This window comes from Methylibium sp. T29-B (genome assembly GCF_000576225.1).
Lineage (GTDB): Bacteria > Pseudomonadota > Gammaproteobacteria > Burkholderiales > Burkholderiaceae_C > Methylibium > Methylibium petroleiphilum.
This window is the reverse complement of sequence record NZ_AZSN01000018.1, coordinates 1-41,935: the sequence shown is the minus strand read 5'-3', so window position 1 is coordinate 41,935 and position 41,935 is coordinate 1. Positions and strand designations below refer to the sequence as shown.

General features: G+C 68.7%; 35 protein-coding genes and 6 pseudogenes. 16 read left to right on the top strand and 25 right to left on the bottom strand.

Going from position 1 to position 41,935, the window contains the following annotated elements; genetic code table 11:
* Nucleotides 1-119: 119 nt before the first annotated feature.
* The 9 genes from Y694_RS05115 to Y694_RS05085 are packed head-to-tail and all read left to right on the top strand — an operon-like array spanning nucleotide 120 to nucleotide 6,816.
* A complete protein-coding gene (locus tag Y694_RS05115) occupies nucleotides 120-452 on the top strand; it encodes a hypothetical protein (protein ID WP_051495579.1) in 333 nt (110 codons plus the stop codon).
* 19 nt (nucleotides 453-471) lie between these two features.
* Nucleotides 472-1,800, top strand: coding sequence for a UDP-glucose/GDP-mannose dehydrogenase family protein (locus Y694_RS05110; protein WP_036230426.1), 1,329 nt, complete (start codon nucleotides 472-474; stop codon nucleotides 1,798-1,800).
* Nucleotides 1,797-2,963 (top strand): DegT/DnrJ/EryC1/StrS aminotransferase family protein, encoded by a 1,167-nt coding sequence (locus Y694_RS05105; RefSeq protein WP_036230424.1) that lies wholly within the window; start codon nucleotides 1,797-1,799, stop codon nucleotides 2,961-2,963. The genes Y694_RS05110 and Y694_RS05105 overlap by 4 nt, the downstream gene beginning before the upstream one ends.
* Nucleotides 2,964-2,980: 17 nt before the next feature.
* Nucleotides 2,981-3,586: a sugar transferase gene (locus Y694_RS05100; protein WP_036230420.1), complete on the top strand. Its 606-nt coding sequence runs from the start codon at nucleotides 2,981-2,983 to the stop codon at nucleotides 3,584-3,586.
* A 28-nt stretch (nucleotides 3,587-3,614) separates the two neighbouring features.
* Nucleotides 3,615-4,007, top strand: coding sequence for a hypothetical protein (locus Y694_RS25500; RefSeq protein ID WP_231497546.1), 393 nt, complete (start codon nucleotides 3,615-3,617; stop codon nucleotides 4,005-4,007).
* Entirely contained in the window at nucleotides 4,007-4,228 is a 222-nt protein-coding gene (locus Y694_RS25495; protein WP_231497545.1) for a nucleoside-diphosphate sugar epimerase/dehydratase, read from the top strand. Before Y694_RS25500 ends, Y694_RS25495 begins: the two co-directional genes overlap by 1 nt.
* Nucleotides 4,165-5,541: a nucleoside-diphosphate sugar epimerase/dehydratase gene (locus Y694_RS05095; RefSeq protein ID WP_231497544.1), complete on the top strand. Its 1,377-nt coding sequence runs from the start codon at nucleotides 4,165-4,167 to the stop codon at nucleotides 5,539-5,541. Before Y694_RS25495 ends, Y694_RS05095 begins: the two co-directional genes overlap by 64 nt.
* Nucleotides 5,542-5,551: 10 nt before the next feature.
* Nucleotides 5,552-6,604, top strand: coding sequence for a hypothetical protein (locus tag Y694_RS05090; protein ID WP_036230418.1), 1,053 nt, complete (start codon nucleotides 5,552-5,554; stop codon nucleotides 6,602-6,604).
* Nucleotides 6,559-6,816, top strand: a complete 258-nt coding sequence (locus Y694_RS05085) for a hypothetical protein (protein ID WP_036230415.1) — start codon at nucleotides 6,559-6,561, stop codon at nucleotides 6,814-6,816. The genes Y694_RS05090 and Y694_RS05085 overlap by 46 nt, the downstream gene beginning before the upstream one ends.
* Before the next feature lie 57 nt (nucleotides 6,817-6,873).
* On the opposite strand, the gene Y694_RS05080 is transcribed toward Y694_RS05085, so the two are convergent.
* The 23 genes and pseudogenes from Y694_RS05080 to Y694_RS04970 form a co-directional block, all read right to left on the bottom strand.
* Nucleotides 6,874-8,892: a capsular polysaccharide biosynthesis protein gene (locus Y694_RS05080; RefSeq protein ID WP_051495578.1), complete on the bottom strand. Its 2,019-nt coding sequence runs from the start codon at nucleotides 8,890-8,892 to the stop codon at nucleotides 6,874-6,876.
* Entirely contained in the window at nucleotides 8,889-9,959 is a 1,071-nt protein-coding gene (locus tag Y694_RS05075) for a glycosyltransferase (protein WP_231497543.1), read from the bottom strand. The genes Y694_RS05080 and Y694_RS05075 overlap by 4 nt, the downstream gene beginning before the upstream one ends.
* A 74-nt stretch (nucleotides 9,960-10,033) precedes the next feature.
* Nucleotides 10,034-10,501 carry a hypothetical protein gene (locus tag Y694_RS05070; RefSeq protein ID WP_036230412.1) on the bottom strand — a complete coding sequence of 156 codons (468 nt, stop codon included), beginning with the start codon at nucleotides 10,499-10,501 and terminating at the stop codon, nucleotides 10,034-10,036.
* Complete coding sequence (locus Y694_RS05065) at nucleotides 10,450-11,049, bottom strand: hypothetical protein (protein ID WP_036230406.1); 600 nt, start codon at nucleotides 11,047-11,049, stop codon at nucleotides 10,450-10,452. The genes Y694_RS05070 and Y694_RS05065 overlap by 52 nt, the downstream gene beginning before the upstream one ends.
* Before the next feature lie 68 nt (nucleotides 11,050-11,117).
* Nucleotides 11,118-13,727, bottom strand: a complete 2,610-nt coding sequence (locus Y694_RS05060; protein WP_036230403.1) for a heparinase II/III family protein — start codon at nucleotides 13,725-13,727, stop codon at nucleotides 11,118-11,120.
* A gap of 45 nt (nucleotides 13,728-13,772) precedes the next feature.
* Nucleotides 13,773-14,195 carry a hypothetical protein gene (locus Y694_RS05055; protein ID WP_036230400.1) on the bottom strand — a complete coding sequence of 141 codons (423 nt, stop codon included), beginning with the start codon at nucleotides 14,193-14,195 and terminating at the stop codon, nucleotides 13,773-13,775.
* Nucleotides 14,196-14,607: 412 nt separating this feature from the next.
* Nucleotides 14,608-14,847, bottom strand: coding sequence for an acyl carrier protein (locus Y694_RS05050; RefSeq protein WP_036230397.1), 240 nt, complete (start codon nucleotides 14,845-14,847; stop codon nucleotides 14,608-14,610).
* Between the two features lie 14 nt (nucleotides 14,848-14,861).
* On the bottom strand, nucleotides 14,862-16,547 hold the full coding sequence (locus Y694_RS05045; protein WP_036230395.1) for an AMP-binding protein: 1,686 nt from the start codon (nucleotides 16,545-16,547) through the stop codon (nucleotides 14,862-14,864).
* Nucleotides 16,544-19,660, bottom strand: coding sequence for a glycosyltransferase (locus tag Y694_RS22405; protein WP_051495577.1), 3,117 nt, complete (start codon nucleotides 19,658-19,660; stop codon nucleotides 16,544-16,546). The genes Y694_RS05045 and Y694_RS22405 overlap by 4 nt, the downstream gene beginning before the upstream one ends.
* 38 nt (nucleotides 19,661-19,698) lie before the next feature.
* Nucleotides 19,699-20,959 (bottom strand): annotated as a pseudogene (gene wecC, locus Y694_RS05035) (UDP-N-acetyl-D-mannosamine dehydrogenase).
* A gap of 21 nt (nucleotides 20,960-20,980) precedes the next feature.
* On the bottom strand, nucleotides 20,981-22,108 hold the full coding sequence (gene wecB / locus Y694_RS05030) for a non-hydrolyzing UDP-N-acetylglucosamine 2-epimerase (protein ID WP_036230392.1): 1,128 nt from the start codon (nucleotides 22,106-22,108) through the stop codon (nucleotides 20,981-20,983).
* Between the two features lie 79 nt (nucleotides 22,109-22,187).
* Nucleotides 22,188-23,960, bottom strand: a complete 1,773-nt coding sequence (locus tag Y694_RS05025; RefSeq protein ID WP_231497542.1) for a polysaccharide biosynthesis/export family protein — start codon at nucleotides 23,958-23,960, stop codon at nucleotides 22,188-22,190.
* 8 nt (nucleotides 23,961-23,968) lie between these two features.
* On the bottom strand, nucleotides 23,969-25,072 hold the full coding sequence (locus tag Y694_RS05020; protein WP_036230385.1) for a capsular biosynthesis protein: 1,104 nt from the start codon (nucleotides 25,070-25,072) through the stop codon (nucleotides 23,969-23,971).
* Complete coding sequence (locus tag Y694_RS05015) at nucleotides 25,069-25,866, bottom strand: ABC transporter ATP-binding protein (protein WP_081771212.1); 798 nt, start codon at nucleotides 25,864-25,866, stop codon at nucleotides 25,069-25,071. Before Y694_RS05015 ends, Y694_RS05020 begins: the two co-directional genes overlap by 4 nt.
* A 9-nt stretch (nucleotides 25,867-25,875) precedes the next feature.
* Nucleotides 25,876-26,688 (bottom strand): ABC transporter permease, encoded by an 813-nt coding sequence (locus tag Y694_RS05010; RefSeq protein ID WP_051495576.1) that lies wholly within the window; start codon nucleotides 26,686-26,688, stop codon nucleotides 25,876-25,878.
* Entirely contained in the window at nucleotides 26,685-27,047 is a 363-nt protein-coding gene (locus tag Y694_RS05005; RefSeq protein WP_051495575.1) for a MarR family EPS-associated transcriptional regulator, read from the bottom strand. The genes Y694_RS05010 and Y694_RS05005 overlap by 4 nt, the downstream gene beginning before the upstream one ends.
* A gap of 82 nt (nucleotides 27,048-27,129) precedes the next feature.
* Nucleotides 27,130-28,253 (bottom strand): annotated as a pseudogene (gene gmd, locus Y694_RS05000) (GDP-mannose 4,6-dehydratase).
* Between the two features lie 20 nt (nucleotides 28,254-28,273).
* Nucleotides 28,274-29,203 (bottom strand): GDP-L-fucose synthase, encoded by a 930-nt coding sequence (locus tag Y694_RS04995; RefSeq protein WP_036230382.1) that lies wholly within the window; start codon nucleotides 29,201-29,203, stop codon nucleotides 28,274-28,276.
* A 26-nt stretch (nucleotides 29,204-29,229) separates the two neighbouring features.
* A complete protein-coding gene (rfbC, locus tag Y694_RS04990; protein WP_036230379.1) occupies nucleotides 29,230-29,781 on the bottom strand; it encodes a dTDP-4-dehydrorhamnose 3,5-epimerase in 552 nt (183 codons plus the stop codon).
* Nucleotides 29,781-30,662 (bottom strand): glucose-1-phosphate thymidylyltransferase RfbA, encoded by an 882-nt coding sequence (gene rfbA, locus Y694_RS04985; protein WP_036230376.1) that lies wholly within the window; start codon nucleotides 30,660-30,662, stop codon nucleotides 29,781-29,783. The genes rfbC and rfbA overlap by 1 nt, the downstream gene beginning before the upstream one ends.
* Nucleotides 30,663-30,689: 27 nt before the next feature.
* Entirely contained in the window at nucleotides 30,690-31,586 is an 897-nt protein-coding gene (gene rfbD / locus Y694_RS04980) for a dTDP-4-dehydrorhamnose reductase (protein WP_036230372.1), read from the bottom strand.
* A pseudogene (gene rfbB / locus Y694_RS04975) lies at nucleotides 31,583-32,655 on the bottom strand (dTDP-glucose 4,6-dehydratase). Before rfbB ends, rfbD begins: the two are co-directional and overlap by 4 nt.
* Nucleotides 32,652-34,121, bottom strand: a complete 1,470-nt coding sequence (locus Y694_RS04970) for a mannose-1-phosphate guanylyltransferase/mannose-6-phosphate isomerase (protein ID WP_036230369.1) — start codon at nucleotides 34,119-34,121, stop codon at nucleotides 32,652-32,654. The pseudogene rfbB and the gene Y694_RS04970 overlap by 4 nt, the downstream one beginning before the upstream one ends.
* Before the next feature lie 86 nt (nucleotides 34,122-34,207).
* Between Y694_RS04970 and Y694_RS04965 the strand changes: the two genes are divergently transcribed.
* Together Y694_RS04965 and Y694_RS04960 are read left to right on the top strand one after the other, a co-directional pair.
* Nucleotides 34,208-35,302 (top strand): glycosyltransferase, encoded by a 1,095-nt coding sequence (locus tag Y694_RS04965; protein WP_036230367.1) that lies wholly within the window; start codon nucleotides 34,208-34,210, stop codon nucleotides 35,300-35,302.
* 45 nt (nucleotides 35,303-35,347) lie between these two features.
* Nucleotides 35,348-36,813 (top strand): annotated as a pseudogene (locus Y694_RS04960) (DEAD/DEAH box helicase).
* Nucleotides 36,814-36,821: 8 nt separating this feature from the next.
* On the opposite strand, the pseudogene Y694_RS04955 reads toward Y694_RS04960, so the two are convergent.
* Both Y694_RS04955 and Y694_RS04950 read right to left on the bottom strand, forming a co-directional pair.
* A pseudogene (locus tag Y694_RS04955) lies at nucleotides 36,822-37,588 on the bottom strand (SAM-dependent methyltransferase).
* Nucleotides 37,589-37,610: 22 nt separating this feature from the next.
* Nucleotides 37,611-38,201: pseudogene (locus tag Y694_RS04950) on the bottom strand (Maf family nucleotide pyrophosphatase); the annotation flags it as partial.
* A gap of 30 nt (nucleotides 38,202-38,231) precedes the next feature.
* Between Y694_RS04950 and Y694_RS04945 the strand changes: the two are divergent.
* The 5 genes from Y694_RS04945 to Y694_RS04925 all read left to right on the top strand — a co-directional run.
* A complete protein-coding gene (locus Y694_RS04945) occupies nucleotides 38,232-38,795 on the top strand; it encodes a DUF177 domain-containing protein (RefSeq protein ID WP_036230365.1) in 564 nt (187 codons plus the stop codon).
* A 185-nt stretch (nucleotides 38,796-38,980) separates the two neighbouring features.
* Entirely contained in the window at nucleotides 38,981-39,163 is a 183-nt protein-coding gene (gene rpmF / locus Y694_RS04940; protein WP_011828234.1) for a 50S ribosomal protein L32, read from the top strand.
* 209 nt (nucleotides 39,164-39,372) lie between these two features.
* A complete protein-coding gene (plsX, locus tag Y694_RS04935) occupies nucleotides 39,373-40,479 on the top strand; it encodes a phosphate acyltransferase PlsX (RefSeq protein WP_051495574.1) in 1,107 nt (368 codons plus the stop codon).
* Nucleotides 40,476-41,474, top strand: a complete 999-nt coding sequence (locus Y694_RS04930) for a beta-ketoacyl-ACP synthase III (RefSeq protein WP_036230360.1) — start codon at nucleotides 40,476-40,478, stop codon at nucleotides 41,472-41,474. Before plsX ends, Y694_RS04930 begins: the two co-directional genes overlap by 4 nt.
* 52 nt (nucleotides 41,475-41,526) lie before the next feature.
* Nucleotides 41,527-41,935 (top strand): ACP S-malonyltransferase (locus Y694_RS04925; RefSeq protein ID WP_036230429.1); only part of this gene is annotated, 409 nt, incomplete at its 3' end.

Genomic DNA, 41,935 nt, shown 5'->3' with positions numbered 1-41,935 from the left:
CTGGCGCATCGAGCTGCAGGCGAGCGGGCGGCCGCGGCCCGCCGGCTGCTGCCGTCGGCGCTGCGGGTGATCGAGGGTGACGCGACGCGCACCGACAGGCCCCCGCGAGCCAGGACGCGGTGCTGGTGTTCACCGTGTTCTCGTCGCTGCTGGACGACACGGTCCAGCAACGTCTGGCTGCGACAATCTGGGCCTGGGTGCGGCCTGGCGGCGGCGTGCTGTTCTACGACTTCGCGGTCGACAACCCGAGCAATGCCGACGTGCGGGGCGTGTCCGTGGCGCGTGTCCGGGCGCTGTTTCCGCAGGCGCGCTGCACGGTGCGGCGGCTCACGCTGGCGCCGCCGCTGGCGCGTGCCGCGGCGCGGCTGCATGCCGGGCTGCCGGCCTGGACGAACGCCGTGCTGCCCGTGCTGCGCACCCACCGCATGGCCTGGCTGGTCAAGGATCGATGAACTGGAGAGGGTGTTTGCGATGAAGATCACCGTGGTGGGGACCGGCTATGTCGGACTGGTCACCGGCGCGTGCCTGGCCGAGATGGGCAACCACGTGCTGTGCCTGGACCTCGATGCGCGCAAGATCGAGATGCTCAATGCCGGCGGCATTCCGATCCATGAGCCGGGGCTGGAGGAGGTGGTCCAGCGCAACGCGGCCGCGAAGCGGCTGGAGTTCACCACCGATGTCGACCGCGCGGTGGCGCACGGCACGCTGCAGTTCATCGCAGTCGGCACGCCGCCCGACGAGGACGGTTCGGCGGACCTGCAGTACGTGGTGGCGGCGGCGCGCGCGATCGGCGAGCGCATGACCGACTACAAGGTCGTGATCGACAAGAGCACGGTGCCGGTCGGCACCGCCGACAAGGTGCGTGCCGCCATCGACGCGGCGTTGGCGGCGCGCGGCGTGAAGCTCGAGTTCGCCGTCGTCAGCAACCCCGAGTTCCTGAAGGAGGGCGCCGCGGTGGCCGACTTCATGCGCCCCGACCGGGTGGTGATCGGCGCCGACGACGAGCGCGCCATCCTGCTGATGCGCTCGCTCTACGCGCCCTATGTGCGCAACCGCGACCGCGTGCTCGTGATGGACCTGAAGAGCGCCGAGTTCACCAAGTACGCCGCGAACTCCATGCTCGCCACCCGCATCAGCTTCATGAACGAGCTGTCGCGCGTGGCCGAGGCGGTGGGTGCCGACATCGAGCTGGTGCGCCAGGGCATCGGCAGCGATCCGCGCATCGGCACCCAGTTCCTCTACGCCGGCTGCGGCTATGGCGGCTCCTGCTTCCCGAAGGACGTGAAGGCGCTGATCCGCTCGGCGAGCGAAGCGGGTCAGGAGCTCGAACTTCTGAGTGCGGTGGAGTCGGTCAACGAGCGCCAGAAGCAGGTGCTGGGCGACAAGATCCTGGCCCGTTTCGGCACCGAGCTGAGCGGCAAGCGCATCGCGCTCTGGGGCCTGGCCTTCAAGCCCGGCACCGACGACATGCGCGAGGCGCCGAGCCGTGTGCTGATCGCGCGGCTCACCGCGGCGGGGGCCGAGGTCACCGCCTACGACCCGGTGGCGATGGCCGAGGCGCGCCGCGCGATGCCCGGGCAGGCCGGGCTGCGCTACGCCGATTCGGCGGTGGCCGCGCTGGAAGGGGCTGACGCGCTGGTGATCGTGACCGAGTGGAAGGAATTCCGCAGCCCCGATTTCGACGCGATCCGGACCACGCTGCGCACGCCGCTGGTGTTCGACGGGCGCAACCTGTTCGAGCCGGCGCTGATGAAGCAGCTCGGCATCGAGTACCACGCGATCGGCCGTCCGAGCCCATGACCGCGCCGCCCTTCCTGCCCTTCGCGCTGCCCGAGATCGGCGAGGAGGAGATCGCCGAGGTCGTCGACACGCTGCGCTCGGGCTGGGTCACCACCGGGCCGAAGGCGCGGCGCTTCGAGCAGGACTTCGCGGCCTTCCTCGGCGATCCGTCGCTGCACGCCATCGCCGTCAACTCCGCCACCGCCGGTCTGCACCTCGCGCTCGAGGCGCTGGGCATCGGCCCGGGCGACGAGGTCATCACCACCACCCACACCTTCACTGCCACGGCCGAGGTGGTGCGCTACCTCGGCGCCGACGTGGTGCTGGTCGACATCGATCCGGCCACGCTGAACATCGACCCGGCCCGGGTCGAGGCCGCGATCACGCCGCGCACCCGCGCCATCATCCCCGTCCACTACGCCGGCCTCGCGGCGGACATGGACGCGATCCTCACCCTTGCGCGCCGGCACGGCCTGAAGGTGGTGGAGGACGCGGCGCATGCGCTGCCCACCACCTGCGGCGGCGCGCTGGTCGGCACGCTGGCGAGCGACGCCACGGTGTTCAGCTTCTACGCCAACAAGACCATCACCACCGGTGAAGGCGGCATGGTCGTCACGCGCGATCCCGAGCTCGCAAAGCGCGTGAAGGTGATGCGCCTGCACGGCATCAGCCGCGATGCCTTCGACCGCTTCACCGCCAAGACGCCGAGCTGGCACTACGAGATCGTCGCGCCGGGCTACAAGTACAACCTGACCGACATCGCCGCGGCGCTGGGCATCCACCAGCTCCAGCGCGCTCGCGGCTTCCAGCAGCGCCGCGCGACGATCGCGCAGCGCTACCGGGCCGCCTTTGCCGACCTGCCGGTGCAGCTGCCACCCGAGCCCGAGCCGGGCCAGCTGCACGCCTGGCACCTCTACGTGCTGCGGCTCGGCGACGATGCCCCGCTCGCGCGCGACGCCTTCATCGAGCGGCTGTTCGAGCTGGGCATCGGCGTCAGCGTGCACTACATCCCGCTGCACCTGCACCCCTACTGGCGCGAGCGCTACGGCCTGGATGCGGCGCAGTTCCCCCACAGCCAGCACGCCTACGAACGCATGCTGAGCCTGCCGCTGTACACGAAGATGAGCGAGGCGGACATCGAGCACGTGATCGCGGCCGTGCGGCAGCTGCTGCTGCAGGGCTGACCGGGCGCGGCGCCGGCATGGCCAAGCGACTGGTCGACCTGGTGTTCGCGGTGGGCGGCCTGCTGCTGCTGTCGCCGCTGCTGCTGCTGACCGCGCTGGCGATCCGGCTCGACTCGCCCGGGCCGGTGTTCTTCCGCCAGGAGCGCGTGGGACGCCACGGTCGGCCGTTCCGCATCCACAAGTTCCGCACCATGGTGGCCGACGCGCCGCTGCGCGGCCCGGCGCTCACGGTGGGCGATGACGCCCGCATCACGCGCGTGGGGCGCTGGCTGCGCGAGCGCCGGCTCGACGAGCTGCCGCAGCTGATCGACGTGCTGCGCGGCGACATGAGCGTGGTCGGCCCGCGCCCCGAGCTGCCGCGCTACGTGGCGCAGTACCCGGCGGCGCTGCGCGAGCGCGTGCTGGCCGTGCGGCCCGGCATCACCGATCCGGCCTCGCTGGCCCACCTGGACGAGAGTGCGCTGCTGGCGCAGGCGGCCGACCCCGAGCGCGAGTACGTCGAGGTGGTGTTGCCGCGCAAGCTGCAGCTGGCCGCCGATTACGCGGACCGCGCCTCGACCGCGACCGACCTGGGCGTGCTGTGGCGCTCGGTGAAGCTGCTGATGGGAAGCGGAAAACGATAATCGCAGCCGTGCCGTCTTCCCGCCCTTCATGACCCCGACGCCTTCCGTGTGGCACTGGCTCGACGCCCGGCTGAGCCGCGTGCGCCCGCATCGCGAGCGGCTGGCGCTGCTGATCGACGCCGCGGTCATCGCCGTCTGCTGGCAGTTCACCTACCTGTTCCGGCTCGGCTTCGAGCGCTGGTTCAGCGCGCGGCCCGGCTACGACGGTTGGGTGCTGCTGGGCATCGTGGTTCTCTATGTGGCGGTGTTCCTGGTGCTGCGCGTGCCGCGTGGCATGTGGCGCTTCTCCGGCTTCGGCGAGATCAAGCGCCTGACGATCGCCTGCACGCTGGCGGGCGGGCTGGCCGCCGGCGCGGTGATGGGGGCCGAACTGCGCGCCATCCCGCGTGCGGTGCTGGCGCTGCACCCCTCGTCGCGCTGATGGGCCTGGCCAGCGTGCGCATCGCCTACCGCATGCTCTACGAGCACCTGCGCGCGCGCATCTCCGGCAGCGCCCGCGAGACGCGCCGGGCGCTGGTGCTCGGTGCGGGCGACGCGGCGCGCCTGCTGCTTGCCGGCCTGCAGCACCAGGCTGGGTGGTGGCGGGCCTGCTCGACGACCACCCGGCCAAGCAACGCGCCCGCATCGGCGGCGTGCCGGTGATCGGCCCGCTCGCGAGCGTGGTCGAGCACGTGAGGCTGCTCGACATCAGCCACGTCATCATCGCCATGCCCTCGCTGCGCGGCCCGGCGCGACGTCGCGTGATCGATCTTGCGGCCGAGACCGGCCTGCCGGTGCTCACCGTGCCCTCCGCCGAAGAACTGCTGGAAGGCGCCGCCGTCAGCCGGGTGCGCGACATCGAGCCGGAAGACCTGCTGGGCCGTGAGCCGGTGGTGTTGGACGAAGCCGGCATCTCCGAGTGCCTGAAGGGCAAATGCGTGATGATCACCGGCGCGGGCGGCAGCATCGGCAGCGAGCTGTGCCGGCAGGTGGCGCGCTACGGGCCGTCGAGGCTGGTGCTGTACGAGCTGAGCGAGTTCAACCTCTACACCATCGAGCAGTCGCTGAGCGACAGCTTCCCCGCGCTGCCGCTGGTGCGCCTGATCGGCGACGTGAAGAACGCCGCGCACCTGCGGCAGGTGATGGCGCGCTGGCAGCCGCAGATCGTGTTCCATGCCGCGGCCTACAAGCATGTGCCGCTGATGGAGGAGGAGCACAACGCCTGGGCGGCGCTGCAGAACAACACACTGGGCACCTGGCAGGCGGCCAGCGAGGCGGCACGGGCCGGGGCGGAGCGCTTCGTGCTCATCAGCACCGACAAGGCGGTGAACCCGACCAACGTGATGGGTGCGACCAAGCGCGCCGCTGAGATGGTGATCTCGCACCTGGCCTCGCAGGGCCATGCGACGCGCTTCATGGCCGTGCGCTTCGGCAATGTGCTCGGCTCCAGCGGCAGCGTGATCCCCAAGTTCAAGGAACAGATCGCCAAGGGCGGCCCGGTGACGGTGACCCATGCCGAGATCACGCGCTATTTCATGACCATCCCGGAGGCCGCGCGGCTGGTGGTGCAGGCGGCCGCGATCGGCGAGACCGGGCAGGTGTACGTGCTGGACATGGGCGAGCCGGTGCGCATCGTCGACCTGGCGCGCGACCTGATCCGCCTGGCGGGCCACACGGTCGACGAAATCGGCATCGTGTACAGCGGCCTGCGAGCCGGTGAGAAGCTCTACGAGGAACTGCTGGCCGATGCCGACCACACGCTGCCCACGCCGATCGCGCGGTTGCTGATCGCGCGCATCGAGGCCGACGTCTCGCGTGTGTCGGCGCTGGTCGACCGGGCGCTGCATCCGGACAGTGCGACGGCCGACGAGGTGCGGCGGCAGCTGATGTGCGCAGTGCCGGAGTACCGGGCTGTCGGCGAGACCATCGCGGCCGCTTCCTCGCGTGACGTGCCTTTTCCTGTGGGCCCGACATAGATCGCTCGGCATGAATGTCGCCTATCTTGACCCTCCTTACAGCCGCTACTTCCACAAGCTGGCGGCGCGGTTGGCTCAGCCTTCGGGCGGCAGTGTCGTCGCCCTGCTGTCCTGTCCGGCCTATCGCCTGTACGCGGGGGGCGACCGCGCGCAGGTCTGGGAGCCGGGTGCGCCGGCGCAGGCGCACGACGTGCCACCGGCCTTCGAGCGGGCGGGCTGGGCGCAGACCGACTCGCCGGAATTCCGGCGCGCCTTCTCGCACGCCGTGGAGTGGTTCAAGCAGCGCTTCACCGCTGAACGCACCGACGTCTGCCTGGTGTTCTCCGATGCCCGGCCTTTCTCGCAGGCGGCGCACCTGGCGGCGCAGCAGCTGGGCGTCGTCTGCGTGTTCTTCGAGCGCGGCGCCTTCCGCTACCGCACCGCGAGCCTGAGCACGCAGGGGCTCAATGCGCGCTTCTGCCTGCGGCAGGCGCAGCAATCGCCCCTGCTCGAGGCGCTCCCGCCTTTCGATCTGCCGCCGCGCCGCGCGATCGAGCCCTGGTTGAAGCTGCGTTTCGTGGGCTTCATGGCGCTCAACGGCCTGCTCGGCTCGCTGCAGCCGCAGCGCCGGCCGATGCAGCACAAGAGCTACCATTTCTTCAACTACCTGCGCATCGCCCTCAAGCAGTTCGGCGCCGAGCATCCCGAACTGCCGCTCGCGCAGGCCCCGGAACCGCCGGCCACCGACGGGCCGGTGGTGGTGCTGCCGCTGCAGCTGCCGACGGATTCGCAGTTCGTCATGTACTCGCCGTTCCGGCACAACCAGGAACTGATCGATTTCGTGGCCCGTCAGATGCGGAACGCGCTGCCCGGGACCCCGCTGCTGGTGAAGAAGCACCCGATGGACGTGCGCAGCTACCGGCTGCCGGCCGGCGCGCGCTGGATCGACGGCAGCCTGGCCCGCTTCCACGAGCGCCCCGCGGTGTTCGTCTGCCTCAATTCGAACGTCGGCTTCGAGGCGGCGATCCACGCAAGCCGGTGCTGTGCTTCGCCGACAGCTTCTACACCGGCCACCCGAGCGTGACGCGGGTGGGCCGCGAGGACTTCGCCCCGCAGCTCGCGGCCGCGGCGGCGCGGCCCGATGACCTGGCGGCGGGCCGGGCGCTGCTAGCGGCGGTGCTACGCCACTACCAATCGCCGGGCGACGTTTGGGCCTACGAAGGGACCGATCTCGACGTCACAGCCGGCGTCTTGATGCGGCAAGTACGTGCCGCGCGTGGAGCGTTCGGGGCCTGAGAAGCTGACGGCCAGCCGACTCACGGGGCCTGTCGCGGCTAGCAGGTGCGTCACCGCTTAGCGCGAACGACGCCAGCGATCCTTCAGCCGTTTGAGAACGCGCGCCGCGCGCAGCCAGGCGGCCTCTCGCGACGGCGCGAGGTGCTCCCAGTGTTGCAGCTCGTACAGCGCTCGTTCCGGCGTGGTGAAGGCGCCGCTCACACGGCTCACATAGGTGGGATAGAGGATCAGCGTGGCGGCCACCAACTCGTCCAGCGTGCACTGGCGGGTGCGGCGCGGATGTGGAATCCTGTCCTCGGTGAGGCCCCAGCCTGCGTAGAACGGCAGGCCATGGCAAACCACGGGTTTGCCACGCAGCAGCGCCTCGAAGCCGGCCAGTGAAGTCAGCACGTGCAGCTCGTCGACTTGTTCGAAGAGGCGGTGGATGGGTACGTCCGAGACGATCTCGTCGCACCATTGCCTCGCTTCACCGATGTCAGCCGCGCCTGGCCGCTTGCCGGCCAGCACGTCGGGGTGCGGCTTGTAGACGATCCAGGCGTCCGGCCGAGCTTTGCGAACGGCTTCGAGCAGGCCGAGGTTGGTGTGCACTGCCGGAGCGCCATAGGCGATCGACGCATCGTTCTCCACTTGCCCAGGTACCAGCACCACGGTGTGAGTACCACGCGGCCGCTGCCAAGCGCCGCCCCCGACGTTGTACTTGGTGATGCCGCGCTGCACGATGGCCTCGCGCAAGGCCTGAGCGCGCAACAGCAGCGCGGTGTCGAACTTGCCTGCTTCGATCAGCTCCTCAAGGTCCGATGTTGCACGGGCGTCGTAGTACATGCCACGCCGATCGATCACCCAGGACAGCGGCTGAACGAGGTTGGCGCCCAGGCCCACCGAGCGCAGGAAGCCGTCTTCGATGCGCAACAGTGCGTCATCGACGCTGAACTCGGTCTCGGACGCGCCGCGCCCCCATACGGCACGCTGTTCTCCCTTGGCCAGTGGCGCCGGTGACTCGACGAAGCGCGGCTCGCTGCCCGCGAGGAAGGCCCGTACGCTGGCGTGCTTCCACTGCGAGAAACCGACCGCCTGCACGCGCGGCGCAAAGCGCTCGCGATGGCGGCGCTGAAGCGTCATCCAGTCGAACACGCGCTCAGCCTCGCACGGGGCAAAGGTTTCGGGGTCGACGTAGCGTGGATAGTCGATAAGCGCTGCATGCACTAGGTCGGTGAGCGCGATGGCCTTGCTGGCGCGACGCGACGGCGCTGGCAACTCATCGTTGGTCAGCCCCCAGCCCGCATAGAACGGCATGCCAAAGCAGCGTACGGGCTTGCTCCACATCAGCGCCTCGAAGCCCATTTGCGAGGTGACCACGTAGACAGCCGCCGCGGCTTCCAACAAGGCTGGTGGGTGGGCGTTGGTGGCCAGCAGCGTGACCCGCGCGGCCTGGCCCCGCGTCAGCGCGCCGAAGTGGGCGCGCTTGCGGCCCTCGACCACGTCGGGGTGCACCTTCAGCACCAACGGCAGGCCAGGGTGCTCGTCCAGCGCCGCCTCGAGCATGTGGGAGAAGCTGCGCTCGCTGGCCATGCCGTACGCGATCGACGCATCGCCGGCGGTCTGGTCGACCACCAGCACGAACGGCCCGCGCACCGGCGGCGCCAGCTCGCGCGAGTGGTTGTATTTCGACAGCCGGCCGTCGCGCCACGCCGCAACCAGCCGCTCGGCCCGCGCATGCTGCGCCGGCATGCGCGCGAGCAAGATGTCCTGCTCGAGTTTGGACGGGCGGTGTGCGTCGTAGTAGACGCCGACAGGGTCTACAACCACGCTCAGTGCCGCGTCGCTGTTAGCAGGGCGCACCGAACGCAGGAAGCCATCTTCCAGCGCGAGGTAGGGCAGGCCGGCGCGCAGCGCCCAGGCGGCATCGCGCGAGAACACGCCCTTCAACCCCCAGCCGACGATGGCGCGCACGTCGTCTTGCGGCCAGACCAGTGGGCGAAAGCGCAGCGGCGCGCCCAGCAGCGTGGCCAGGTGCGGCGTCAGGCAGGGGCCGATGCGGCGCGAGACGTAGACGCCGCCGGTGGGCTGATCCGTCACACGCTCACCCCGACCTGCGTGCACACCTGCGCCAGCCGCTGCGCCCAGGTATGGTGGGCGGCGACATGCTCCGCGGCCGCAGCCATCATCTCGCGGTCGTGCGACGACAGGCCGCCACGCTGCAGTCGCGCGAACAGGTCGGCGGCCTGTGCCTCGTCGTGCACGACATGGCAGTAGCCGGCGAACAGCGCGTCGACCGAGGCCGCCGGCGTGGTCACCGCGAGGCCTCCGCAGCCGAGGATCTCGACCAGGCGGCGCGAGAACATGGTCGGCGAATCGACCACCGTGTTGACGTTCAGCGACACCAGGTGCTCGCGGTACAGCCGTGCCGTCGCATGGTGAGGCACCGCCGGCCTCACCTCCAGGCCGGGCAGGGCGGGATAGCGGTAGTGCTCCGAGCGGCGGTCGGAGTTGCGGTCGTACACCGTCAGCCCGAGCGTGCGGCCGGCCGAGGCGAAAAGCATGTCCTGCAGGCTGCGCCGCTGGTCGTGGATGTGCCGGCTGTAGCTGCCGACGAAGTTGGCGCGCGGCAGGCGCGGCGCGATGCCGGCGAAGTGGTGCACCGAGGGCTGCACTGCGAACAGCAAGGGCTCGATCGTCTTCGCTTCCGGCATGACGGCACGGTAGCGCGGCACGCAGGTCGAGTCGACGGTGAAGACGTGGTCGAACAGCTGCGCACTGGCAACGAAGCGATCGAAGTGCACGCCGTCCTCCTTGTTCCAGAAGACGGCCGGGATGCGCAGCTCGCGCGCCGTGGCGAGCAGCTTCGCCAGGTCGGCGTTGTTGCGCTCCGGGTGATCCGGGTAGGCGGCGATGCGGTACTTCCAGGCGTTGCGATGGCCGGACCATGCCGACTCGACGAAGACGAGCCGCGGCCTGTGCCGGCGCAGCGCCGCTGCGGCGTTCGCCGGCGTCAGGTGCAGCACCGTGCACTCGTGCTCGAGGCAAGCGCTGGTCAGTTCGTCGGCGACCAGCGCCACCAGCAGATCACGATGCGGACCGCGGGCCTGGGGCGCGCGCCGGACCCGTCCGGGCGCGCTGGCAAGCAGGCGGTCGAGGAGTTTCAACGGGCCAAGGGGCGGGTGAAGGACGCCGGGACGGACGCCAGCTGAAGCGTCCCAACCCCAGCAGAGGTCGCGTTCTAGCGATCGCTGCTGCGGGTGTTGGATTCCTGCAGTCGCTTGCTGCTGCGAGTCGGCGGCGGCGGGCAGCCTGCCGCGCTGTCCGGGCCGGCCACCTGCACCGGCATCTTGCGCGCCTTCGGGCCAAGCTTCGCGGTCGTGTTGTCCTTGAACTCGTTGCCCCAGGACGGGCACTCGCTGGTTTCCTTGGTGCAGTCGTCGCGCGAGTCCTTATTGCAGAAGCTGTCGAGGAACACCGGTTCGGTCTGGTCGATGAAGCGGTTGTCCTTGATGATGTTGCCGCCAGAGCCGTCGCGCGTTTTCACCGCAGCGCCGCATCCGCCGTCGAAGGTGTTGCCCTCGATCAGGTTGCCGCTCGAGTAGTGGGCAATGTAGATCGCATGCAGCGCGCCGCAGCCCGTGTTGTTGCGGATGTTCAGGAAGCGGTTCTCGGTGATGCGGTTGTTGCGCGAGTTGACCAGGCGCACCGCTGCCGTCGACGGCTTGCCCGAAGGAAGGCAATCTGGCCGATGTCGCGGAACAGGTTCTTGTGGATCACGTTCTCGGCGTTGAAGTTGCCCTGCGCCTGGCGGTTGCCGTTCAGCGAGATCGCCGTCACGTAGTTCGCCACCTCGATGCCTTCAATGGTCAGGCGTGTGGTCTTGCCAGTTGCGCTGTCCAGTTGCAGCCAGGCGCGACCCTTGCCGTTGCCGTCGAACACCGGCCGCTGGCCGGCACCGGTCGAGCCGGTGAGGATCAGCGGCTTGTCGTCCGGCAGGTCGGCCACGACCACGGTCTGGGCCAGGTAGGTGCCCGGCAGGATCATCACCTTGCGCGAGCCGCCCCCGTCCACCGGCAGAGCAAGGACCCGCTTGACTGCCATCTGCAGCGTGCCGACGGCTTCGGCCTCGCTCTTGCCGCTGGCCTGGTCGTTGCCGCCGGGCTTCATGTAGACCGTGGTGTCGGCGGCGTGCGCCGTGGCCAGGGCGAGCAGCAGCGCAGCCGCTCCCAGCAGTCGTGCGATCGTGTGGTTCATGGTGTGTCCGATGGATGGAGGGCGCGCCGGCGAGGCAGGGCGGGAGGGATCATAGCGACGCGTGAACGTCAGCCTCCAACGGCCGCCGCGGGTTCGGGTTGACAGCTCACTTGGCAGGATTGCCCGTGGAGCTCCACGCGAAGCCGCTGATCGCCGCTGGCCGAGCGGATGACGGCCTCGACGCTGCCGTCCGTGCCCCAGTGCAGCGTCGAGCCGGCGTCGTCGAGCGACAGCAGCGTGGCGAACGCCAGGTGCTGGCCGCGCTGCGACAGGCCCAGCGCATGGCAAGGCGTCAGCTGGCCGTAGGCCTGACTGATCCAGCCCTGCCGCTGCGGCTCCAGCTGGCCCTTGACGCATGTCGCCTCGAGCGGCCCGGGCGCAGCCGCGAGCACGTCCAGCGTGCGGCCCGACCGCAGGACGGTGCTGTGGTGCAGCGGGGCGCGCGCCGTCAGCTCCAGGTGCGGCGAGAAGTGGAACCACTGCACGCAGTCGTGTGCCTTCTGCCCCGACACCCGGTCGATCACCAGAACCCAGCGCTTGTCGGCGTGCACCAGGTGGCGGGTGTGGACCACGTCGATGGTGCGGTGGTGGACCTGGCCGGTGATCACGCAGCCCCAGGCGATGCCTTCGGCCTGGCGGACGGCCGAGCCGTAGGCCAGGTCGGGCCGCCGGCTCAGGTTGTCGGCGACGTTGCAGCCGTCGAACTCCAGACTGTTGTGGGCCCGGGCCGACTGCACGTACTGCTGCATCTCGCCGGACTTGTAGGCGAACTTGCCGGCATCGCAGAGGATGTCCTCACCCTCGAACCAGGTGAACGAGAGGTCGTCGTTCTGCTTGTGGAAGCGCGAGTTGAACGCTGCCATCAGGAACAGGTAGGACGCCTGTTCGACGCGGCCGCCGCCGTCGTCGCGATAGATCACGTAGCCGCAGGCGTTGATCAGCTCGCGCCGCGCGCTGAAGGCCGTGACCGGCTCGCCGCTCATCGCCGCCCCGTCGGTGTCGCCGATCGGCACGCAGCGTCCGTCCGGGAGCCGGAACCACTCGTCCACCTGACGGGCGCGGCGCAGCAGCTCGCTGACGCCGTAGGCCTCGAACCACCCTGTTGCTGCCAGGCGCTTCAGGCAGCCGATGCCGAAGGCCTGGTAGCCGGTCGAGTTCTCGAGGTGCACGCCGCTCGGGTCGAACTGGCTGGACAGCAGTTTCGGCATCACCTGCTGCAGGAACTCGCGGATCGGCGTGCGACGCGAGCCGCGCGAAACCGCGCCGAGCGCCGCCAGCCCGTGCATGTCGATGAAGGTGTGGTTGCTGTAGGCGACGTTGGCGATGTCGAGCAGGAACTTCAGGTGCAGCTCGACCATCTCGTCGTACGTCGCGAGACGCTCGCGGCCGAGCTGGATGGCGCCCGCCGCATGGGCCGACAGGAGGTAGGCGAGCTTCATCGCCCGCATGCCGACCATCATGTCCATCCAGGCGAAGCGCGACGTGCGCCGCCGCGTGACGTGGTAGTCGTACCAGTCGTCGATGATCGCCAGCGGCAGGGTCAGCCACTCGGCATCCGCCGTCCGGTCGAATTCCAGGAAGTGGTTGTCCATCATCCGCCACATGTGCAGCTGCGCGCACCAGTTGCGGTCGGTGAAGGGATCGGTGTTCCAGTCCAGCGGCAGGCGGATCGGGAAGGCCCGCAGGTCCTCGCGCGGGATGAAGTCGATCGCCTGCTTGTCCTTGGCCTGACGCCGGTTGTTGATCAGGTACAGCTGCGCCGCACCGATGCGCTCCGGTCTGGCCACTTCGGCCGCCGGCGTCTGCGGCCCGCGCTGCTGCGTGAGGCGGACCGCCGAGGCAATCATGCCGGCCACCAGGTGGCCGGGCTCGCGGCGATTGCCCACCGGCTGCTCGTAGACGAGATTGCTGCGCAGGCCGGAGGCGTCGGCGCCGCCCCCGACGGGAATGCCCAGGGCCTCGCAGAACGGACGGAAGTGCGCATCCGCGGCGGGGGCGTCACCGAGGTTCTGCACCAGCAGGCAGCGCGCCGCCGGCGCACGACGGAACGCCGTGATCGCCGACAGTCGCACGCGCTCCTCCGGTTCGAGCGCGCTTGCGCTGCGGCCCCCGAAGGCCACCTCCAGCAGCTCGTCGACCAGCGGCCGCGCGCACTTGAGGATCTGCGTGTGCGGGTTGATGGCGAGCGCCGTTGCGTCCTTCAAGTGTGCGGCCAGCATCAGCGCGGCGAAGCCACCCGAGGTCGAGCCGCAGCAGATCACCTGCTGGGTGGCGATGCCGAGCTTGTCGGCGATGCCGCGCACCAGGCCGGCCAGCCGCAGCTGCCAGTGGCGGGCCGCGGTGCCGACGTACCAGCCGACACGCAGGCGACCGTCGTCCCGCGCCAGCAGCGGGTCGGCAATGCACAGCAGGCTGCCCGGCAGGCGCGCCGCCCAGTTCCAGCGTTCGAAGTGCGGCTGCATGCCGGCATCGGCAGGACGCGGGCCGGACAGCATGACGAACAGGTACGGTCCCGGCTGTCGCTGCAGGAAGCATTCGAAATGGCCGTCGTCGAGCCGGGCGCTGAAGCGACCGTCCTGGAGCGGCGCGGCGAGCAACGCGCGCGCGCCGGGGAAGTGGGCCCACACGGCCTGGCGGATGGCCGCGTCGGCGGGAGCGTCGGGAGGTTCCACTGTCATGGGAAGGAGGACGCCGTCACGCGGCGGCGAATGCCCTCGTCGCGGCTACCCCAGCAGGTGGGCGAGGCCGTCGGCGACGAAGAACTTGACGACGTCCGGCGGCTCGGCCCCGTGGCCTTCGGGCGAGCTGTAGACATGGGTGCGCATGCGCCCGTCGCTGCTCAGCCCGCCCTCCTGCGGTGCGTCGGTGGCCGTGCAGAACGGGATGAAGTGGCGCGCGTGGTGCACCGGGTCCTCGAGGTTCTGCGCGTAGACGATGCGCAGGTCGTGCTGGCGTCGGCCGGCCTCGGTGATCGCCTCCAGCGCGCTCCAGCGCAGCGGGTACTCGTCGCGGCAGCGCTTTGCCGTCCAGCCCGTGGCGAACACCTGGGCGATGCGGTCGACCGCCTTCGGGTAGTAGTGGGTGATGTCGGTCTGCGGGTTGACGACGATGGCACGCCCGACCGGGCGCGACGCCGCCGCGACCATCGAGCGAAGCCGCCGCCAGAGCTGCCGTAGAACACCACGCGCGTGTCGGCGATGCCGAGCTGCATGCGCACCTGCTCCACCGTGCGCAGCAGCGCCTTCATCGGGTCGATGCTGCGGTTGCCGACGAACCAGCCCAGGCGCAGTTGGTCATCGAGGTAGAGCGTCGGGTCGCAGACGGCCAGCACATGACCGCCCAGCACCTTGCCCCAGTTCCAGCGTGCAAACACCGGCAGCGGCTTGGCACGGTCGACGGCGCCGTTCAGCATCACGAACAGCGCGGTCGAACCAGGCAGCAGCTTGAGCCGGCACGGCAGGTCGACTTCGGGATCGGCGACCAGGAAGTTCTTCGCGTCCAGGCCGGCCAGGGTCGCGGCATCGAGCGCCTCGGGCTCGAAGCGCGGCAGCGCAGCACTCATGAATGCGACAGGCCGGCGATCACGTCGACCAGCTGCCCGACGTTGGCGAAGCCCTGGGTGTCGGACGGCAGCGTGACGCCGAACTCGTCCTCCAGAGCCAGCATCAGGATGGTGTGCGACAGGGAGTCCCAGCCGGGTACGTCCTCGGCGATGGTCTCGCGGGTCACTGCCAGGGAGTCATCGCCGAAGGTCTCGCCGATGACCCGGCCCACGCGGGAGAGGATGGAGTCGCTCATGATCGTTCTCGAGTTCAGTGGCGCCGCGCTGCGGCCAGGTCCTGCAGGTACTTGTCGCGGTTCAGCGAGCGGCTGATCTTGCCGCTGGTGGTCTTGGCCAGCCAGCCGGCCTCGACGATGCGGACGTCGCGCAGATCCAGGCCCATGCTCTCGGCCACGGCGTGCTTGACCGCGCGCTTCAGCTCGAGGCCCTTGTCGGCCGGTGCTGGCGCGCCCGGCGCCAGTTCCGCGATCACCACCACGTCCTGGCTGCCCAGCATCTCGTTGAACACCGCCACCGCGACGTTGCGGCCGGCCTTCAGGCCGGCGACGTCGTTGACCACCGCCTCCACCTCGTGGGCGAAGTAGTTGCGGCCGTGCACGATCAGCAGGTCGTCGGCGCGGCCCAGCACGAACACCTGGTCGCCGTGCACGAAGCCCATGTCGTTGGTACGGTAGCGCCCGGCGCGCAGCTTCTGTGCGGTGATTTCGGGCCGGTTCAGGTAGCCGTCGAACAGGAACTCGCTCGACAGCTCGATCTCACCGACATGGTCCGCCGGAAGCGCCTGGCCGTCGGCGTCGACGATGGTCACGCGCATGCCGTCGATTGCCCTGCCGGCCGACAGCAGTTCGACAGCGGCGCCGGCGTCGCGCGGCGCGGCGACGCGCTTCTCCTCCGAAAGCCGCTGGGCATCGACGTTCAGGCGCGGCACCGGGCGGCCGATGTCCGTCTGGCTGACCGCGAACACCGTCTCGGCCATCGCGTAGCAGACCTGCAGTGCCTCGGCCCGCACGCCCGTCGGCGCGAACTTGGCGAGGAAGCGGTCGAAGGTTGCCGCCTTGCACGGCTCGGAGCAGTTGATGAAGGCCCGCATGCTCGACAGGTCGAGACTGCCGGGCTCGAAGCGCACCGTCTTGGCGAGCAGTTCGAAGGCGAAGTTGGGAAGCCAGGTGAGCGTGCCGCGGTGGCGATGGATGGCGTGCAGCAGCGAGACCGGCTCGGACACCCACTTGAACGGGTCGAGCAGCACCACCGTCTGGCCGAGCAGCAGCGGCGTGACGGTGCAGGCGATCAGGCCCATGTCGTGGTACATCGGCAGCCAGGAGACGACGACGTCGTCGGCGCTGGCCTGCAGTGCGTGTGCATAGGACGCCACCTGCCGGGCGATCGCGCCGTGCGACAGCTGCACGCCCTTCTTCAGCGCCGTGGTGCCCGAGCTGTGCTGCAGCAACGCGATGTCGTCGGCGGCACCGGGGGAGGGGCCGGTCCACGGCGCGACCTCGGTCCAGGCGCCGTCGGCCGCCAGAAGCATCGGCACGATGTCGGCAAAACCTGCCGAGCGCATCGCGGCCAGCGGAGCCTCCAGGGTCACCAGAGCGGCCGGTTGGATCAGGCGCAGCAGGTTGGCGTGCGAGTGCCAGTAGTAGCCGGGATCCTGCTTCGGCGAGGGCAGGGGCATGAACGAGGGCACGGCGCCGCAGCGCATCACCCCGAAGTACGCGGCGATCGCCTCGGCGGTCTGCGGCAGGAACAGCAGCACGGTGTCACCGGCGCGCAGGCCGCGCTGCTGCAGGCGGCCGGCCCAGCGATCGATCTCGCCGGCCAGCCGGCGATAGGTCCAGACATCGCCGTAGTCGTCGATGGCGACCTTGTCGGGGCTGTCGGTTCCCCAGGCACAGATGCGTTCGGCCAGATGGCCCGGCGGGTGCGCAACCGTCATGCCACCTCCGTGGCAGCGGGCGCGCGGTGCGCCTGCAGGACCTGGTCGAAGCGGCGGGTCGCGCGGATGCCGATCTGCTTCCAGGTGCGCTCGGCGCCGACCCAGGCACGCCCGCGCCGGCCCAGGGCCAAGCGCTGCTGCGGCTCGTCGATCAGCTCTTGCAGCCGGTCGGCAAGCGACGCCACGCTGCCCTTGTCGAACACCCGGCCGGTCTGGCCGTCGGCGATCATCTCGGTGAGCGCGCGCACGCTGGAAACCAGCACCGCCTTCTCCATCGCCAGCGCCTCCAGCGGCTTCATCGGCGAGACCATCTCGCACACCGGCCAGGGCTTGCGCGGGAACGGCGCGATGTCGATCAGCGAGTAGTAGCTCTCGACCTCCTCGTGCGGCACGCGGCCGGGCATGATCAGCCAGTCGGTCATGCCTTCGGCCTCGGCGATTCGCAGGATCTGCTCGGTGATCGGGCCGCGGTCGGTGCCGGACGCGTTCTCGTTGCCGACCAGCATCAGGCGGAAGTTCACGCCGCGCTGCTTGAGCAGGGTGCAGGCCAGGGTCAGGTCCTCGAGGCCTTCGTAGTCGACGAAGGTGCCCACGTAGCCGATCACCGGCACGCCGTCCGGAATGCCCAGCCGCGCGGCGAGTACCTGGTCGCGCGGCCGCGGCAGGAAACGATCCGGGTCGCAGGAGTTCGGCAGCAGTTCGATGCGCTCGTCGCGCACGCCGCGCGAGGACAGCTCCTCGCGCATCGGCTCGGTGAGCGTGAAGACATGGTCGGCCAGCTGCGCCACCTTGGCTTCCAGCAGGCTCTGCACCGCGAACGCGGGCGTGTCCTCGAACTCCTGCTCGCGCGAGATGCGGGTGATCTCCCACAGGCCGCGCACCTCGTAGACGAAGGGCAGGCCGAGGCGGCGCGCCGCGATCAGCGCCGGCAGCGCGGTGACGTGGTTCGAGGCCGACATCACCATCTCGGGACGCAGGTTGCGCATCTGGCGCTCCAGTGCGTCAGCCGCCTTGGTGACGTACTGCAGCATCGACATGCCCTTGCGCTTGGGCTCCAGCGTGCGCACGTAGCGAATGCCGTCGATGACGTCCTCGGCGGGCACGTCGGCGTCGTTCAGCTCGGTCTTGATGTCGACCGGGAAGCCCGGGCGCGTCAGCACGATCACCTCGCGCCCGGCAGCCGCCAGTCCGCCGGCAACGCCGTGCGAACGTGTGCCGTAGCCGCCCGACGAATACGGCAGGCTGTTGTGCAGGACGTAGCAGACGCGCCCCGCGATGCCCTCCATGCGCTCACGCGGCTGCCGCACGACCAGCTCCAGCACGCTGAGCTGGAAGGCCGGCGATACGCGCAGCTTGTCGAGGATCGCCTTCTGCTCGGGGCCGGGTGTAGCGCCGTACAGGTGCTCGAGCTGGCGGATCGTCTGGCAGGCCCGTTCGAAGCGGCGCGAGCGCTGCGCGGCCCAGAAGAAGCCACGCAGCGTCTGATCGGAACCGTCCACGCCAATGGCGGCTTCGGCGAGTTCGAACTCGTCGTCGCGCCGTCCGGCGTCCGACAGCGACTTGCCGAGTTGCAGCATGCGGAACGCTACGGTCTTGGCATCGGCGCGCGCCACGGCGGCGAGCAGTTGCGCCTTGACCGGTCCCAGGCCTTCGGATTCGACCCGGGACTTGAGCGTCTCGACGTCCAGACCGACCAAGCCGGTCGACGCTGATGACGTCGCGGCCGGCGATTTTATCGTGGCCGGCTTCGGCGCGGCCGCATGGCGCGCTGCAGGGACCGGCGCATCGCGACGCACCGGCGTCACCGCATCCGACTGCAGCGAGGCGACCGGGTCCAGGTGCGTCATCAGGCGGTCGCGCGTCTGGCGGCGCTCCCGCACGTCGCGCCACAGCGACCACAGCTGCCCGGGCAGGCCGAGCAGGGCGCCAGGCGACTTCACGCCACGAACCAGCACCTTGCCGAGCCGGTGGGACGTGGTGGACTTCGTCGCCAGCAAGGTCGCCTTGGCCTCGGCCAGGCGCTGCTTGAGCCGATCGTTGTAGTCACGCAGACGCGCCCGCTCGTGGGTGAAGGCAAGCTCGCTGGCGCGCGCCTCGGCGCGGGCAGCCTCGAGCTGCGCGTGCAGTTCGCGGACGCGCCGCTCGTGCGCCGCCTTGGCCTGCCCCAGCTCCTTGCTGCTGGCCGCCTTCGCGACGGCCTCGCGCACGTTCTGCCGCTCCTTGTCGAGCGCCTGCACGTGCTGCGCGCGCAGCGCGTCGATGGCCCGCTGGTGGGTGACCCGCAGCGCCTTCACCTCGACGGCGTGCTCGTGCACCTTGGCCTCGAGCGAGGCCGTCGCCTCGGCCAGCTTGCGCTGGGTGATGCGCACCGCGTCGGTCTTCTTCTTCAGCTGCTCGGAGCGTTCGTCTAGGCGCGAGAACAGGCGCTGCTGCGAATCGAGCGTCGCTGCCTCGGTCAGGCGCAGCACCTCGGCAGCGTCGGGCTGGGGGCCTGCCTCGGCGGGCGCCACCATCACGCAGCGCATGTAGTCGCCGTCGACCTGCAGCTTCGTGACGGCCAGGTCGATGCCGCGCGCGAACTCGACCAGGTCGCGCGGGAACAGGCTGACCTTGTGGTCGGGGTGCGGGTGCAGCGCGAACGGGGTGGTGACGATCAGCCGCCCGCCGGGGTTGAGCCGGGCCTTGGCGGCACGCAGCAGCCGGTCGGGCCGCACCTGGTGCTCGATCACCTCGCCGAGCACGATGGTGTCGTAGCCGGGCTGCTCGGGCAGGCTGGCCAGGTCGATTTCGATCAGCGTCAGGCGCCGCTGCACCAGCGGCGCCTCGGCGGCGAACTCGCGCCGCGCGAAGGCGACCGAGTCGGGGTGGGTGTCGATCGCGGTGACGTCGAAGCCGTCGCGCGCCAGCAGGATCGAGGCGATGCCCTGGCTGCAGCCGACGTCGAGCACGCGCTGGCCGTCGCACTGTGCGCACATCCAGTGGATGCGGTCGCGCGCCACGCGGGCCGTTTCCTCGGTGAAGATCTCGCCCCGGTAAAGCTCGCTGATGCGGTCGGCCGGGATCGGCGAGGCGGGCTCCACGAGGGTCACGGTGGCAGGAACGGCTGTGTCCATGGGCAAGGAGTCGGTTGGGGTGCGCGGGCGTGGCGGCCTCAGGCCTTGAGCAGGCCGACCGCGTCGATCACCGCCTTGCCCTTGGGCATCTCGCGGGCGATCACGCCGAACTGCCTGTGGGCGACGAGGAAGACGATGATGTCGGCCTGCGCGGCCGCCTGGACGGCGTCGACCAGCGAGTGGTCGCGCAGCGAGGCCGGCAGTTCGGCCACGTTCGGCTCGACGATCAGGAAGCGCGACTTCAGCGTCCTGGTCAGCGCCTCGGCGATGTGCAGCGCTGGGCTTTCGCGCAGGTCGTCGATGTTCGGCTTGAAGGCCAGGCCCATCAGCGCGATGCGCAGGTCGCCGGCGGCGCGGCCGGAGCGGGCCACGGCCTCGTGCACCTTGTTCATCACCCACTCGGGCTTGCCGTCGTTGACTTCGCGGGCGGTGCGGATCAGGCGCGCCTCGGCCGGGGTCTTGTCGACGATGAACCACGGGTCGACCGCGATGCAGTGGCCACCGACGCCGGCGCCCGGCTGCAGGATGTTCACGCGCGGGTGGCGGTTGGCCAGGCGGATCAGCTCCCAGACGTCGATGCCGAGCTTGTCGCAGATGATCGATAGCTCGTTGGCGAAGGCGATGTTGACGTCGCGGAACGAGTTCTCGGTGAGCTTGCACATCTCGGCGGTGCGCGCGTTGGAGACCAGCAGCTCGCCCTTGACGAAAGTGCGGTACAGCGCGACGGCCCGCTCGGAGCAGCGCGGCGTCAGCCGCCGACGATGCGGTCGTTCTCGACCAGCTCGCGCACCACGTGGCCGGGCAGCACACGCTCGGGGCAGTAGGCGACGTTGACGTCGATCTCGGTCGCGCCTCGGTCGGGAAGCGCAGGTCGGGGCGGGCCGCGGCAAGCCACTGCACCATCTGCTCGGTAGTACCGACCGGCGAGGTCGACTCCAGGACAACCAAGTTGCCCTTGCGCAGTACCGGCGCAATCGATTCGGCGGCCGACTTGACGTAGCTGACGTCAGGCTCGTGATCTCCCTTGAAAGGGGTCGGCACGGCAATCAGAAAGGCGTCGGCAGCTTCCGGCTGCGTCGTCGCACGCAACCACCCTTGAGTGACTGCGCTATGGACGATCATGTCCAGTTCCGGCTCGACGATGTGGATGCGGCCCTGATTGATCGTGTCGACGGCGTGGGCGTTGATGTCGACGCCAATCACCTTGGTGCGGCGCGCGGCAAACATCGCGGCCGTCGGCAGCCCGATGTAGCCCAGTCCGATCATCGAGACGGTTGTGAAGGTTTCGGGTGCGCTCATGGTGTTCAGCGGAAAGACGTCTCAGATGGGTTGCGAAGCGAGCAGCTGTGCAATGCGCTCACAGGCATGGCCGTCGCCGTAGGGGTTGTGAGCGAAGCTCATGCGCTCGTACTCCGTGCGATCGTCCAGAAGCAGCGAGACACCGTCGACGATGGATCGGGTGCACGTGCCGACCAGGCGCACGGTGCCTGCCTCCACGGCTTCGGGGCGTTCGGTGGTGTCGCGCATCACGAGGACCGGCTTGCCGAGAGAGGGCGCTTCTTCCTGGATGCCGCCGGAGTCGGTGAGGATCACGGTGGCACGGTTCATCAGGTAGACGAACGGCAGGTAGTCCAGCGGCTCGATGAGATGCACGTTGCCAATGCCACTGAGCAGGCGCTGCACCGGTTCACGCACATTGGGATTCAGGTGCACGGGATAGACCAGTTGCAGGTCTTCGTACCTTCGGGCCAGCGAGGCCAGGGCCTCGCAAATGCGCTCGAAGCCGTCACCGAAGTTCTCGCGGCGATGGCCGGTGACCAGGAGCACCCGGCTGCCTTCAGGCAGGTAGGAGAACTGCCTTGCAAAGCCGCTACCCAGCAATGGCGTCGCTTCCAGCTTGTGCTGCACGGCCAGCAGGGCGTCGATCACGGTGTTGCCGGTCACCACGATCCGGTCCGGCGCGACGTTCTCTCGCAGCAGGTTGTCGCGCGCCGCGGGGGTCGGAGCGAAGTGGAGACGAGCCAAGCTGGCTGTGAGCTTGCGATTGGCTTCTTCCGGCCAGGGCGAGTAGAGGTTGCCGGTGCGCAACCCGGCCTCGACGTGACCGACGGGAATCCGCTGGTAGAACGCTGCCAGCGAGGCGGCGAAGGTGGTCGTGGTGTCGCCATGGACCAGCACGATGTCGGGCCGCTCCGCCTCGTAGACCCGCCGCGTTGCCTGGAGCACTTCGCTCGTGATCGAGAAAAGATCCTGTCCGGGCCGCATGACGTTCAAGTCGTGGTGAGGCTCGATCTCGAACAATTCCAGCACCTGGTCGAGCATCTGCCGGTGCTGCGCGGTCACGCACACACGGCTGTCGATGCCGGGCGTGGCTTCGAGTCGCTTCACCAGCGGCGCCATCTTGATGGCTTCGGGACGGGTCCCGAAGACGGTCAGTATTCGTTTCATTCTTTTTGGGGGTGCGGCATTCGGCACCCGCCCTTCACTTCATTGAGAGGGTGCGGCTCTGATCGCGGACGACAGCAAGCTACAGATCGAGCAACACCTTCGCTGCAATCGCAATCTGGTAGATGATCTGCGTGATGCCGCGCGTCAGCTCCACACTCTTGGTCTCGATCTTCGGCAGCACCATGATCTCGTCGCCTGGCTGCAGTGCTGCGCGCTTGCCCTCGGCAATGCTGCCGTCCTGGCGCATGACGATAAGCTTGGCTTCGTCGGCGCCCTGGGTGTAGCCCCCGGCGCGGTTGATGTAATCGGTGGCATTGGCCCGGCTGTCGTAGACCAGCGCGTTCGGAAACAGCACCTCGCCGCTCACCAGCACCAGGTTGCTGCGCTCGGGCACGCGAATGATGTCGCCGTCTTCGAGCAGGGTGTCGCCGGCCGCTGTGCCCTGCGCCAGGATCACCTGCCCGCGAGGCTCGATCTTGCGCGCCCGTTCGATGAATTCCAGGATCTGCTGGCCCTCGCGACCACGGAGCGCGGCTTCCTCGCTGGTGGCCGAGCGTGCGGTCAGCGCATAGGTTTCCAGGCTGCGCAGCGAGGATTCCATGAGTTCCTTCTGCCGTGCTGCCACTGAGCGCCGGAACAGCTGCAGCGCTTCGACCCGAGCCTGCGGCGCCGGCTTCAGGCGAGCGAGCGCATCCTTCAGGTGGGCGCCATAAGGCAGCACCAGCGTCCGTTCGCCGAGGTGCGCGCCGTCGATGCGCACAAGGATCGTGCCGGGGTATTTGTCCGACGTGACCGTAACTTCATCGCCGTCCTGAATGGTGACCCGTGAGGCTTCGGCCAGAGCGTGGTATTCGCTGCGCCGCTCGGCGCCCACCTTGCGCACGATGCTCAAGTGCGTGGCCCCTGGGCGCGGGCGGGCCACGGCCAGCAGTTCGTTGCCGCTCACCTGGGCCTGGCCGAACTCGAAGATGTAAGGGTTGAGCACTTCCCCGCCCACCTGCACGGTGTGCTTCCGCGGCGAGGCGACGATGGTGTCGCCGTCCTGCAGCTGGAGCGGTGCAATCTGCCCGTCGAGCAGGAAGCGGTAGAGGTTGACCTTGGCGCGCGGCTGGCCGCCACGCAGCACGTCCACCTCGAGGTAGCTGCCGCGGTCGGGATCGATGCCGCCCGCACGGTCCAGGTAGGCCAGCACGGAGTCCGACGACAAGCCGCTGTAGAGCCCCGGGGCCCGCACGAAGCCGGTGACGTAAATCTTGACGGGCTGGGCGGCTTCGAGGGTCGCGTACAGGCCGACGTTGGAGCGGAAGGTGCGCTTGACCTGAGTCTCGACCTGCTTGTTCAGGTCGACATTGCGCACGCCGAGCACGCTGATCGGGCCGACGTTGGGGACGAACACATTGCCCTGGGCATCGACGGTCTGGGTGGCTTCGTAGTTGAAGGCGCCCCACATGCGGATGTGGACGCGGTCACCCACCGCGATCTGGTAGTCGGGATTGAAGCCGGTGAAGGCCTGGCCCCCGAAGCGGCCGGTGAAGATCTGCGAGCCGAAGACGATGGGTTTCAGCGCCGTGTAGGGATCCGGCGGCAAGGGGCCTCCTGGCAGAGACGGTGCACTGGCCGGCGCCGAAGCTGCGGAGGCAGCCGGCTGCGCAGGCCTTGGGAAATCGGGGATCTCGGTGAGCCCTCGCGGGCCCAGGTTCAGCGGGTCGTTGAAGGTTTGCTGGGCGCTTGCCGGTACCGGCAGGCACACGGGCAGCAGCGCCAGCGCCAGCATGCCTGCCGCCCGTGCGAGAGCTGCCCTCCATGACTGGAAGGCCCGACCGCTGTAGTTCATGAGTAGATTCTTGTGCATGCGCGGTCTCAGTCAAGATGCTCGCGTATCGTTGCGATCACGAGCCGGACGATGCCATAGAGCAGCAGGCTCACGACCAGCAGCGTCACCAGGTTGTAGATGCGTCGCGGGTAGATGGCCGTCTCGGGCAAGGAGGGCGGCTCGATGACGACCAGGCTCTTGATCTTGCGGGCAGCGTCGATCCTCGAGTTCTCCACCGATGCCAGCGCCACCTTGTAGGAGTCTTCCGCAAAGCCGGCCTGCAAGATCAATTCCTGGAAGTCGGCGGCCAGCCGGTTCAGGCGTTCCCCGCTGCGTCCGGAGGTGGCGCGAAGTCGCTCCACTTCGAGCTGCGCGCGGGCGGCGTCGAGTTGGCTGCGCAGCGCCTTGACCTGGTAACTGTTGTTGTTGAGGTAGGTGAGCGCATTGCGCAGCTCGGTTTCCTGGCGCGCGAGTCCCGCCTGCAACTCTGCCGTGAGTGCGCCGCTGGCCTGGGCCTGTGCCACCGGATCCAGCAGCTTGTGCTTGGTCTGGAAGGCCAGCACATCGGTCTTGGCCTTCTGCAGCCGCGTGGCGGCACGCTCGAGTTCCGTCTCGGAGAAGCCCATCTGCTCACGCGCCATGCGCTGCGAGAAGGCATTCACGAAGCGCTCACTGTCCTCCAGGATGGCGGCGTTCAGCTTCTGCGCGAACTCCGGTTCGAATCCCTGCACGCGCACCGTGAGCAATGAGGTGAGGTCGTCGAAGTGAACCTCGATGCGGTTGCGGTAGTAGTCGAGAAACTCCTCTTGGCTGTGGCTCCCGTAAAGCCGGAACAGCAGATCGGCCTTCTCTGCCTCGTAGTGGGCCCGCAAGCCCAGCTGCGCATCGAGCCGCTTCAGCAGATCGAGAGAGTGGATGTACTGCTGCAGGTAGAGCGTTTCTTCACGGGACGGTGGATTGACGCCGGCCAGCATCAGCGCCACACCGGGAATGGGTGACTGCTCCTGGTTCGCCTGACGGACCGTGATGATGGATTCGCTGACGTAGCGGTCGGCAGCGAACAGGCCGTAGTACAGCGCTGCCAGAACCAGAGGCAGCACGATCAACAGCAGCTTCAGGCGTCGCGGATTGAGCGACAACAATTGGTTCATGCGGATGCTTCTGTCGGGTTCGAGGAAATAACGTCGAGTTGTGGCGCTGCGGAAACCGCGCTCGATGCCTGCGCTGCGGCGCGAGCTGCTCGTGCATCACGCTTTATCTTGGCTGCTCGGCGGACCGCTGCTTCGTCGACCGGGCCTTGGTAAGCCAGGATGCCGGCCTCCACATCCTCGTAAAGGGTGGCGCTGCCTTTCTTGATCAGAACGACCACGTCGCACCATTCTCGGATGTCCCGCATGTTGTGCGACACGAGGATCAGCTTCGATCGCTCCAGTCGGCTGCGGAATGCCACCTGGCACTTCGCACGGAACTGTGCATCGCCGACGGACATCACCTCGTCGATCAGGTAGTAGTCGAAGTCGAAGGCCATGCTCAGCCCGAAGGCGAGGCGTGAGCGCATGCCGGACGAATACGACTTGACCGGCAGGTCGAAATACTCGCCGATCTCGGCGAAGGCTTCCACCTCGGTGATCTTCGACTGCATAGACTTGCCCACGGCACCGTACACGCGGCAGACGAAACGCACATTGTCCCGGCCGCTCAAGGTTCCTTGCATGCCCCCGGAAAGGCCCACGGGCCAGGAAATGTTCACGTCGCTGATCACCTTGCCCTGGTCGGGTGCTTCGATGCCGCCGAGCAGTCGCATGAGCGTGGACTTGCCCGCGCCGTTGGGACCGATCAGGCCGATGCTGGCGTCGTCGGGAAATCGAAAATTCAGGTCGCGGAAGACATAGCGCCTCCCGTGGGGCGTCGGATAAGACTTGGTGACGTGGCGCAGCTCGATCATTGGGATGACTTAACGGGCCAGCAGCCGGAAACGGCGGACGCGGTACAGCGCCAGACTCAGTGCCAGTGTCACTAGGGATACTGCCGCTGGATAGGACAAGTTGACTTGTTCGATGACGCGGTAGTGATCAACGAAGGCGCCACGGTGAGTCTCGATCAGATGCAAAAGCGGGTTCCACAGTAGCCAGGGCAGAAAGTCGGCCGGCAGCGAGTGGAGCGGGAACATCACTCCTGACAGGAAGTACAAGGGCATGAACATCAGGCGAATGAAAACGCGCAACTGCGGCCAGTCGTCTGTCAGCACCGTCAGAGTTAAGCCGAGTCCGAATCCGAAAACGATCAATACGACGCTCGCAACGGCGAGGTGCAACGGGCGGTCCGGAAACCATTGAAAGCCCGCCCAACCCAGCGCAACGAGGAACACCACGAAAAGCACGCTGTAGATCAGTACTTCCATGCCGGCACGTGCAATCAGCACGTCGATCGGCTTGACCTGGCGATAGCCGAAAAGAGCACGACTGCCATCCATGGCGCCCATCAATCGGAGCGCCAGGTTTCGGAAGATCAGATAGGGAATCAGGCCGGTCACCAGAAACAGCGGAAATGGAATGCCCGGCACGACGCGGTTCCGCAAATAGCCGAACAGCAGCATCAGGATGATCACGTGGGCCAGCGGCTCGAAGAGCGTCCAGATGCCGCCCAGCCAGCGCCCGCCGAAACGCGCCTTCAGGTCGCGCTGGAGCAGCGCGAACAGCACTGCGCGCTGAATCTGCCAGGGCGTGCGTTTGCCCGGCGCTGCGGATGCCGTCAGCCCGGTGTTCAAGGGCGAGACTCCTCGGCATTCAGTTCATGGCGCAAGGCCGCGATCGTCTTCTGCAACTGCTCGAACTCGGCTTCCTTGCGCGACAGAAAGCGCCGGGTCAGTCGAAGCTTTTCGCGCAGCCCGGCCGGCGTCAGCAGATAGGCATACGCCAGCTTGCGGTCGCTGCGCCTGAAGTTGCTCGCCTTGACCAGGCCGCGGTCCAGCAAGGCGCGCAGCAGGTAGTGCGTCTTCCCCAGGCTCAGCCCCAATGCCGCGGACAGTTCACGCTGCGAGAGCGCGGGTTGCCGTTCCAGGACGCGCAGGACTTGCAGGTGTGCCGCATCCGCATCCGGTGCGTTGACGGCAATGACGTGTGACATGCTGGGCCTGTTCACGGGGTGAACGCCGAGTGTAGCCGTGCACCAAAACTGGTCGGCCCACACTGTCGACGAGGTGCCGTCGTCATTCCCGGTAGTCGTAGGCTCGGAAGCCTGCCCGCCGGACCAGATTGTCGCGTTGGGCTGAGGCGTAGTCGGCCTCGACCATCTCCCTCACCAGCTCCGGCAGCGTCGTGGTCGGTTGCCAGCCAGCTTGGCCTTGGCCTTGCTGGGATCGCCCAGCAGCGTCTCGACCTCGGTAGGCCGGAAGTAGCGCGGGTCGACCCGCACGATCACGTCGCCCACCTTGCATTGAGCGCGCGCGTCGTCCACCGCCGTGACGGTGCCGATCTCCTGCTCGCCCTGGCCGGTGAAGGCCAGCCGGATGCCGAGTTCGGCCGCGGCCAGCTCCACGAACTGCCGCACGCTGTACTGCACGCCGGTGGCGATGACGAAGTCTTCGGGCTGAGGCTGCTGCAGCATCAGCCATTGCATCTCGACGTAGTCGCGGGCGTGTCCCCAGTCGCGCAGCGAACTCAGGTTGCCCAGGTACAGGCAATCCTGCAGCCCCAGGGCGATGCGCGCCACCGCCCGCGTGATCTTGCGGGTGACGAAGGTCTCGCCACGCAGCGGGCTCTCGTGGTTGAACAGGATGCCGTTGCAGGCATACAGCCCGTAAGCCTCGCGGTAGTTCACCGTGATCCAGTAGGCGTACATCTTCGCCACGGCATACGGGCTGCGCGGGTAGAACGGTGTGGTTTCCTTCTGCGGTGTTTCCTGGACCAGCCCGTAGAGCTCGCTGGTGCTGGCCTGGTAGAAGCGAGTCTTCTTCTCGAGGCCGAGGATGCGGATGGCCTCCAGCAGGCGCAGCGTGCCGATGCCGTCGGCATTGGCGGTGTACTCCGGCGTCTCGAAGCTCACCGCCACGTGGCTCATGGCCGCTAGGTTGTAGATCTCGTCGGGTTGCACCTGCTGGATGATGCGGATCAGGTTGGTGCTGTCCGTCAGGTCGCCGTAGTGCAGCGTGAAGCGCTGGTGGTCCACATGCGGGTCCTGGTACAGGTGGTCGATGCGGTCGGTGTTGAACAGGCTGGCGCGTCGCTTGATGCCGTGCACGTCGTAGCCCTTGTCGAGCAGCAGCTCGGACAGGTAGGCGCCGTCCTGCCCGGTCACGCCGGTGATCAAAGCAGTCTTCTTGGGGTCGGCCATGTCGTTCTTCCCAGGGTTCATCAGGGCTGCGCGAACGGTGCCGCCGCGTAGGCGAGGCGGAGCCCCGCCTCGAGCGGAACCTTCGCGCGCCATCCAAGCGCCGTGAGGCGCGAGACATCGAGCAGCTTGCGCGGCGTGCCGTCGGGTTTGCTGCTGTCGAAGACGATGCGGCCCTCGAAGCCGACCACGCGCATCACCGTCTCGGCGAGTTCGCGGATGGTGAGGTCCGTGCCGCAGCCCACGTTGACGATCGGGCCGTCGTATCCCAGCTCCATCAGGTGGACGCAGGCGTCGGCCAGGTCGTCCACGTACAGGAACTCGCGCCGTGGCGTCCCGCTGCCCCAGACCACCAGTTCGCCGTCGCCGCGCAGCCGGGCCTCGTGCGCCTTGCGCAGCAGGGCCGGCAGCACATGGCTGGTCGCCAGGTCGTAGTTGTCGTTGGGGCCGTACAGGTTGGTTGGCATCGCGCTGACGTACTGGCGACCGTGCTGGCGGTTGTAGCTCTCGCACAGCTTGATGCCGGCGATCTTGGCGATCGCATACGGTTCGTTGGTTGCTTCGAGCGGGCCGGTCAGCAGGGAGTCTTCCCGAATCGGCTGCGGGCAGTCGCGCGGGTAGATGCAGCTCGAGCCGAGGAACAGCAGCTGCTGCACGCCGGCCAGGTGGGCACCGTGGATGAGGTTGGCCTCGATCAGGAGGTTCTCGTACAGGAAGTCGGCGCGGTACCGGTCGTTGGCGGCGATGCCACCGACCTTGGCCGCGGCCACCACGCAGTACTCGGGCCGATGTTCCGCCAGGAACGCGTGGACGGCGCGCTGGTCCAGCAGGTCCAGCTGCTCGCGCGAGGCCGTGAGGACGCTGGTGTAGCCCGCCGCCTGCAACCGGCGCACGATCGCCGACCCCACCATGCCGCGGTGGCCGGCAACGAAGATGCGCGTGTTCTTGTTCATGGACCTGCGGTCGTGGAGGGTTGGCGTCAGTCGAAGACCGGCGCCTCTGCGAGCCCGGGAGCCTGAGCGTCACGGGCCGAAAGTGTAGGGGGACTGTCCATCGGCGGCCATTCGATGCCGATCTCGGGATCGTCCCAGCGCACCGCGCCCTCGGCCCCGGGGGCGTAGTAGCTCGTCGTCCGGTACGAGACCTCGGCCGTTTCGCTGAGCGCAAGGAAGCCGTGCGCGAATCCCGGCGGAATCCACAGCAGCTGCGGCCTTTCGGCGGTCAGCTCGACGCCGAGCCAGCGCCGGAAGTTCGGACTGCTGCGGCGCACATCGACGACGACGTCGAACACCCGGCCGGCGATCACCCGCAGCAGCTTGCCCTGTGCACAGGGCGGCAGTTGGTAGTGCAGCCCGCGCAACACGCCGCGCTGCGAGCGGGAGTGAACGTCCAGCACGAAGTTCACGGCCTGGCCTAGCGCTGTTTCGAAGGCCTGCTGGTGGAAGACCTCCGTGACGAACCCCCGTGCGTCACGGAACACCTCCGGCTCGAACAGCAACACTTCGGGTAGGGCTGTCGGGATCGCCTTCATCAGTAGACCTTTTCCCGCAGCACACGCAGCAGATATTGGCCGTAGCCGTTCTTCAGCATCGGGGACGCCAGCGCCTCGAGTTGCCCGGCATCGATCCAGCCGGCGCGGAAGGCCACTTCCTCGGGGCAGGCCACCTTCAGGCCCTGGCGCTTCTCGAGCGTGGCGATGAACTGGCCGGCATCGAGCAGGCTGTCGGGGGTGCCGGTGTCCAGCCAGGCATACCCGCGTCCCAGGATCTCCACCTCGAGCCGGCCCGCACGCAGGTAGTGCGTGTTGACGTCGGTGATCTCCAGCTCGCCGCGCGCGCTCGGCCGCAGCCCGGCGACGATGTCGCAGACCTGCTCGTCGTAGAAGTACAGGCCGGTCACGGCGTAGCCGCTCTTCGGCGCTTGCGGCTTCTCCTCGATGCGGATGGCACGGCGCTGCGCGTCGAACTCCACCACGCCGTAGCGCTCCGGGTCCTGCACGTGACAGGCGAAGACGGTGGCCCCGGCCGGCCGCGCTGCAGCGCGGACCAGCAGGCGCTGGAGGTCATGGCCATGGAAGATGTTGTCACCGAGCACCAGCGCACTCGGCGCGCCCGCGATGAAGTCGCGCCCGAGCGTGAAGGCCTGCGCCAATCCGTCCGGACTGGGCTGCACGCCGTAGCGGAGGCTCAGGCCCCAGCGCGCACCGTCGCCGAGCAGCGCTTCGAAGCGGGAGAGATCCTGCGGTGTGCTGATGACGAGGATGTCGCGGATGCCGGCCAGCATCAGCGTGGTGAGGGGGTAGTACACCATCGGCTTGTCGTACACCGGCAGCAGCTGCTTGCTGAGGGCCAGCGTCGCCGGGTGCAGCCGGGTGCCGGTTCCGCCGGCGAGGAGGATGCCTTTTCGATGCATGGATGTTCCGCGGTCGGCCAGCGGCCGTCAGCGCCCCAGCAGTTCGATCAGCAGGCGGTCGACGCCGTCCTGCCAGGGCGGAAGATGGAGGCCGAAACAGGCTTGCAGCCTGCCGGTGTCGAGGCGCGAATTGAGCGGCCGTCGAGCCGGCGCCGGACAGGCGCTGTCGGGGACCGCGCGGAGAGCCTCTGCTGTCAGTTTCAGCGGGTGCCCGTGCATGCGCGCCCGCTCGATGAGGAAGCGGGCGTAGCCATGCCGGCTGGTCTCGCCGCTGGCGGCCACGTGGTAGGTGCCGGCGAGCGAGGCTTGCTGTCGAAGCGCCCGCAGCGCGTGCGCGGTGACGTCGGCCAGCAGGTCGGCGCCGGTGGGGGCGCCGATCTGGTCGTCGACGACCTCGAGCCACTCGCGTTCGGCGCCCAGGCACAGCACGGTCTTCGCAAAGTTGCTGCCGCGTGCTGCATGAATCCAGCTGGTGCGCAGGATCAGGTGGCGGCAGCCGCTGGCGCGGATGGCCTGCTCCCCCTCGAGCTTGGTGGCGCCGTAGACGTTGAGCGGCGCGGGCAAGGCGTTCTCGTCACGCGGCGCACTGCCCGAGCCGTCGAACACGTGGTCGGTGCTGAAGTGCACCAGGGTTGCATTCAGCATCGTTGCCTCGCGGGCCAGCACCGCGGGCGCGATGGCGTTGACGGCTCGCGCGAGCGCCGGCTCGCGCTCGGCCCGGTCGACGGCGGTGTAGGCCGCTGCATTCACGATGATGTCCGGGCGCACGTGGCGCACCGTCGCCACCAAGGCCTCGGGGCAGCCGAGATCGGCCGCGAGTGGCGCGCTGTCGCGCGCCAGCGCGAGCAGTTCGCCGAGGGGGGCGAGCGCGCGCTGGAGCTCCCAGCCCACCTGGCCGTTCTTGCCGAGCAGCAGGATCCTCATGCGGGGCCTGGGGTTCGCGTGGCGTAGTTCTGTGCCACCCAGTCGCGGTAGCTGCCGCTTTGCACCTCGCGCACCCAGCCGGCATGAGCGAGGTACCACTGGACCGTCTTGCGGAGCCCCGTCTCGAAGGTTTCGGTCGGCCGCCAGCCCAGCTCCCGTTCGATCTTGCGGGTGTCGATCGCGTAGCGCCGGTCATGACCGGGACGGTCGGCGACCAGGCGGATCAGGCGTTCGTACGGGCCGGCGGGATCGGGCTGCAGTTCGTCGAGCAGCGCGCACACGCGCCGCACGGTGTCGATGTTGGCGAACTCGCTCCCTCCGCCGATGTTGTAGGTCTCGCCGACACGGCCTCGTTCGAGCACGGTACGGAGCGCCCGGCAGTGGTCGCCGACGTGCAGCCAATCGCGGATCTGCAGGCCATCGCCGTAGACCGGCAGTGTCTGGCCGGCGAGCGCATTGACGATCGTCAGCGGGATCAGTTTCTCGGGGAAATGGTAGGGCCCGTAGTTGTTCGAACAGTTCGACGTCACCACCGGCAGATCGTAGGTGCAATGCCAGGCTCGGGCGAGGTGGTCGCTGGCGGCCTTGCTGGCCGCGTAGGGGCTGCTCGGATCGTAGGCGTGTGTTTCGGTGAAGGCCGGTGCCCCGGGCTCGAGCGAGCCGAACACCTCGTCGGTGCTGACGTGGAGGAAGCGGAACGATTCCCGCCTGCCGGCGGCCAATCCGGACCAGTACGCGCGCGCGGCTTCGAGCAGCACGAACGAGCCTTCGACATTGGTGTGCAAGAAGGCCCCGGGCCCGTGGATAGACCGATCGACATGGCTTTCTGCGGCCAGATGAACGATCGCCCGGGCTGGTGGTCGGCCAGCAGCCGGTCGAGCAACGGCCGATCGCGGATGTCGCCGCGCACGAAGACATGCCGGGCATTCCCTTGCAACGAGGCGAGATTGCGCAGGTTGCCGGAGTAGGAGAGGACGTCGAGGTTGACGACCGGCTCGTCGGTCGATGCGATCCAGTCGAGAACGAAGTTGCTGCCGATGAAACCGGCACCGCCGGTCACGAGGATCATTTGCGGTCCGTGCCGACTCCGTCCGCTCTGCCGTAGGTGTCAGAGAAGCGCACGATGTCGTCCTCACCGAGATAGCTGCCGGACTGCACCTCGATGATCTCGAGGGGGATCGAGCCCGGATTCGCCAGCCGGTGCACTTCCCCGAGCGGAATGTAGGTGCTTTGGTTCTCGGTCAGCAGTCTCTTGCTCTCGCCACAGGTCACTTCCGCCGTCCCCGAGACGACGATCCAGTGTTCGGCGCGGTGGTGGTGCATCTGCAGGCTCAGCGTGGCGCCGGGCTTGACCAGGATGCGCTTCACCTGAAACCGGGCGCCTGCGTCCACGCTGTCGTACCAGCCCCAGGGCCGGTGGACGCGCCGATGCAGCGTGCCCTCGTTGCGGCCCTCGCGCTGGAGGCTGGCGACGATCTGCTTGACCTGCTGGCTGCGCGAGCGATCGGTCACGAGCACCGCGTCCGGCGTTTCCACGATGATCACGTCGTCGAGGCCGATGGCGCCGACCAGCCGGCTGGTCGCGTGGACCAGCGTGTTGCGGCTGTCCTCGATCAGCGCGTCGCCGTGCGAGGCATTGCCCTGGGCATCGCGCTCGCTGACCTGCCACACCGCGTCCCAGGCCCCGAGGTCGCTCCAGCCGGCGTCCAGCGGCACCATCTTCACACTGAAGCCGCTGGCCGCGTCGGCCGGGCAGGGCTCCATCACCGCGTAGTCGATCGATTCACCGGGGATGGCCGCGAAGGCGGCCTTGTCGGGCCGCACGAAGCTCGCGTCGGTGCTGCGGCCGGCCCAAGCGGCTTCGGTGGCCTGGGCAATGTCCGGCCGGAAATGCGCCAGCGCGGCCAGCCACACCGAAGCACGCAGCACGAACATGCCGCTGTTCCAGGCATAGCCGCCGTCGGCGAGGTAGCGCTCGGCGGTGGCCCGATCGGGCTTCTCGACGAAGGCCTTGACGCGCCGCACCGCTCCGGTGTCTTCGCTGTGGATGTAGCCGAAGCCGGTTTCCGGGCGGTCGGGCACGATGCCGAGCGTGACGAGGCTGCCGTCGGCCGCGGCGGCCACCGCCTGCCGCAGGGCGCGTGTGAAGGCCGGGCCGTCGGTCACGGTCTGGTCCGCCGGCGTGACGACGAGGATGCTGTCGTCGCCGTGGGCGGCGCGGCTGGCGAGCGCGGCCAGGGTAAGGGCGGGCGCCGTGTTGCGACCGATGGGCTCGAGCAGCACGGTTGATTGTCTCGTGCCGATCTCGCGCAACTGCTCCAGCAGCATGAACCGGTGTTCCTCGTTGCCGACCACCAGCGGCGCGGCGATGGTCGTGTGCGGGTCGGCCAGGGCGGCCAACCTCAGGCAGGCCTGCTGGAACAGGGTCGACGTACCGGACAGGGCCAGGAACTGCTTAGGGTAGAGCGCGCGGCTGAGTGGCCAGAGCCGCGTGCCGGAGCCGCCGGCGAGGACGACAGGCGTGATGTGATGCATGGTGGCAAAAGTGAGGGGCAAGCGCAGTCCCACTATAGCGGCGCGCCTCGAGGGGTCCGGATGTGCGCGCTCGGTAAACTGCCCCGATGCTTCTGTTTCTCTGCGCGTTCGCCGCGTCGGCCATCCTGACCTTGCTGGTGGTCCGCTCGAACCGCACTCATGCCCGGTTCTCCGCCGATCCGGACCAGGGCGGCCCGCAGAAATTCCATGCACGCTCCGTGCCGCGGGTGGGTGGGATCGGCATCGTCGGCGGGCTGCTGTTCACGGCCACGCTGCTGTGGTGGATGCGCGGCGGCGAGCCTGCGCACTATGCCGTCTGGTTGCTGCTGTGCGGCCTGCCGGCCTTTGCCGCAGGCCTGGCCGAAGACGTGACCAAGCGTGTCTCGGCCACCTGGCGCCTGCTGGCGACGGCGGCCGCTGCGCTGCTGGGGGTGTTGTTGCTCGGCGGGACCATCACGCGCACCGACCTGTGGGGGCTGGACTGGGTCGCGTCGTTCACGATCGGTGCGGCCTTTCTCGCGATCTTCACGGTGACGGGCATTGCCAATGCCATCAACATCATCGACGGCTTCAACGGGCTGGCATCGATGTGCGTGATGATGATGATGCTGGCCATCACCTATGTGGCCAACCAGGTGGGCGACAGCACCATCGCGCTGCTGGCGCTGGCCGGCGCCGGGGCCGTGCTGGGCTTCTTCGTCTGGAACTTCCCGGCCGGACTGATCTTCCTGGGCGACGGCGGCGCCTATTTCCTGGGCTTCTACCTGTCCGAACTCAGCATCCTGCTGCTGCACCGCAACCCCGAGGTGTCGCCGCTGTTCCCGCTGCTGATGGCCATCTACCCGGTGTTCGAGACCCTGTTCTCGATGTACCGGCGCCGGGTGGTCCGCGGGCGCGGCGTGGGCATTCCCGACGGCGTCCACCTGCACAGCCTGATTTATCGGCGCCTGCTGCGCTGGGCCGTCGGCAGCCGCGACGCGGCCGCGCTGACGCGGCGCAATTCCATGACCGCGCCCTACCTGTGGCTGCTGTGCATGCTGGCGGTGGCGCCCAGCGTGCTGTTCTGGGACAACTCTCGAGTCCTGGGCATCTTCATCCTGTTGTTCGGACTGTCGTACACCCTGCTGTACGGGATGATCGTGCGCTTCAAGGCCCCCCGCTGGCTGGTTCTGAGACGCTGAAACCCGGCTGGCCGATAATGGCGGTCAATGCAAGACGATCTCACGATGGCGTCACCGGCCCTGCCGGCCGAGGCGCCGCCCGCCCGTTTCGACACCCTCGCGCTCGATCCGAAGCTGCTCCGCGCGGTGGCCGAATCCGGTTACCTGCTGATGACTCCGATCCAGGCCAAGGCGATTCCACTCGTGCTGGCCGGCCGCGACGTCATGGGCGCCGCGCAGACCGGCACCGGCAAGACGGCGGCCTTCTCGCTGCCCCTGCTGCAGAAGATGCTCAAGCACGAGAGCAGCAGCACGTCGCCGGCCCGCCACCCGGTGCGGGCCCTGGTGCTGGCCCCGACGCGTGAGCTGGCGGACCAGGTTGCCAACAACGTCAAGACCTACTCCAAGCACACCCAGCTGCGCGCCACGGTCGTGTTCGGCGGCATCGACATGAAGCCGCAGACGGCCGAATTGAAGCGCGGCGTCGAGGTACTGATCGCGACGCCGGGGCGGCTGCTCGACCACATCGAGGCCAAGAACTGCTCGCTCAGCCAGGTGGAGTACGTGGTGCTCGATGAGGCCGACCGCATGCTCGACATCGGCTTCCTGCCCGATCTGCAGCGCATCCTGAGCTACCTGCCCAAGAGCCGGCAGACGCTGCTGTTCTCGGCCACTTTCTCGCCCGAGATCAAGAAGCTGGCCAACAGCTACCTGCAGGACCCGATCCTGGTCGAGACGGCGCGGCCCAATGCCACGGCGTCGACGGTCGAGCAGCGCTTCTACCGTGTCGAGGACGACGACAAGCGCAACGCCGTGAAGCAACTGCTGCGCACGCGGGCCATCACGCAGAGCATCGTCTTCGTCAATTCCAAGCTGGGCGCGGCGCGCCTGGCGCGCGCCTTCGAGCGCGACGGCCTGCGCACCCAGGCCCTGCACGGCGACAAGTCCCAGGACGAGCGCCTGAAGGCCCTGGCCGCGTTCAAGGCCGGCGAGGTGGACTTGCTGGTGGCCACCGATGTGGCCGCACGCGGCCTCGACATCGCCGACCTGCCGGCGGTGTTCAATTTCGACGTGCCCTTCAACGCCGAGGATTACGTGCACCGCATCGGCCGCACCGGCCGCGCCGGGGCCTCGGGCCTGGCGATCACGCTGGTGTCGCGCGACGATGCCCGGCTGGTGTCCGACATCGAGAAGCTGATCAAGAAGAAGCTCGATATCGAGGCGCTCGAACTCGAGGACGACCGTCCTCGCCGTGCGCCGCGGCGTGACGACGGCGAGCGCGACGGCATGCGCCGCGAGGACGACGGGCGCCGGATCAGCGCTGCCGCTGCTGGCGATCGGCCTGCGCCGGCGCGGCGCCCCACCCCGCCGGCAGCGCCTCCGATCCGTTCTTCAGCCAGCCCTACGAGGCCCAGGCCGGCATCGAGCCCGTGTGGGAGAAGTCGGCCGCCCAGGCGTCGACGCCCAGCAGCGGGCTGTCGCGCTACATCAAGGCCAAGAAGCGCGTGGCGTCCTTGCTAGGCGGCAAATAAGGCGGCGATCAGCCTGCCAGCAAGGCGAACACCGCCGGCACGTCGGCCGGCAGTTCCATCGGGCGCTGGCGCCACTGCGCCACCCGTGCACTGCGGGTCCAGCCGCCCGGTAGGGTCAGGCCGCAACTGACGCTCAACCAGGTGTCCGGCGCAAGCGCACTGAGCAGCGCCCGGAGCAGGGCGCCATTGCGGTAGGGGGTCTCGATCATCAGCTGCGTCTGGCCGAGACGGCGTGACAGCGCCTCCAACTCCTTCAGCCGCTGGGCCTGCGCGCCGGCTTCCTGCGGCACGTACCGACGAAGGCGAAGCTCTGGCCGTTCAGGCCGCTGGCGGCCAGCGCCAGCAGCAGCGAGGTCGGGCCAGGCAAGGGCTGCACGCTCACGTCGGCCGCATGCGCGGCCGCTACCAGAGCGGCGCCAGGGTCGGCAACGGCGGGCAGGCCGGCTTCGCTGATCAGCCCGATGTCGTGGCCATCGAGCGCGGGGGCCAGCAGTGCCCGCAGATCGGCCGGCTCGGCCGCGTGGCGGCCTTTCGGCGATCGCGGCAGTTCACGGATCTCCAGGGTTTGCAGCGGCTGCGCCAGCGGCGTGATGCCGTCCACGCGCTTCAGGAAGGCGCGGGTCGACTTGGCGTTCTCGCACACCCAGTACTGCAACCGGGCTGCGGCGTCGATCACGCCCTGCGGCAGCACCTCGTGGAGATCGGGCGGGGGCAGGCTGCCGGTCAGTGTGCCGAAGTCCAGGGTGTTCGGCACCAGGATCAGTCGGCCCTTCATCCTGGCTCCGCGACAGCACGTCGAGCCCGGCCTCGCGCAGCAGCTTGACGGTGGCGATCAGCGGCAGGCCGATCAGGGCGGTCGGGTCGTCGGATTCGATCGCGTCGAGCAACGCGATCCCCAGGCCTTCGGACTTGGCGCTGCCAGCGCAGTCGTAGGGCTGTTCCGCGCGCAGGTAAGCCTCGATCTCCGCGTCGCCCAGCGTCCTGAAACGCACTGCTACCGGCACGCGCAGCAGTCGCTCGAAGCCGGTGGCCGGTCGCACCACCGCCAGCGCCGTCTGGAAGACCACGGTGCGGCCACTCATCGAACGCAGTTGCTCGACTGCGCGCTGGTGCCCGCCGGGCTTGCCGATCGGCGTGCCGTCCAGGTCAGCCACCTGATCGGAGCCGATCACGACCGCGTCGGCATGGCGCGCCGCCACCTCGCGTGCCTTGGCGAGCGCCAGGCGCTCGGCCAGCGCGGCAGGGGCTTCGCCGGCGAGGGGCGTCTCGTCGACGCGCGGACTGTCCACCTCGAAGGGCACGCGCAGGCGCATCAACAGCTCGCGCCGGTAGCGTGAGGTGGAGCCGAGGATCAGGCGAGGCGGCGGCGTGGGGGTCATGGGCGCCATTGTCGGTGCGGCGCATAAACTCCGGGCGCGATGAAACCGAGCGAACAGAATCCCTTGCGCCTGAACGTCGCCGGCCTGGCGGCGGACGCGGCCAGCTTGTCGGGTACGTGGTCGCTGACGACGCTGGAGCGTTTGGCGGCCAGCGCTCATGCCGAGGCGCCGCCGGCCGCCGGCGACGAGGTCGTCTGGGCCGCCCGGGGCGAGCAGCGTCGGCGCACGGGTGGCAGCCCGGAGGTCTGGATGCACTTGCAGGCCCGCACGTCAGTCCGACTGCAGTGCCAGCGTTGTCTGGCGCCGGTCGAGGTCGCGCTGGACTGCGATCGGTGGTTCCAGTTCGTGGCGACCGAGGATGCCGCTGCCGCCCTCGACGCCGACAGCGAGGACGATGTGCTCGAACTGACCCGGGCGCTGGACCTGCGCGAACTCGTCGAGGACGAGTTCCTGCTGTCATTGCCGGTGGTGCCGCGGCACGATCGTTGTCCCGAGCCGCTGGTCGTTCCCGGCGATGTCTTGGCCGCCGAGCCCGTGGCGCCCGCGAAGGAGAACCCGTTCGCCGTGCTCCAGGCACTCAAGACGCCCAAGGCCGGCCACTGACCCGGCCGACGTTCCGGGTATACTCGCGGGCTGTTTTATATTTCTGCCGGGTTTGCCCGGCATGAAAGCTGCCGGCGCATGGCGCTCCGGCATGGACCATCCGCCAAGGTGCTCCGGTCGATCCGGGGGTGCCACGGCAGCGCCCGGCGTCTGGTCGCCGGGCACGCAAGACCCAGGAGCCCCTCATGGCCGTTCAACAGAACAAGAAGTCCCCATCGAAGCGCGGCATGCACCGCTCGCACAACGCCCTGAACACCCCGGGCCTGGCGATCGAGCCGACCACCGGTGAAACCCATCTGCGCCACCACATCAGCGCGACCGGTTTCTACCGCGGCCGCAAGGTGCTGAAGACCAAGGCGGATGCCTGAATCGGTGCGGCCCGGCGCCTCGTGCGGCCGGGCAGCGTCATCCTGCTTCGCAACGCGCCCGGCATGCCTGATTGAAGGCGGCCGGGCGTTGTCGTTGGTTCGGCGGCAACGTGCAAGCGCTGCTTCGCGCGTCACTTGCCACCGCTCCGCGCAAGGCTTAGCGTGTCGCCTGTGACCCGGCCAAGGCCCGCCTCCGCTCCGTCGACACCATGAACGACCCGCTCGCTTCCGCTGCCGAGGCCCGGTCTGCCACGGTGCGCCTGGCCGTCGACTGCATGGGCGGCGACCATGGTCCTTCGGTCACGCTACCGGCCTGTCGGGCCTTCCTGGCGGCCCATCCCGGCGCCGAGCTGTTGCTCGTCGGACGCCCCGAGGCGCTGGCGCCGGCGGACGGCTGGGAGCGCTGCACGCTGGTGTCGGCGAGCGAGGTGGTCGCGATGGACGACCCCGTCGAGGTGGCCCTCCGGCGCAAGCGCGACTCGTCGCTGCGCGTCGCGATCAGCCAGGTCAAGCCGGTCGATGGCGTGGCGGCGGCGCAGGCCTGTGTCTCTGCGGGCAACACGGGGGCGCTGATGGCCGTGGCGCGCTATGTGCTCAAGACACTCGACGGCATCGATCGCCCGGCGATCGCTACCGTGATGCCGAACCAGCTCGATGGTCACACCACCGTGCTCGATCTCGGCGCCAACGTCGACTGCACGGCCGAACACCTGCTGCAGTTCGCGGTGATGGGCAGCGCGCTGGTGGCCGCCGTCGAGGGCAAGGCGAACCCAAGCGTCGGCCTGCTGAACATCGGCGAAGAGGCGATCAAGGGCAGCGAGACCATCAAGCGCGCCGGCGAATTGCTGCGCGCCGCAGCCGCCGGCGGCCAGCTCAACTTCGTCGGCAACGTTGAGGGCAACGACATCTTCACCGGCCGCACCGACATCGTCGTGTGCGACGGTTTCGTCGGCAATGTGGCGCTGAAGACGGCCGAAGGCCTGGCCTCGATGCTGTCGAGCTTCATTCGCCAGGAGTTCACCCGCAGCTGGTACAGCAAGCTGGCAGCGCTGGTGGCGTTGCCCGTGCTCAGGCACTTCAAGAACCGGGTCGACCACCGCCGCTACAACGGTGCGGCGCTGCTCGGCCTGCGCGGCCTGGTGTTCAAGAGCCACGGTTCGGCCGATGCCTTTGCTTTCGAGCAGGCGCTCAACCGGGCTTATGATGCCGCGCGAAACCGACTGCTCGATCGGGTCCACGACCGCATCAGCGCGACGCTGCAGGCCCTGCCGGCCGATGTGGGCGCGCCGGACGGTCAGGTGCCCGAAGCCGCATGACCCCCTCTGCCTCTTCCCTTCCTCGCTACGCGCGCATCACCGGCACCGGCAGCTACCTGCCGCCGCGTCGCCTGACCAACGCCCAGCTCGCCGCCGAACTGGCTCAGAGCGGCGTCGAGACCTCCGATGAATGGATCGTCGAGCGCACCGGTATCCGCGCACGCCACTTCGCGGCGCCCGACGTCGCCTGCAGCGACCTGGCCGTCGAAGCCGCTCGCCATGCACTCGAGGCAGCAGGGCGGCAGGCGGCCGAGATCGACCTGATCATCGTGGCGACCTCCACGCCCGACATGGTCTTCCCCTCGACGGCCTGCATCGTGCAGCACAAGCTCGGTATCGCCGGCTGCCCGGCCTTCGACCTGCAGGCGGTGTGTTCCGGCTTCGTCTATGCGCTGTCGGTGGCCGATGCCATGATCCGCACGGGCGCCGCCAGCAGGGCGCTCGTGATCGGTGCCGAGGTGTTCTCCCGCATCCTCGATTTCAAGGATCGCACCACCTGCGTGCTGTTCGGCGACGGTGCCGGTGCCGTGGTGCTGGAGGCCAGCGACACGCCGGGCATCCTGGCGACCGAGCTGCATGCCGACGGCAGCCATGTGGGCATCCTGTGCGTGCCGGGCACGGTAGCTGGCGGCCACGTCACCGGCGATCCGCTGCTCAAGATGGACGGACAGGCGGTGTTCAAGCTCGCCGTCCGGGTGCTCGACGAGGCGGCGCGCGCGGTGCTGGCCAAGGCCGGCCGCCAGGAGGCGGACGTCGACTGGCTGATTCCGCACCAGGCCAACATCCGCATCATGCAGGGCACGGCCAAGAAGCTGAAGCTGCCGCTGGAGAAGCTGGTCGTGACCGTCGACGAGCACGGCAATACGTCGGCCGCCTCGGTGCCGCTGGCGCTGGACCACGCGGTGCGCAGCGGCCGGGTCAAGCCGGGCGACACGGTGATGCTCGAAGGCGTGGGCGGCGGCTTCACCTGGGGCGCGGTGCTGCTCGACCTGTGATCGGCGCCGGGCCCGCCCGGCCAGAAGCCATAAGAAGATTGGGAAGTTCTCGATGTCAGCATTCGCATTTGTCTTTCCCGGCCAGGGCTCCCAGACCGTCGGCATGCTCGACGCCTGGGGCGATCACCCGGTCGTGGGCGAGACCCTGGCCGAAGCCTCGCAGGCGCTCGGCGAGGATCTGGTCGCGCTGATCCGGTCGGGTCCGAAGGAGGCACTGGATCTCACCTCGAACACCCAGCCGGTGATGCTCGCAGCCAGCATCGCCTGCTACCGCGCCTGGCTGGCCGAGACCGGCCGGTCGCCGTCGATCGTGGCTGGGCACTCGCTGGGCGAGTACAGCGCCCTGGTGGCGGCCGGCGTGCTGAGCTTGGCGGACGCGGTGCCGCTGGTCCGGCTGCGGGCGCAGGCGATGCAGGACGCGGTGCCGGTCGGCGCCGGCGCCATGGCGGCCATCCTCGGGC

Bases quoted from the DNA above. Each gene is read 5' to 3' on its own strand.
- Y694_RS04965 (WP_036230367.1), top strand. From the start codon at position 34,208: ATGCTTCTGTTTCTCTGCGCGTTCGCCGCGTCGGCCATCCTGACCTTG.
- Y694_RS04930 (WP_036230360.1), top strand. From the start codon at position 40,476: ATGACCCCCTCTGCCTCTTCCCTTCCTCGCTACGCGCGCATCACCGGC.
- Y694_RS05100 (WP_036230420.1), top strand. From the start codon at position 2,981: ATGGCCAAGCGACTGGTCGACCTGGTGTTCGCGGTGGGCGGCCTGCTG.
- Y694_RS25500 (WP_231497546.1), top strand. From the start codon at position 3,615: ATGACCCCGACGCCTTCCGTGTGGCACTGGCTCGACGCCCGGCTGAGC.
- Y694_RS05015 (WP_081771212.1), bottom strand. From the start codon at position 25,866: ATGATCGAGCTGCGCCACGTCACCAAGTCTTATCCGACGCCCCACGGG.
- Y694_RS05060 (WP_036230403.1), bottom strand. From the start codon at position 13,727: ATGACAGTGGAACCTCCCGACGCTCCCGCCGACGCGGCCATCCGCCAG.
- rpmF (WP_011828234.1), top strand. From the start codon at position 38,981: ATGGCCGTTCAACAGAACAAGAAGTCCCCATCGAAGCGCGGCATGCAC.
- plsX (WP_051495574.1), top strand. From the start codon at position 39,373: ATGAACGACCCGCTCGCTTCCGCTGCCGAGGCCCGGTCTGCCACGGTG.
- wecB (WP_036230392.1), bottom strand. From the start codon at position 22,108: ATGAAACGAATACTGACCGTCTTCGGGACCCGTCCCGAAGCCATCAAG.
- Y694_RS05105 (WP_036230424.1), top strand. From the start codon at position 1,797: ATGACCGCGCCGCCCTTCCTGCCCTTCGCGCTGCCCGAGATCGGCGAG.
- Y694_RS04995 (WP_036230382.1), bottom strand. From the start codon at position 29,203: ATGAACAAGAACACGCGCATCTTCGTTGCCGGCCACCGCGGCATGGTG.
- Y694_RS05045 (WP_036230395.1), bottom strand. From the start codon at position 16,547: ATGACGGTTGCGCACCCGCCGGGCCATCTGGCCGAACGCATCTGTGCC.
- Y694_RS05065 (WP_036230406.1), bottom strand. From the start codon at position 11,049: ATGAACCACACGATCGCACGACTGCTGGGAGCGGCTGCGCTGCTGCTC.
- Y694_RS05090 (WP_036230418.1), top strand. From the start codon at position 5,552: ATGAATGTCGCCTATCTTGACCCTCCTTACAGCCGCTACTTCCACAAG.
- Y694_RS05050 (WP_036230397.1), bottom strand. From the start codon at position 14,847: ATGAGCGACTCCATCCTCTCCCGCGTGGGCCGGGTCATCGGCGAGACC.
- Y694_RS05055 (WP_036230400.1), bottom strand. From the start codon at position 14,195: ATGGTCGCGGCGGCGTCGCGCCCGGTCGGGCGTGCCATCGTCGTCAAC.
- rfbA (WP_036230376.1), bottom strand. From the start codon at position 30,662: ATGCATCGAAAAGGCATCCTCCTCGCCGGCGGAACCGGCACCCGGCTG.
- Y694_RS05110 (WP_036230426.1), top strand. From the start codon at position 472: ATGAAGATCACCGTGGTGGGGACCGGCTATGTCGGACTGGTCACCGGC.
- Y694_RS05025 (WP_231497542.1), bottom strand. From the start codon at position 23,960: ATGCACAAGAATCTACTCATGAACTACAGCGGTCGGGCCTTCCAGTCA.
- Y694_RS04970 (WP_036230369.1), bottom strand. From the start codon at position 34,121: ATGCATCACATCACGCCTGTCGTCCTCGCCGGCGGCTCCGGCACGCGG.
- Y694_RS25495 (WP_231497545.1), top strand. From the start codon at position 4,007: ATGGGCCTGGCCAGCGTGCGCATCGCCTACCGCATGCTCTACGAGCAC.
- Y694_RS04945 (WP_036230365.1), top strand. From the start codon at position 38,232: ATGAAACCGAGCGAACAGAATCCCTTGCGCCTGAACGTCGCCGGCCTG.
- rfbC (WP_036230379.1), bottom strand. From the start codon at position 29,781: ATGAAGGCGATCCCGACAGCCCTACCCGAAGTGTTGCTGTTCGAGCCG.
- Y694_RS05005 (WP_051495575.1), bottom strand. From the start codon at position 27,047: ATGTCACACGTCATTGCCGTCAACGCACCGGATGCGGATGCGGCACAC.
- rfbD (WP_036230372.1), bottom strand. From the start codon at position 31,586: ATGAGGATCCTGCTGCTCGGCAAGAACGGCCAGGTGGGCTGGGAGCTC.
- Y694_RS05020 (WP_036230385.1), bottom strand. From the start codon at position 25,072: ATGAACCAATTGTTGTCGCTCAATCCGCGACGCCTGAAGCTGCTGTTG.
- Y694_RS22405 (WP_051495577.1), bottom strand. From the start codon at position 19,660: ATGGACACAGCCGTTCCTGCCACCGTGACCCTCGTGGAGCCCGCCTCG.